At 62.4% G+C, this 57,671-nt stretch carries 46 protein-coding genes and 3 tRNA genes (1 of these 49 running past the window's edge); 24 read left to right on the top strand and 25 right to left on the bottom strand.

Features of this window, described 5'->3' with window-relative positions:
* Together ACTJLB_RS24440 and ACTJLB_RS24445 are read left to right on the top strand one after the other, a co-directional pair.
* The coding region (locus tag ACTJLB_RS24440; protein ID WP_440784743.1) for a zinc-binding alcohol dehydrogenase family protein at positions 1–950 on the top strand (950 nt) is incomplete at its 5' end.
* Between the two features lie 201 nt (positions 951–1,151).
* A complete protein-coding gene (locus ACTJLB_RS24445; protein WP_020065879.1) occupies positions 1,152–1,715 on the top strand; it encodes a DUF6013 family protein in 564 nt (187 codons plus the stop codon).
* A gap of 57 nt (positions 1,716–1,772) precedes the next feature.
* On the opposite strand, the gene ACTJLB_RS24450 is transcribed toward ACTJLB_RS24445, so the two are convergent.
* Positions 1,773–2,579: an ABC transporter permease gene (locus ACTJLB_RS24450; protein ID WP_087753289.1), complete on the bottom strand. Its 807-nt coding sequence runs from the start codon at positions 2,577–2,579 to the stop codon at positions 1,773–1,775.
* Positions 2,576–3,286, bottom strand: a complete 711-nt coding sequence (locus ACTJLB_RS24455; protein WP_408200469.1) for an ABC transporter ATP-binding protein — start codon at positions 3,284–3,286, stop codon at positions 2,576–2,578. Before ACTJLB_RS24455 ends, ACTJLB_RS24450 begins: the two co-directional genes overlap by 4 nt.
* A 193-nt stretch (positions 3,287–3,479) precedes the next feature.
* On the opposite strand from ACTJLB_RS24455, the gene ACTJLB_RS24460 reads away from it, so the two are divergent.
* Entirely contained in the window at positions 3,480–6,029 is a 2,550-nt protein-coding gene (locus tag ACTJLB_RS24460) for an AsmA family protein (RefSeq protein WP_440784744.1), read from the top strand.
* A gap of 275 nt (positions 6,030–6,304) precedes the next feature.
* Here the strand turns inward: ACTJLB_RS24460 and ACTJLB_RS24465 are convergent, their stop codons facing one another.
* Positions 6,305–6,796 carry a hypothetical protein gene (locus ACTJLB_RS24465; protein WP_440784745.1) on the bottom strand — a complete coding sequence of 164 codons (492 nt, stop codon included), beginning with the start codon at positions 6,794–6,796 and terminating at the stop codon, positions 6,305–6,307.
* A gap of 334 nt (positions 6,797–7,130) precedes the next feature.
* Between ACTJLB_RS24465 and ACTJLB_RS24470 the strand changes: the two genes are divergently transcribed.
* From ACTJLB_RS24470 to ACTJLB_RS24480, 3 genes are all read left to right on the top strand, one after another.
* Positions 7,131–8,741, top strand: coding sequence for a sensor histidine kinase (locus tag ACTJLB_RS24470; protein WP_440784746.1), 1,611 nt, complete (start codon positions 7,131–7,133; stop codon positions 8,739–8,741).
* 73 nt (positions 8,742–8,814) lie between these two features.
* Positions 8,815–9,318 carry a response regulator gene (locus ACTJLB_RS24475; RefSeq protein ID WP_020065885.1) on the top strand — a complete coding sequence of 168 codons (504 nt, stop codon included), beginning with the start codon at positions 8,815–8,817 and terminating at the stop codon, positions 9,316–9,318.
* 50 nt (positions 9,319–9,368) lie between these two features.
* Positions 9,369–11,342 (top strand): hybrid sensor histidine kinase/response regulator, encoded by a 1,974-nt coding sequence (locus tag ACTJLB_RS24480; protein WP_020065886.1) that lies wholly within the window; start codon positions 9,369–9,371, stop codon positions 11,340–11,342.
* Between the two features lie 142 nt (positions 11,343–11,484).
* Here ACTJLB_RS24480 and mscL read toward each other — a convergent pair whose 3' ends face one another.
* The 4 genes from mscL to mfd all read right to left on the bottom strand — a co-directional run bounded on the left by mscL (position 11,485) and on the right by mfd (position 17,986).
* A complete protein-coding gene (mscL, locus tag ACTJLB_RS24485) occupies positions 11,485–11,931 on the bottom strand; it encodes a large conductance mechanosensitive channel protein MscL (protein WP_020065887.1) in 447 nt (148 codons plus the stop codon).
* Positions 11,932–12,029: 98 nt separating this feature from the next.
* The gene (locus ACTJLB_RS24490; protein ID WP_020065888.1) at positions 12,030–13,064 is read right to left on the bottom strand and encodes a threonine/serine dehydratase; all 1,035 of its coding nucleotides are present in this window, start codon (positions 13,062–13,064) and stop codon (positions 12,030–12,032) included.
* Between the two features lie 70 nt (positions 13,065–13,134).
* Positions 13,135–14,385: an acetylornithine deacetylase gene (gene argE / locus ACTJLB_RS24495; protein WP_440784747.1), complete on the bottom strand. Its 1,251-nt coding sequence runs from the start codon at positions 14,383–14,385 to the stop codon at positions 13,135–13,137.
* A 118-nt stretch (positions 14,386–14,503) separates the two neighbouring features.
* Positions 14,504–17,986, bottom strand: coding sequence for a transcription-repair coupling factor (mfd, locus tag ACTJLB_RS24500; RefSeq protein ID WP_440784748.1), 3,483 nt, complete (start codon positions 17,984–17,986; stop codon positions 14,504–14,506).
* 120 nt (positions 17,987–18,106) lie between these two features.
* On the opposite strand from mfd, the gene ispD reads away from it, so the two are divergent.
* Both ispD and ispF read left to right on the top strand, forming a co-directional pair.
* Positions 18,107–18,820, top strand: coding sequence for a 2-C-methyl-D-erythritol 4-phosphate cytidylyltransferase (gene ispD, locus ACTJLB_RS24505; protein WP_440784749.1), 714 nt, complete (start codon positions 18,107–18,109; stop codon positions 18,818–18,820).
* Between the two features lie 45 nt (positions 18,821–18,865).
* Positions 18,866–19,345 carry a 2-C-methyl-D-erythritol 2,4-cyclodiphosphate synthase gene (gene ispF, locus ACTJLB_RS24510; RefSeq protein WP_440784750.1) on the top strand — a complete coding sequence of 160 codons (480 nt, stop codon included), beginning with the start codon at positions 18,866–18,868 and terminating at the stop codon, positions 19,343–19,345.
* Between the two features lie 104 nt (positions 19,346–19,449).
* Here ispF and ACTJLB_RS24515 read toward each other — a convergent pair whose 3' ends face one another.
* From ACTJLB_RS24515 to ompR, 4 genes are all read right to left on the bottom strand, one after another.
* Positions 19,450–19,968, bottom strand: a complete 519-nt coding sequence (locus tag ACTJLB_RS24515) for a carboxymuconolactone decarboxylase family protein (protein WP_020065893.1) — start codon at positions 19,966–19,968, stop codon at positions 19,450–19,452.
* Between the two features lie 74 nt (positions 19,969–20,042).
* Complete coding sequence (locus tag ACTJLB_RS24520; protein WP_020065894.1) at positions 20,043–20,591, bottom strand: peroxiredoxin; 549 nt, start codon at positions 20,589–20,591, stop codon at positions 20,043–20,045.
* Between the two features lie 220 nt (positions 20,592–20,811).
* Entirely contained in the window at positions 20,812–22,161 is a 1,350-nt protein-coding gene (locus ACTJLB_RS24525; RefSeq protein ID WP_020065895.1) for an ATP-binding protein, read from the bottom strand.
* 47 nt (positions 22,162–22,208) lie between these two features.
* Positions 22,209–22,943 carry an osmolarity response regulator transcription factor OmpR gene (gene ompR / locus ACTJLB_RS24530; protein ID WP_006048917.1) on the bottom strand — a complete coding sequence of 245 codons (735 nt, stop codon included), beginning with the start codon at positions 22,941–22,943 and terminating at the stop codon, positions 22,209–22,211.
* A gap of 229 nt (positions 22,944–23,172) precedes the next feature.
* Between ompR and ACTJLB_RS24535 the strand changes: the two genes are divergently transcribed.
* Both ACTJLB_RS24535 and ACTJLB_RS24540 read left to right on the top strand, forming a co-directional pair.
* Positions 23,173–23,499 (top strand): hypothetical protein, encoded by a 327-nt coding sequence (locus ACTJLB_RS24535; protein WP_027804286.1) that lies wholly within the window; start codon positions 23,173–23,175, stop codon positions 23,497–23,499.
* Between the two features lie 424 nt (positions 23,500–23,923).
* Positions 23,924–25,087 carry a DUF1501 domain-containing protein gene (locus ACTJLB_RS24540; RefSeq protein WP_440784753.1) on the top strand — a complete coding sequence of 388 codons (1,164 nt, stop codon included), beginning with the start codon at positions 23,924–23,926 and terminating at the stop codon, positions 25,085–25,087.
* Between the two features lie 67 nt (positions 25,088–25,154).
* On the opposite strand, the gene ACTJLB_RS24545 is transcribed toward ACTJLB_RS24540, so the two are convergent.
* Positions 25,155–25,991 carry a squalene/phytoene synthase family protein gene (locus ACTJLB_RS24545; RefSeq protein ID WP_440784755.1) on the bottom strand — a complete coding sequence of 279 codons (837 nt, stop codon included), beginning with the start codon at positions 25,989–25,991 and terminating at the stop codon, positions 25,155–25,157.
* A 217-nt stretch (positions 25,992–26,208) separates the two neighbouring features.
* On the opposite strand from ACTJLB_RS24545, the gene ACTJLB_RS24550 reads away from it, so the two are divergent.
* A tRNA-Leu gene (locus tag ACTJLB_RS24550) sits at positions 26,209–26,295 on the top strand.
* A gap of 76 nt (positions 26,296–26,371) precedes the next feature.
* On the opposite strand, the gene ACTJLB_RS24555 is transcribed toward ACTJLB_RS24550, so the two are convergent.
* Entirely contained in the window at positions 26,372–26,659 is a 288-nt protein-coding gene (locus tag ACTJLB_RS24555) for a hypothetical protein (RefSeq protein ID WP_020065898.1), read from the bottom strand.
* A 327-nt stretch (positions 26,660–26,986) separates the two neighbouring features.
* On the opposite strand from ACTJLB_RS24555, the gene ACTJLB_RS24560 reads away from it, so the two are divergent.
* Complete coding sequence (locus tag ACTJLB_RS24560) at positions 26,987–27,220, top strand: hypothetical protein (protein ID WP_440784756.1); 234 nt, start codon at positions 26,987–26,989, stop codon at positions 27,218–27,220.
* A gap of 547 nt (positions 27,221–27,767) precedes the next feature.
* Positions 27,768–29,300, top strand: coding sequence for a DUF3999 domain-containing protein (locus ACTJLB_RS24565; protein ID WP_440784758.1), 1,533 nt, complete (start codon positions 27,768–27,770; stop codon positions 29,298–29,300).
* Positions 29,301–29,620: 320 nt separating this feature from the next.
* On the opposite strand, the gene ACTJLB_RS24570 is transcribed toward ACTJLB_RS24565, so the two are convergent.
* Both ACTJLB_RS24570 and ACTJLB_RS24575 read right to left on the bottom strand, forming a co-directional pair.
* Positions 29,621–30,073 (bottom strand): MarR family winged helix-turn-helix transcriptional regulator, encoded by a 453-nt coding sequence (locus tag ACTJLB_RS24570; RefSeq protein ID WP_020065903.1) that lies wholly within the window; start codon positions 30,071–30,073, stop codon positions 29,621–29,623.
* Between the two features lie 64 nt (positions 30,074–30,137).
* Positions 30,138–31,283 (bottom strand): glycerate kinase, encoded by a 1,146-nt coding sequence (locus ACTJLB_RS24575; RefSeq protein ID WP_088174533.1) that lies wholly within the window; start codon positions 31,281–31,283, stop codon positions 30,138–30,140.
* A 443-nt stretch (positions 31,284–31,726) separates the two neighbouring features.
* Between ACTJLB_RS24575 and tig the strand changes: the two genes are divergently transcribed.
* The 8 genes from tig (at position 31,727) to ACTJLB_RS24615 (ending at position 40,959) form a co-directional block, all read left to right on the top strand.
* Positions 31,727–33,073, top strand: a complete 1,347-nt coding sequence (tig, locus tag ACTJLB_RS24580) for a trigger factor (protein ID WP_020065905.1) — start codon at positions 31,727–31,729, stop codon at positions 33,071–33,073.
* Positions 33,074–33,230: 157 nt separating this feature from the next.
* Positions 33,231–33,884, top strand: coding sequence for an ATP-dependent Clp endopeptidase proteolytic subunit ClpP (gene clpP, locus ACTJLB_RS24585; protein ID WP_006048927.1), 654 nt, complete (start codon positions 33,231–33,233; stop codon positions 33,882–33,884).
* 179 nt (positions 33,885–34,063) lie between these two features.
* Positions 34,064–35,335, top strand: coding sequence for an ATP-dependent Clp protease ATP-binding subunit ClpX (gene clpX / locus ACTJLB_RS24590; RefSeq protein WP_006048928.1), 1,272 nt, complete (start codon positions 34,064–34,066; stop codon positions 35,333–35,335).
* 199 nt (positions 35,336–35,534) lie between these two features.
* Positions 35,535–37,958 carry an endopeptidase La gene (gene lon / locus ACTJLB_RS24595; protein ID WP_020065907.1) on the top strand — a complete coding sequence of 808 codons (2,424 nt, stop codon included), beginning with the start codon at positions 35,535–35,537 and terminating at the stop codon, positions 37,956–37,958.
* Positions 37,959–38,311: 353 nt separating this feature from the next.
* Positions 38,312–38,584 (top strand): HU family DNA-binding protein, encoded by a 273-nt coding sequence (locus ACTJLB_RS24600; RefSeq protein ID WP_006048930.1) that lies wholly within the window; start codon positions 38,312–38,314, stop codon positions 38,582–38,584.
* 145 nt (positions 38,585–38,729) lie between these two features.
* A tRNA-Val gene (locus ACTJLB_RS24605) sits at positions 38,730–38,805 on the top strand.
* A 56-nt stretch (positions 38,806–38,861) separates the two neighbouring features.
* A tRNA-Asp gene (locus ACTJLB_RS24610) sits at positions 38,862–38,938 on the top strand.
* A gap of 83 nt (positions 38,939–39,021) precedes the next feature.
* A complete protein-coding gene (locus ACTJLB_RS24615; RefSeq protein ID WP_440784761.1) occupies positions 39,022–40,959 on the top strand; it encodes a SurA N-terminal domain-containing protein in 1,938 nt (645 codons plus the stop codon).
* Between the two features lie 216 nt (positions 40,960–41,175).
* Here ACTJLB_RS24615 and ACTJLB_RS24620 read toward each other — a convergent pair whose 3' ends face one another.
* The gene (locus ACTJLB_RS24620; protein WP_027804287.1) at positions 41,176–41,517 is read right to left on the bottom strand and encodes a hypothetical protein; all 342 of its coding nucleotides are present in this window, start codon (positions 41,515–41,517) and stop codon (positions 41,176–41,178) included.
* Between the two features lie 117 nt (positions 41,518–41,634).
* Complete coding sequence (locus ACTJLB_RS24625) at positions 41,635–42,324, bottom strand: arylesterase (protein WP_020065910.1); 690 nt, start codon at positions 42,322–42,324, stop codon at positions 41,635–41,637.
* A 28-nt stretch (positions 42,325–42,352) separates the two neighbouring features.
* On the opposite strand from ACTJLB_RS24625, the gene ACTJLB_RS24630 reads away from it, so the two are divergent.
* A complete protein-coding gene (locus ACTJLB_RS24630) occupies positions 42,353–43,039 on the top strand; it encodes an ABC transporter ATP-binding protein (protein WP_027804288.1) in 687 nt (228 codons plus the stop codon).
* A gap of 152 nt (positions 43,040–43,191) precedes the next feature.
* On the opposite strand, the gene pgi is transcribed toward ACTJLB_RS24630, so the two are convergent.
* From pgi to ACTJLB_RS24645, 3 genes are all read right to left on the bottom strand, one after another.
* Complete coding sequence (pgi, locus tag ACTJLB_RS24635; RefSeq protein WP_440784763.1) at positions 43,192–44,814, bottom strand: glucose-6-phosphate isomerase; 1,623 nt, start codon at positions 44,812–44,814, stop codon at positions 43,192–43,194.
* 433 nt (positions 44,815–45,247) lie between these two features.
* Positions 45,248–46,840, bottom strand: a complete 1,593-nt coding sequence (locus tag ACTJLB_RS24640; RefSeq protein ID WP_440784765.1) for an NAD(P)H-hydrate dehydratase — start codon at positions 46,838–46,840, stop codon at positions 45,248–45,250.
* Positions 46,841–46,941: 101 nt separating this feature from the next.
* Entirely contained in the window at positions 46,942–48,240 is a 1,299-nt protein-coding gene (locus tag ACTJLB_RS24645) for an FAD-dependent oxidoreductase (protein ID WP_204520748.1), read from the bottom strand.
* 377 nt (positions 48,241–48,617) lie between these two features.
* Here ACTJLB_RS24645 and purL point away from each other — a divergent pair, with 377 nt between their 5' ends.
* Positions 48,618–52,712, top strand: a complete 4,095-nt coding sequence (gene purL / locus ACTJLB_RS24650; protein WP_440784767.1) for a phosphoribosylformylglycinamidine synthase — start codon at positions 48,618–48,620, stop codon at positions 52,710–52,712.
* Between the two features lie 164 nt (positions 52,713–52,876).
* Here purL and ACTJLB_RS24655 read toward each other — a convergent pair whose 3' ends face one another.
* The 5 genes from ACTJLB_RS24655 to ACTJLB_RS24675 form a co-directional block, all read right to left on the bottom strand.
* Positions 52,877–53,656 (bottom strand): peptidylprolyl isomerase, encoded by a 780-nt coding sequence (locus tag ACTJLB_RS24655; RefSeq protein WP_440784768.1) that lies wholly within the window; start codon positions 53,654–53,656, stop codon positions 52,877–52,879.
* Between the two features lie 10 nt (positions 53,657–53,666).
* Positions 53,667–53,978, bottom strand: coding sequence for a BolA family protein (locus ACTJLB_RS24660; protein WP_020065917.1), 312 nt, complete (start codon positions 53,976–53,978; stop codon positions 53,667–53,669).
* A 1-nt stretch (position 53,979) separates the two neighbouring features.
* Positions 53,980–54,510 (bottom strand): septation protein A, encoded by a 531-nt coding sequence (locus ACTJLB_RS24665; RefSeq protein ID WP_020065918.1) that lies wholly within the window; start codon positions 54,508–54,510, stop codon positions 53,980–53,982.
* A 387-nt stretch (positions 54,511–54,897) separates the two neighbouring features.
* Positions 54,898–55,320: a peptide-methionine (R)-S-oxide reductase MsrB gene (gene msrB / locus ACTJLB_RS24670; RefSeq protein WP_020065919.1), complete on the bottom strand. Its 423-nt coding sequence runs from the start codon at positions 55,318–55,320 to the stop codon at positions 54,898–54,900.
* Positions 55,321–55,369: 49 nt separating this feature from the next.
* On the bottom strand, positions 55,370–56,926 hold the full coding sequence (locus tag ACTJLB_RS24675) for a protein adenylyltransferase SelO (protein ID WP_440784770.1): 1,557 nt from the start codon (positions 56,924–56,926) through the stop codon (positions 55,370–55,372).
* A gap of 244 nt (positions 56,927–57,170) precedes the next feature.
* Here ACTJLB_RS24675 and ACTJLB_RS24680 point away from each other — a divergent pair, with 244 nt between their 5' ends.
* On the top strand, positions 57,171–57,671 hold the 5' portion of the coding sequence (locus ACTJLB_RS24680; protein WP_020065921.1) for a 3-(methylthio)propionyl-CoA ligase. 1,185 nt of this gene lie beyond the right edge of the window; the window shows 501 of its 1,686 coding nt (coding positions 1–501); the start codon lies at positions 57,171–57,173; its stop codon lies off the right edge, out of view.

Genomic DNA, 57,671 nt, shown 5'->3' on the forward strand with positions numbered 1-57,671 from the left:
TCCCCAAACCCGAAGCGACGGGTCGCGATCTGCTCGTGAAAGTCGAGGCGATCTCGGTCAATCCGGTCGACACCAAGGTGCGCGCGCCGAAAGATACCGTCGAAAAGGCGCCGCGCGTGTTCGGCTGGGACGCCGCAGGCACGGTCGTCGCAGCAGGTCCGGACGTGACGCTGTTCAAGGTCGGCGATCCGGTGTTCTATGCGGGCAGCATCACGCGACCGGGCGCGAACAGCGAGTTTCATCTCGTTGACGAGCGGATCGTCGGACGCAAGCCCGCGTCGCTCGATTTCACGCATGCGGCCGCGTTGCCGCTGACGGCCATCACCGCATGGGAAGCGCTGTTCGATCGCCTCGGCGTCTCACCGCAAGGCGCGCACGAGGGGCGCACGGTGCTGATTTTCGGCGGCGCGGGCGGCGTCGGCTCAATCGGCATCCAGCTTGCCAAACAGCTTGCAAAGCTCAAAGTGATCGCGACCGCGTCGCGTCCCGAGTCGGCGAAGTGGGCGACTGAGCTGGGCGCGGATCATGTGGTCGATCACTTCGGCGACATGCCCGCTCAATTGAAGAAACTCGGCATCGAACAAGTCGACTACGTGCTGATGTTCAACGACACGGACAAGAACTTTCCGATCGCGGCCGAGCTCATCAAACCGCAGGGCGGCATCTGCACGATCGTCGAAAACAGCAAGCCGGTGCCGGTCGAGTTGCTGAAGGCGAAGAGCGCCGCGTTTCACTGGGAGTTCATGTTCACGCGTTCGATGTTCGGCACGCCCGACATGATCGAACAGCACAAGCTGCTGACCGAAGTTGCGCGTCTCGTCGATGCCGGCACGTTGCGCACGACCGTCGGGCAACACCTCGGCGCGATCAATGCGGCGAACCTTCGTCGCGCGCATGCTCTGCTCGAAGAAGGACGCGCGATCGGCAAGCTGGTCCTGACCGGCTTCTGATAAAACGCGTCCACGCAAGCGGGGTAACACCCGATGCTCGGGGAGCGCGCGCGGCATCGCTTGGCGGTAGACTGGTGAAGCATCATGCTAAAACGGTTGCGTGTCTCGCGTCTGCTGCCGGCTTCCGCGCGCTTTACCTGGGACCATGCGGGGGCAGCGCACTGACGGGGGCATGCAGCGGCACAACAACGAGGTGACAGTATGAGCTCCAGCTTCAAACTCTCCGCCGTTCCAGTTGTCGCTTCTCTCGCTTGCGTGCTTTCTTGCGGCGTACTCGCGCCTGCGGCTCGGGCGGCCACGCCGATTACGGTGACGTCGCAATCCGCCCTCGACGGTCCGATTCGCTACACGGTGCGCGTCACCTCCAAACAATTCGGCAACTCGCAGGAAACGCGCACCATCCGCTCCGGTCAGTCGGACGACTTCACGTGGAAGACGGTGCCGCCCGGCGGCGCAATTCCTGCGGCGGATGCGTGTCCGAACTACGCGTCGCTGCCGCTCGACTCCAATGGCGCGATGATTCGCCAGACACAGATCCGCCTCGCGCCGGTCGTCGCCGACGACGGCACAGCGACCGTGCAATTGAATTTTCAGGCGCACAAGCCCGATGGCGTGAAGACTGTCACGGCCAATGGAAAATCGCTCAAGTGTCCGAACGATGTCAGCATGAGCCAGGTGCTCCGGTTCACGATGCCGGTGAACGGCAGCACGAAGACGCTGACGCTCAGCGACGGCACGACTGTCGCGATCAGCGCGAAACGCTGACGGTGGTGGAGCGCCGGACCACCATATCGTGAGATGGCAGAAGCTGGTCCGAACCGTTCAACGCCGCACGCCGGCCCGTTCGACCAGCCGCGCCGACAGAAACCGGTGCTCCGCTGAAAAGAGGCGCCGATAGGTGAGCAGCACCGCGCCTACCGTGCCGAGCGCCGACGATGCCGCGATCAGAAACATGATCACGATCTGATAACGCACCGCTTGCAACGGCGACTGGCCGGCCAGCACCTGGCCGGTCATCATGCCGGGCAGGCTGACTACGCCGACCACGGCCATCTGGTTGAGCGTCGGCATCATACCCGCGCGCACCGCCTGACGAGCAGGCGCTTGCGCCGCTTCCCAGCGCGTCGCACCAAGCGCTAACGCCATTTCGACGCGATCTCGCCGGGCGGTCAGCTCCTCGGTCATTCGTTCGATGCCAAGCGAGACGCCGGTGAGCGTATTGCCGAGGATCATGCCGAGAATCGGAATCGCATATTGCGGTTCGTACCAAGGGTGAATGCGGATCACGACGAAGAGCCCGACCGCTGCCACCAGCCACGAACTCACCCAGATCGACAGCACACTGTCCGCGCGCTGTCCCGCGTAGGTGCGGCTGCCGCGCTGCGCTCCGGCAAAGCCGGCGATGAGCGTCATTACGGTCATCAACGGCAGCACCACAAACCAGTGGTCGTAGCGAAATACCCAACCCAGCACATAACCGATCGCGAGCAACTGCACGACGGTGCGCACGGCGGCCCACGCGAGCTTGCGTTCGAGATCGAGCTTGAGCGCCACCGACACCGCGCCGTTCACGACGATCAGCAGCGCCGCGATCGCGACGTCCCAAAGACTCAGGTTTTGCAATGTCATCGGCTGGACGCTCCTTGCTCGGACGTAACGGCGGGCTCGTCGAGGACGCCCGCATGCATCGTGAGATGACGCTCGCTCATGCGAGCAGCTTGTGCCGGATCGTGCGAGACCCAGATCGAAGCGTGCGCGCGGCGATCTGCGTCGAACCATGCCCGCACGAGTCCTTCGATTGCGTGCGACGACTCAGGGTCGAGTGACGCAGTCGGTTCGTCGAGCAGGAGCACTTCGGGGGCGAGTTGCAGTACGCGAATCAGCGCGGTGATTTGCGCTTCGCCGCCTGACAGTTCGCTTGCGCGTTTGCCGAGAAAATCGCCCGCACGGCCAGCCTGCGCGGCCAGATCGGCCGCCTTTTCGCGGTCAAAGCGCGTGTCGCGATACGCGCGCAGTTCGAACGGATAACGCAGATTGTCTTCCACTGTGCCGTCGAGCAGCGCGGGCCGCTGCCGGATATAGGCGACGCTGCGCCGGTAACGCGGAATCGCGGCGCGCGCGACGGACGCGCCATGCCAGACGATCCGTCCGGCGTCGAGCGGATCGAGCAGCGCGAGTGCTCGCAGGAACACGCTCTTGCCTGAGCCCGACGCGCCTGAGATGGCGACGCGGTCGCCGGCATGCAGCGCGAACGTGGTGGACTGGAGCAAGGTCTGGCCGCGCGATGCATCGCGCCGGACGATGCCGTCGGCGAAAACGAAGGGGACATCGGTCATGAAAGCAAGTGGTGCGTAGAGGGCGGGGTGCGCGATGCAGCATCATAAAGTGGACTGAGGCCTGCGGCGAGCCGCCGAGCCTTTGAGCCTCTGAGCCCCAAGCCGCTGAGCCGCTGAGCCGCAACGTGCGCACAAAGCGGGCACAAGATCTGCTGCGCGATCGACAACCAACAAGAAACCATGGAGCCTTTTGATGGCACGGTCGAGCACAATGGGAAGACGGATCGGCAAAATCGTCGCATGGATAGTCGCGATCATCGTCATCCTCGTGGTTGCGCTCACCGTTTTTATTCTCACGTTCGACTGGAATCGTGCGCGACCGTATGTCAATGACAAGGTCACGCAGGCGATCGGTCGGCAGTTCACCATCAATGGGGATCTGAAAGTAGGCTTCCGGCACCCGGCCGGCGAAATCGGCTGGAAAAGCTGGGTGCCTTGGCCGCGCTTCTCGGCGGCCAACATCACGATAGCGAACCCCGACTGGGCGAAGCGCCCGCAGTTCGCGACGCTCGACGAGATCGACTTCCAGGTGAAGGTCCTGCCGCTCATCGCGCACAACATCGTGATTCCGGCGATCAACCTCGTGAATCCTTCGGTCGATCTCGAACGCATGCTCGATGGTCGCAACAACTGGACGTTCCAGCTGCCGTCGTCGAAAACGCCGTCGCAGTGGAAGCTGCAGTTGCACGACATCGTGTTCGCGAAAGGCAATATCGCGCTCTCTGACGAGCAGAAGAAGGTCGACGTGCAGATGGTCGTCGATACGCTCGGTCAGCCAATTCCGATCGGCGAGGCGATGAAGCAGCAGGAGGAGGCGTCGCGCAAGGCATCGGCGGAAGCGGTCGGCAAAGAGGGCGCGAAAAAACTGAGCGCCCAGGCCGATGCGCAGGCGGCGTCGGCGGCCTCGGCCGCTTCCGCGGCGGCGGCTTCAGGCGCTTCTGCAACGGACATCCACGCATCCGGCACGACGGCGGCGACAGGCGCCGCGGGCGGGCTCACCGCGGGCGGTTCGAAGGGCGCAAGCGGCGCGGCGTCCACGGCTGTCGCAGCGGCCGCAGCTGGATCGGGCGCGAGCGGTGCACAAGTGCCGGCGGCATCGAGCGCAAGCGGTGCTAGCGCCGACAGCACGAACGCGGCGCGGGGCGCGCAGCGCGAAGTGCCGCCGTATGCAATCGGTTGGACCTTGAAAGGCACCTATAACAAGACCCCGGTCTTGGGCAGCGGCAAAGTGGGCGGTGTGCTGGCGCTCCAGGACGCCAACCGCCCGTTCCCCGTTCAGGCCGATGTGAAGGCAGGCGATTTGCATGTCGGCCTCGTGGGCACCATCACGGATCCGGCGCATCTTTCGGCCGTCGATATGCGCCTCTGGGTGCAGGGCAGCAGCATGGCCAAACTCTATTCGCTGACCGGCGTGACGTTGCCCGACACGCCGCCCTACGCAACGGAAGGGCGCCTCGTCGGTCAATTCAAGAACACCGGCAACGTCTTCAAGTATGAAAACTTTACAGGCCGCGTAGGCGGCAGCGACCTGAACGGCTCGCTGACCTATACGGCGCGCCGGCCGCGACCGCTGTTGCAGGGCGAACTCGTGTCGCACCTGCTGCAGTTCTCCGATCTCGCGCCGGTGATCGGCGCGGACTCCAACGCGAGCAAGGCCAAGCGCGGGGATGCGGCCAGGCAGCCGTCCGATAAGGTCTTGCCGGTCGAGGAATTCCGCACCGACCGCTGGAAGGCGATCGACGCCGACGTGAAGTTCACCGGCCGGCGCATCGTCAAGAACGCCGATCTGCCGATTACGGATCTCTACACGCACGTCGTGATGACAGACGGCGTGCTGTCGCTCGAGCCGTTGAAGTTCGGCGTAGCCGGCGGCACGCTCGCTTCCAACATTCATCTGGACGGCAGCAGCGCGCCGCTGAAGGGACGCTTCGCGACCTCCGCGCGACATCTGAAGTTAAAGCAGCTGTTCCCGAACTTCAAGACGATGCAAAACGCGCTGGGCGAGATCAATGGCGACGCCGCGCTGACCGCGACAGGCAACTCGCCCGCGGCGCTCGCGGCCACTTCGAACGGCGAAGTGAAGGCGCTCGTCACCGAAGGCACGGTGAGCCGCTTGCTGATGGAAGCCGCGGGCCTGAACGTCGCGAACGTCGTGTATGAAAAGCTGTTCGGCAATCGGGACGTGAAGATCAACTGTGCCGCCGCGGACTTTGTCGCGACCAACGGCGTGCTCGATTCGCGCGTGTTCGCACTCGATACCGACGACGCCGTGATCGACATCGACGGCAACGTCAATCTGCGCGACGAAACCATGGACCTCGGCGTGCATCCGCACACGAAGGGCTTCCGCGTGTTCTCGTTGCGCTCGCCGCTGTATGCGAAGGGCACGTTCAAGGACCCGCACGTCGGTGTGAACGTGGGCGCGCTGGCGTTGCGGGGCGGTGCGGCTGTGGGCCTCGGCCTCATCAATCCATTCGCGGCGCTGCTGCCCTTGCTGGCGCCGAGCAACAACAAGCCGTTGCCGTGCACTCAACTGCTGTCGCAAGTCCGGCAGGCGCCGACGGCGCCGCCGCCGGGCACGAAACAGAAGCCCAAGCCCGCGATTTCGCTCGAAGGGGTGCCGGTCAACAAGCGTTCATCGACCGCGGCTTCGGATGCTTCCGCAGCTTCGGCCCCCGCGCCGACCGGACGCAAGCCCGCGACCGTTTCGCCCGCGAGCGCGGCCGAGTACAAGGGAAGCTGATGCACTTCCTTCTACCTGCGGGCTGGTTCGACTGGACCCTTGGCGGCGGCTTTTCGTTCGTTTTTCTATGGCTGATTAGCGTGCCGTCTACATAGCACGGCGAACGCAGGGCCGGCGTAAGCGCGATGATGTAGCACAGGCGTGACGAGTTCGCGGGAGCGAAGCTCGCCGCGCGATCATACTGTGACCACTGCATGACCGAAGCATGAGCGAAGCATGAGCGCAGCGTGGTCACCGTATGACCACGCCGTGCAAGGGAGGGTGAGAGGTTCCGCCTAGCGCAACGACCGCGGCGTTGCGTCGCCCGCCGCATCTTGCCGGCGAACTCCGCGACGCGCACCGACGCTTGTCGCGCCAAACTCGGTCAGGATCTTGCCGCGAGCGCGGCTCGCAAATACCAGGAATCCGAAGCCGTCCGCTTCATACCAGTAACCGCCGTTCTCAAGACCGTCGAGCGGCTGTTCCAGTGCATTCGTGATGGATTCGATGCAGCGCCGCCGCAATTCGGCCGCGGCCGGGTAAGGAGGATGTGCGCCGCGCACGCTGCATAGAAGCACGTCGAGACCGGGCAACACATGTGCATAAAGAACCGGCTCGTCTTGCGCGCGAGCGCGCGCAATTTTGGTGTCGAGTTGACCGAAGGGCTTGAAATGCCGTAGTACCGCGAGGAACGACTCATCGCCGTCCACCTTCGCGCGTCTACGCTTTTTCGGGAAGGACATAAAAATTCGCCTGAAAAAGAATTGCAAGAAACGCAGCGTCCTCATGCGACAACTCCCGGCTTCGCGCGCCGCACGTCGATCTTTTATAGCATACGACAAGGCCGGATTCACGATGATTCGACGACTCCGCCGCCTCACCGACTCCCGCACGAATCATGCCGAACCGCCTCGCCGCGCGCCTTCGCATTCCAGCACATCTGACTCCATCATAGACGCACGACGCGCCGAAAAAACATCTTGCACCAATAAAAAAGTCATTTTTATGTGGGCGCGGGCATCTTGCGCTCACGTTGAAATATTGCCGATTCACGTCGATAATGGCCCGTCTGGCTGGCGGGTTCCCGCAAGCTGCCGCTGCGTGAACGACCTTCGGGCGAACATGAAATTATTCACCAAGGGCCTGCTGCTGATCGCAGTGCCCAGCCTGGTGGAGCTGGCGCTTCTTGGCGTCGTCTTCGATACTCAGGAGCAGACAGCCCAAGCCGCGCAATGGGTCACCAATAGCAAGCAGATTCTTTACCAGTCATCGGCAATTGTCGATCCGCTGCTGCGCGAGGCGGCTCGGGTTCGTACCGGCATTGTGATCGGCGATCCGTCGTTGCTCGAGCGGCATACGGTGTGGATCGACGTAAGCGACCGTCTGTCGAAGCTCGACGCCCTGGTTGCCGATACGCCGCAGCAGGTCGAGCGGGTTCATAAGATGAAGCGCGCAATCGACGCATATCGCGCGCAGACCGTAATGATTTCGCAGGCGTTGCGTGACGGGCGCAATCTGCAATCGCTCGCCGCGCTCGAGAGTGGTGCGTTGCCGCAGCCAGTCGCCGCATTTCGCGACGAACTCGCGGCCTTTGGCGAAGAAGCTTCGCGTCTCGATGCTGAGCGCTCGGCGGCTCTCGTGCGGCGTCGCGAGCATCAGCAATATGCGCTGATCACCGCAGTGATCGGCTCCATGCTGATCTGGGCCGGTACCGCAGTCGTGTTTGCGCGCAGCATCGGGCGGCGCCTCGAAGTGCTGACCGATAACGCGGAGCGCCTTGGCAACGGGCGGCCGCTTGCCGCGCGCCTGTCCGGTAACGACGAAATCGCGGCGCTCGACGCCGTGCTGCATCAGACCGGCGCGCGACTGCGCGAGGCGGAGGCCGAGCAGGCGTCGCTCAAGAAGCGTCTTGAAGCGCGTGCGCAGGAACTGGCTGGCGTCAATGAGGAACTGCGCCAGGAGACGCAAGACAACGAAATGTTTATCTACAGCGTATCGCATGACTTGCGCTCGCCGCTCGTGAACCTGCAAGGTTTTTCGAAGGAGTTGCAGGTCTCGTGCGATGAGCTGGACAGCATCGTCGTCGAAGGGCGGCTGCCGGCAGCGGAACAAAAACGTATGGCGCATATTCTCGACGGCGATGTGCGCGAATCCTTGCAATACTTGCGTAGTGCGGTCACGCGGGCTGCGGCGATCATCGAAGCGCTGTTGCGAATTTCGCGTGCCGGCCGGCTCGAATATCAATGGCAACGGGTCAGCGTCGCGCGCGTGGTGGCGCGCGTCGCCGAGACCTTGCAACGCGCCATCGAGGAGCGCGGCGCGGTTGTTACCGTGCGCGATCTGCCGCCGGCATGGGGCGACCCGGCCGCGATCGAACAGATCTTCAGCAACCTGATTGGCAACGCGTTGAATTATCTGGACCCCGCGCGCAACGGACGCATTGAGATCGGTGCGCTCGAACCGGAGCCCGTCGATGAAAACGGGCCGCGCGCGATTCGCATGCGCACGTACTATGTGCGCGACAACGGACTGGGCATTCCGGCCGCTTATATGTCGAAGGTGTTTCGAGCATTTCAGCGTCTGCACGGCGATGTAGCGAACGGCGACGGAGTCGGTCTGGCGGTCGTGCGGCGCACCGTGGAGCGACATGGCGGGCGTGTGTGGGTGGAGTCCGCGCAAGGCGCTGGATCGACGTTTTTCGTGGTGTTGCCGGAGCAGCCCGCGCGGCCATGAACTGCGCCGGGCGCAGTGCGAACAGTGGCACTGACCTGCATGAACCGGTTGGAACCGACAGAATGGAGGGCATATGAGTCACGGGGAGACGGTCAGCATCATTCTGATCGAAGACGACGACGGCCATGCCACGCTCGTCGAGCGCAATCTGCGCCGTGCCGGCATTTCGAACGGCTTCGTGCGCTTTCGCGACGGTCAGCAGGCGCTCGATTATTTTTTCGGCACAGATGCGGCCGACGGCGCCGCTGCAGCGGGCGGTAGCGTCGCAAGCCGTCATGCCAATGCCGAAGATCTGAGGAATTCCGTCGTACTGCTGGACCTGAAGATGCCGCGCGTCGATGGCTTCGAGGTGTTGCGGCGTCTGAAGGAGTCGCCGCACACGGCGCCCGTGCCCGTGATCGTGCTCACCACCACAGACGACCCCCGCGAAATCGCGCGATGCTATGAACTCGGCTGCAATGTCTACATTACGAAACCGGTCGAGTACGATGCGTTTATTGAAGCAGTACGTCGCCTCGGTTTCTTCCTGCAGGTGGTCAAGCTGCCGTCCGGGCATCGCTTCACTGCGTCATCATGACGTGACAGCAATGCCACATACTCTCCAGACCTACTGACCGCGACTCGCGCATGACTGAAGAAGTGTCCCCGCCGCCCGCAGCATGCATTCTCGTCGTCGATGACGACGAGGGCATCTTGCGGCTTGCGCGCAAGTCGCTCGAACGCGCCGGCTGCCGGGTTGCGGTCTGCGCAAGCGTCGAGGCGGCTCGTGAGCGGCTCGCGGACGGCGGCCTGGACCTGCTCGTGCTCGACTATCAACTGAGCGGGCCGCAAACCGGCCTCGACTTTTTCCGCCGGTTGCGTTCGGAAGGCGTGCGGATTCCGGCCATCCTCGTGACAGGTTTTACAGACGAGTCGCGCGTAATCGAGGCGTTGCGCGCCGGCGTGTCCGACGTAGTGCCCAAGTCGGGCGATTACCTCGATTACCTGCCCGAAGCAGTGGAGCGCGTTCTGTCGCAAGTGCGCTTGCAGCGTGCGTCGGAAGAAGCATTGCTGCTGCGTGACCGCGAGCAGCATTACCGCAACCTGTCGGAGACGCTGCCGCACCTCGTGCTCACCTGCAATGCGTCCGGCGACTGCGATTTTCTGTCGAAGCAGTGGTACGACTACACCGGCCTTGGCGAGAACAGTTCGCATGGGTTGGCCTGGCTCGACGCCGTGCATCCGGACGATCGCGAAGAAGTTCGCCGCAGCTGGCTAAAAGCGGTGGCAAGCAATGCGGGCACTTATCGGCACGAGCTGCGCATACGCCGCCACGACGGCGAGTATCGCTGGTTCGATGCGCGCATGGTCGCGACGCGCAACGCTGAAGGCAACTTCAGCAAATGGTTCGGCAGTTGCACAGATGTTCATTCGGAACGCGAAGCCATGCAGGAGCGTGAACGGCTTCTCGCTTCTGAACAGGCGGCGCGGCAGACCGCCGAAGAAGCGAATCGCGCGAAAGACCGCTTCCTCGCGATGCTCTCGCACGAGTTGCGCACACCGCTCACACCTGTACTGGCCGGTGCAAGCGTGCTCGAGATGATTCCCGACCTGCCGGATCAGGCGCGCTCCAGCGTGCGCATGATCCGCCGCAATGTCGAACTGGAGGCGCGTCTGATCGACGATCTGCTCGACCTTACGCGCGTGGCCAACGGCAAGCTGCGCCTGTCGCTCGAAACGGTCGACGTGCACGAGGTGATAGACAGCGTGCTCGAGCTTTTCCGCAGCGAGATCCAGGTCAAGCAGCAGGACGTGCATGTGCACAAGGACGCGCAGCATCACTACGTGCTTGCCGATCGCGCGCGCCTGCAGCAGATGCTATGGAACCTGATTCGCAACGCCGCGAAGTTCACGCCTGACGGTGGACACATCTACGTGCGCACGCGCGATGAGCGCATGCATGTGCAGATCTGCGTCGAAGACACGGGCATCGGCATCGAGCCGGAACAGATCGGCAAGCTGTTCAACGCGTTCGAGCAGGGCGATCAGAACATGACGCGGCAGTTCGGCGGGCTAGGACTCGGCCTCGCGATCACGAAGGCGCTAACGGACGTGCATGGCGGCACGGTCACGGCCCAAAGCCCAGGGCCGCATTGCGGCGCGACGTTCACGATCACGCTGCCGACCGCGGCGGCGCCCGCGCAAAGGTTGCAGGCAGTATTGCCCGAACATGTGCATCCCGCCGGCGTGCTGAACATTCTGCTGATCGAGGATCACGTGGATACGGCCGAGGTCATGGCGCAGCTCATTCGCACGCTCGGCCACGACGTTACGACGGTCGGCCGTGTGGACGACGCGCTGGCCGCCACGCAGTTGCAGGAATTCGATCTGGTTATCAGCGACGTCGGCTTGCCCGACGGCACGGGCCTCGACTTCATCATGGCGTATCGCGAGCATTGGGATGCGCCCGCGGTTGCGCTGACCGGTTTTGGCACCGACGAAGATGTACGCCGCTGCCTTGCCGCTGGTTTCACCTCGCATTTGACGAAGCCGGTCAATTTCGCGCAGCTTGAAGCGATGATCGAGAGCGCGATCAATCTGAAAGCACGAAAGCAGGCGTAAGGCGTGACGCGAATTGCGAAGTCGCGAAATCGCAGAACAACTGCTGTGAGCGGGTATCAAAAGCAAAGGCCTGTTGCGAGTGCATCGCAACAGGCCTTTTTACTGGGTGAATATTGCGAGGGCGCTTCGCCTCACCGCCGTCCTAGCGCGGCGAGTTCTTCAGCGAGTCGCGGATCTCACGCAACAGCAGCACGTCTTCGGGCGGCGGCGGCGGTTCGGACGGCGCGGCATCGGCCGGCTTGCGCAGATTGTTGATGAACTTCACCATCAGGAAAATGATGAACGCGAGGATGACGAAGTTAATGGCCACGGTAATGAACGAGCCGTAACCGAAGACCGCAACGCCCGCCGTCTGCAAGTCTTTATACGACTCGGGACTGCCTTTGAAGCTCGCGGGAATGTCGCCGAGTCGAATGAATTTGTTCGAAAAGTCGAGGCCGCCCGTAGCGACGCCGACCACCGGCATGATCAGGTCTTTCACAACTGAATTGACGATGGTGGAGAACGCGCCGCCGATGATGACACCCACCGCGAGATCCATCACGTTGCCTTTAAGGGCAAATTCCTTGAATTCCTTGATCATGCTCATAGGGTTTCCTCCTGGATATCGATGACCAAATCATACCAATCTCAGACAGATAGGCCAGCCCTTCGGCCTGGAAAACCCAAAAAGGCGAGAGCTGTTTCTTACGTCGGAAACTGTGACATGCCCTGGCGAGCGCGTTCGATATGCGCAGAAAAAGTGACCGGGTCCGTGTTCGTGCCGCACAGCAGGACGCCCACGCGTTTGCCCTGCAGCTTCTCGCGAAGCGGTCCTAGCAGCGCTGCCGTCGCAGCGGCGCAGGCGGGTTCGACGGCGAGCTTCAGTTGTCCGAACAACGTGAGCATGGCCGCGCAGAGTTGGTCGTCTGAAACCGTCACGAGTTCGTCGATATGGCGACGGCACAACTCATAGCTGTATTCCTCGGTATGCGGCGCCATCAATGAATCCGCGATGCCGTGCATGTGGCCCATCTTGACCGTGTGATTGGCGGCGAAGCTTTTTCCCATTGCATCGGCGCCTTCGGGCTCGACACCGAACACGTGCACGCCCGGATTCGCGAGCCGCATGGCCGTGGCCACTCCGGCCGCGAGACCGCCGCCGCCGATCGGCACGATCACGGCTTCGAGGTCGGGCGTTTGCGTGCTCCATTCATAGCCGAGCGTGGCGGAGCCGAGCACCGTGCGATAACCGTTGAACGGGTGCACGAAGTAGCGGCCTTCTTCGGCCTCGATGCGGCGCACGAGTTCGAAAGCTTCCGCAAGATCTTCGGCGAAGACGATTTCCGCGCGATATTGCCGGCACAGAGCGACGCGCGCCGGATTGGCCGCGCGAAACAGCACCACCTTCGCGCTGATGCCGAGCCGCATGGCCGCATACGCGACGGCCACGGCATGGTTGCCGCCCGACACGCACGTGACGCCCGCGCTGCGTTGTGTTTCGTCGAGGGCAAGCAGGTTCGTGAACGCGCCACGCGCCTTGAAGCTGCCGCCCGCTTGCAGCAGTTCGAACTTGAAGTTCACCACCGTGCCTTCGAGCGACGCGAAGTCGAGCCTGTCGAACACCGGCGTTCGAGCCACCCACGGCGTCAGCGCAAAGTGCTGCGCGGCGATGTCGTCGAGAGTGGGGATCGGCTCGCCGTCGATCGTGTGGTCGGTGTGCTGCGGCGTGGCGGTTGACATGGGCGTGGGCGAGATTGGCTAGAAGCGGGCGATGGTGAAAGTATGGTTTCTCGTTGCTCAGGCGGCGGTTTCAGTGCGCATGCGCTTCGACGGACATGCTGTGAATGAACTTGTGCAAGAAGCGTTCACACTGCACGAGTTGATCCAGAGCGACGAATTCATTCGCCTTGTGCGCCTGCTGAATGTCGCCCGGCCCGCACACGATGCTCGGAATACCCGCCAGCGAAAAGAGCCCGGCTTCCGTGCCGTAAGCCACCTTGCGCTTGTCCTGGTCCGCTGTCAGCGCACGCACGAGTTGCGTGATAGCTGCCTGCTCCGAGGAATCGAGTCCGGGTGCCGCGGCGATCTTCGTAATCTCGATTGCCGCCAATGGATGCTCGCGCAACATTTTCGGCAACAGTGTTTCGCGTGCGTACTGGTCGATACGCGCGAAGATCGGCTCGGGATCGAGCGTGGGCAGATTGCGGAATTCGAACTGGAATTTGCACTCGGCCGGCACCGTGTTGATCGCGTTGCCGCCGACGATCGTGCTGGTTTGCGCGGTGGTGAACGGCACGTCGTACAGTTCGTCGAACGGGCCTTGCTCGCGGAACTGATCGGCCATGTCGCGGATATAACAGATGAGTCGCGCCGCGTATTCGATCGCATTCAAGCCTTTCGGCGTGAGCGACGAGTGCGCCGCCTGGCCGCGCACGCAGCACTGGTAGGCGTTGATGCCCTTGTGCGCCACGATGGGCCGCATGCTCGTCGGCTCGCCCACGATACAGCCGTCCGGCTTCACGCCGCGTTTCATCAGGTCGGCGATCAGGAGCGGCGCGCCTGCACAGCCCACTTCTTCGTCGAATGAAAGCGCGAAGTGAATCGGCTTGGCGAGCTTCGTGCGCTGCATGTCGGGCACGAGCGCAAGCGCGGCGCCGATAAAGCCCTTCATGTCGCAAGTGCCGCGGCCATAAAGCTTGTCACCACGAATTTCCGGCTTGAACGGATCGCTGTCCCATTGCTGACCGTCGACGGGCACCACGTCGGTATGGCCCGACAACACCACGCCGCCATTCGTTTCGCCGTCGTGGGCAGGGATCGTGGCGAACAGGTTGGCCCATTTGCCGCTGGCGTCGTGCGTGAGCGTGCCTTCAATGCCGAGCGCGCGCAATTCGTCGCGCACGGTTTCAATCAGACCGAGATTCGGATTGCGGCTTACCGTGTCCATCGACACGAGACGGGTGACCCAGGGAAGCGAGACAGGCGTAGTGCCAGAGGCGGAATCGGACGAAGCAGTTGCGGATGTTTGCGAGGACTGCGCTGAAGCAGCGACATGAGACATGACAAGACTCCGGCATTTGAGTCTTTCGATCATACCCAAAAATAGCCGCCCCGTATGCTGCGGCGCGCGTTTTGCGCGCCGCAGCATTGCGGGAAAACGCTAGACGTACCGCGTTTTTCTAACGGGCCGCGGCCGCCGCTGCCGTGCCCCGGCTTGGCGAGCCCAACGCCCGCAACGTTTCCTTGACGGTAGCCACCCGCACAGCAAAATCGGGACTGCGTGTTTCGATACGCAGCTTGTCCTGACCCGCCAGTTTGATGTGCTTGTGCTTCTGCACCATCTCGATGATACGCATCGCGTCGATTGGCGGATTCGGAATGAATTGCAGACCGATCACCGCTTCGCCCGCGTCGATCTTCGAGATGCCCAATGGCTTGGCCGCCAGTCTCAGACGATGCGTCTCCACGAGTGCATGCGCTTGCGGCGGCAACTTGCCGAAGCGATCGATCAGTTCTTCCTGAATGCCGTCGATTGCATCGCTGTGCTCGCAATTCGCGAGGCGCTTGTACAGCGACAGACGCTCCTGCACGTCGCCGCAATAGTCGGCGGGAAGAATCGCCGGCGCGTGCAGGTTGATCTCTGTCGTGGCGGCGAGCGGCGCGGTGAGGTCGGGCTCCTTGCCGTCCTTGAGCGCCTTCACTGCGTCGTTGAGCATGTCGGTGTAAAGCTGGAAGCCGATCTCGTGAATCTCGCCCGACTGCTTGTCGCCGAGCACTTCGCCCGTGCCGCGAATCTCCAGATCGTGCATGGCCAGATAGAAGCCCGAGCCGAGTTCTTCCATCTGCTGGATCGCTTCCAGACGGCGTTGCGCCTGCTTGGTCAGCCCTTGCGGATCGTGCACGAGCAGATACGCGTACGCCTGGTGATGCGAGCGTCCCACGCGTCCGCGCAGTTGATGCAGTTGCGCGAGGCCGAACTTGTCCGAGCGATGAATCAGGATCGTGTTCGCGCTCGGCACGTCGATGCCGGTTTCGATAATCGTCGTGCACAGCAACACGTTCGCGCGTTGCGCGACGAAGTCACGCATCACGCGTTCGAGTTCGCGCTCGTGCATCTGCCCGTGTGCGACCGCGATGCGTGCTTCGGGGACGAGCGCTTCGAGCATTTGCCGGCGATTCTCGATCGTCTCGACTTCGTTGTGCAGGAAGTACACCTGGCCGCCGCGTTTCAGTTCGCGCAACATCGCTTCGCGAATCACGCTTTCTTCCTCGCGACGCACGAACGTTTTGATCGCCAGACGCTTTTGCGGCGCGGTCGCGATAACAGAAAAGTCGCGCAGGCCTTCGAGCGCCATGCCGAGCGTACGCGGGATCGGCGTGGCGGTGAGCGTGAGAACATCCACTTCCGCGCGCAATGCCTTGAGCGCCTCTTTCTGCCGCACGCCGAAGCGATGTTCCTCGTCGATGATCACGAGTCCGAGCCGCTTGAACTGCACGTCCGACGACAGCAGCTTGTGTGTGCCGATCACAATGTCGACGCTGCCTTCGTTGATCTGCTGGATCGCCGCGTTGACTTCCTTGGTCGACTTGAAGCGCGACAGTTCGGCGATTCGCACGGGCCAGTCGGAGAAGCGGTCCGTGAAGGTCTGCGTGTGCTGTTCGGCGAGGAGCGTAGTGGGCGAGAGCAGCGCGACCTGCTTGCCGCCCATGACAGCAATAAACGCCGCGCGCAGCGCAACTTCGGTCTTGCCGAAGCCCACGTCGCCACAAACGAGGCGGTCCATTGGCTTGCCGCTCGTCATGTCGCCGATCACGGCTGCGATCGCCGCGGCCTGGTCGGGCGTTTCCTCGAAGCCAAAGCTCTCGGCGAACTTCACGTAGTCTTTCGGCTCGAGCGCGAACGCGTGGCCCGAGCGGGCGGCGCGGCGCGCGTACAGATTGAGCAGTTCGGCGGCGGTGTCGCGAATCTGCTGCGCGGCCTTGCGTTTGGCCTTTTCCCATTGACCCGAGCCGAGCGAATGCAACGGCGCGCTTTCGGGATCGGCACCGCTGTAGCGCGAAATCACATGCAACTGCGCGACCGGCACGTAGAGCTTGCTGTCGCCGGCGTATTCAAGATGCAGAAACTCGGTCTCGCCTTCGCCGAGGTCCATGGTGACGAGGCCCATATAACGGCCTATGCCGTGCTGCGAGTGCACGACCGGATCGCCCACCTTGAGCTCCGACAGGTCGCGCACCATCGAATCGACGTTGCTCGCCTGTTCCTGGCGGCGGCGACCGGCGCGCCGCGCGAGCGGCCCATAAAGCTCGGTTTCGGTGATGATCGCGATGCCGTCAACGGGGACCGCAAAGCCGTTCGCGAGCGGCGCGACGCCGAGCGAAAAAGGCGCGTCGCCCGTCAACCAGTCCTGGAAGCTGTCGCTCGACGCGGGCTTCAGATGGTTGTCCGCGAGCAGTTGCAACAGCGTTTCGCGCCGACCCGCCGATTCGGCAGCGAACAGGACGCGGTTCGCCGTGGTGTCGAGGTAGGTGCGCAACGCCGATACGGGATCTTCCGCGTGACGGTCGATGGCGAGATTCGGCAGCGGGGTGGACCAGCCGCCGCCCGCGTTGGCCGGCAGCACGAGCCGCGCGAACGGTTTCGCGAGCGTGAAGAAGTCTTCGTCCGACAGGAACAGCCGCTGCGGCTCGAGAATGGGCCGGTCGCGGTCGTGCGACAGGAAGTTGTAGCGCTGCTTGGTGTCGTTGCCAAAGCGCCGGATTGCCGCGTCCAGATCGCCGATGAACGCCAGTTGCGCGCCTTGGGGCAAATAGTGGAACAGCGTGGCGGTGTCGTCGAAGAAAAGCGGCAAATAATATTCGATGCCCGCCGACGGCACGCCGTTACCGATGTCCTTATAGATCGACGCGCGGCTCGGATCGCCTTCGAAGGTCTCGCGCCAGCGGCTGCGAAACGCGGTGCGCGCGGCTTCGTCGAACGGAAACTCGCGGCCAGGCAGCAGGCGCACGTCTTTCACCGGATACAGGCTGCGCTGCGTGTCGGGGTCGAACGCACGGATCGAGTCGACCTGGTCGTCGAACAGGTCGATCCGGTACGGCAACGGCGAACCCATTGGATAAAGGTCGAGCAGCGAGCCGCGCACGCAGTACTCGCCCGGACGCACCACCTGGCTCACGTGTTCGTAGCCGGCCAGCGTGAGCTGGGCTTTGAGCTTCGCCTCGTCGAGGCGCTCGCCCTGGGAGAACGAAAACGTGTAGGCCGCAAGAAACGACGCCGGCGGCATCCGGTACAACGCCGTGGTGGCGGGCACGAGCAGGATGTCGCAACGGCCTTCGCCGAGATCGTGCAGCGTGGCGAGGCGCTCTGAAACGAGATCCTGGTGCGGCGAAAAGGTGTCGTAAGGCAGCGTTTCCCAGTCGGGCAACAGACGCACGCGCGCCTGCGGCGCGAAAAAGCCGATTTCCTGCGACAGGCGCTGCGCGTCCACGGCGCTTTCGCACACGACGGCGAGCAGCGGCACCTTCTCACGGTAGGCGAGATGGTAGCGGGCGATCAGCAGCGCGTCGGACGAGCCGTGCGTGCCGTCGAAGGCGAAACGCTGGCCGGCTTTGACGAGCGCGACGGGCGGGGCGTACTGCGATGATGCGGCGATGTCTGGCATAGAAGAGAAAAGGCGGCCTCGGGCTCACACGGACGGCCAAGTTTACGCGTGTCGGGGCGTGGATGCGAAGGACCTATTATAAAATCCGTCCTTTACTTTGACCTCGCGGCATCCGCACTCGTGACTTCCCGTCTATTTGCCCTGATTCCGTGCGCAGGCACCGGCAGCCGTTCCGGCGCCGCGATGCCCAAACAATATCGCACTGTGGCCGGCCGCGACATGTTGCATTATTCGCTCGCCGCGTTCGACGCCTGCAGTGAGTTTGCACAAACGCTCGTCGCGATCGCGCCTGACGACCAGCACTTCGACGCGCGCCGCTTCGGCGGCTTGCGTTTTGCCGTGCGCCGGTGCGGCGGGGCGTCGCGCCAGGCGTCGGTGCTCAACGGCCTGCATGCGCTCACCGAATTCAACGCGCGCGACGACGACTGGGTGCTCGTGCACGACGCGGCGCGGCCGGGCATCACGCCTCACCTGATCCGCACGCTGACGGGCGCGCTCAGGGACGATGCCGTAGGCGGCATCATGGCGTTGCCGGTTGCGGACACGTTAAAGCGCATCGACAAGGCATCAGCGGACGGACGCATTGCGCGCACCGAATCGCGCGACGGCCTGTGGCAGGCGCAAACGCCGCAGATGTTCCGCATCGGCATGTTGCGCGAAGCGATCTTGCGCGCGCAGGCCGACGGCCACGATCTGACCGACGAAGCGAGCGCAATCGAATGGGCCGGGCATGCGCCGAAGCTGGTGCAAGGCAGCTTGCGAAACTTCAAGGTGACGTATCCAGAAGACTTCGATCTCGCCGAGGCGATTCTGCTGCGCAGTTCGGCATCGTGATGAGTGATTTCATTTTTAGTGAACGGATTTGAGGACTTGACGCAGATGGATTTCAGAATTGGGCAAGGGTATGACGTGCATGCGCTAGTGCCGGGGCGTCCGTTGATTATCGGCGGCGTGACGATTCCGTACGAGCGCGGCTTGCTCGGCCATTCGGATGCCGACGTGCTGTTGCACGCGATCACCGACGCTCTGTTCGGCGCCGCCGCGATGGGCGATATCGGCCGTCATTTCTCCGATACGGATGCGAAGTTCGCCGGCGCCGACAGCCGCGTTTTGCTGCGGGAGTGCGTGGCTCGCGTGAAGGCAGCGGGCTTTGCGATTGCGAACGTGGACAGCAGCGTGGTGGCGCAGGCGCCCAAGCTCGCACCGTATATCGAAGGCATGCGCGCGAACATTGCCGCCGACCTCGGCCTGCCGGCGGACAAGGTCAATGTCAAAGCCAAGACCAATGAGAAGCTTGGCTATCTCGGGCGAGGCGAGGGCATAGAAGCACAAGCCGTGGTGTTGCTGATCAAGGGTTGATGCACCCGTTGGCATTGACGCATCAGGTGGCGCGCGGCGGCGGCTAAGCGCGCCGCTGCGCCGCTGCCCACGGTCAAGGCGAGGCAAACCCGCAAGCCGCTAGCTTATTCAGCGGCAATGCACTGCGCAGCCGCATTGACCACTGCCGCGATGCGGCCCACGTCGCGCAACTGCGTCGCGCTCATGCCTTCGGCGATCAACGTGTCGAAGTGCGACTTCACGCAGAAGTGACACTTGCCGATGATCGAAGCGGCCAGCGCATACATCTCGAAGCGCCGCTTGTCCACGCCGCCATGCGACGCATAGGCGTTCATGCGTAACTGCGCCGGTTGCGATTTCAGGTCCGCGTTCTCCGCCATCTCGACATACGGATACCAGACGTTGTTCATGCCCATCAACGCGGCGGCCGTCAGCGCGCCGTTCGTCTCTTCAGGAGACAGCACGCCCGCGTTGCGTATTGCGTTGACGATTACGTTGCTTTTGGCGGCGAAAGCGGCGGCCAGCGCGACGCCGACCGCGTCGTTGCCTTCGAGCGACGAACGCGCAATTGTGCCGTCCAGGTTCAGGCGGATGTCTTTCGCGTAGTCGGGTATGAGCGCCTTAATGGAAGACAAGAATTCCATTGTCATCTCCTATCGGGTTGTCGATAAAAAAGCCCGCGGCTTTTTCAAGCGTGGCGGGCTCGGGCCGGCACGGCTTACAGCGTTGCGCCGCCGACTGCGCGGTTGCACGGACAGAGTTCGTCCGTCTGCAAGCCGTCGAGAATACGCAGCACTTCTTCGGGATTACGGCCCACGTTCAGGTTGTTGACCGACACGTGCTGGATCGTGTTGTCCGGATCGACGATGAACGTTGCGCGCAGCGCCACGCCCGCTTCCTTGTCGCGCACGCCGAGCTGGTCGATCAACTCGCCCTTCACGTCGCCGAACGAATAATGGTTCAGCTTGCTCAGATCCTTATGCTCGCGGCGCCACGCGAGCTTCACGAACTCATTGTCGACGCTGCCGCCCAGCAGCACGGCGTCGCGCTCTTCGAAGTCTTTCGCCAGCTTGCCGAACTCGACGATTTCCGTGGGGCACACGAACGTGAAATCCTTCGGGTAGAAGTAGATGATTTTCCACTTGCCCGGGAACGACTGCTCCGTGATTTCTTCGAACGCCGAGGCGCCGTTTTCCTCGTGATTGTTGAAGCCAGGCTTGGCAGCGGTGACGGTGAACGCTTCGAGTTTGTCGCCAACGGTTTTCATGCGAGTGCTCCTTCGTGTGTTGGAAAAAAAGCATGCTGAGGCTACCAGCGCGTCATCACGAGCGCGTGACAGGCTTTTCACTATAGCTCTATTGAACTATCGCCTCAATAGTTTTTTTCTAACGACCCGGATAGTTATTATTCAACGGAGCGGGCATTGAGAGTGCGTGGGTCGTGCGTGGCCGACGTGCGCTGTGACGCGGGCGCCGGCCGCAATTCTCTTACGCGCCCTTGGCAAGGGGAAACTCGATGGTGACTTCGAGACCTGGGCCGGGCGTGCGATTACGCAACCGCAGCGCGCCCCGATAACGGCCGACGAGCCGCTGCACGATCGCCATGCCGAGACCCGTGCCGTTCGCCTGAGTGCGCGCCGAATTCACGCGATAGAAGGGGCGCGTGACGAGCGCCAGTTGATCCTCCGGGATGCCGGGGCCTTCGTCCACCACCGACAGCTCCACGCGTGAATGCGACACACGCGTTTCCAGGATCACGTGCGGGATGCCGTCGCCATCGCTCAAACCATACTTGCGCGCGTTCTCCAGCAGATTGCCGACGACGCGCCGCATATCCGTTTCGTCGGCTTCGATCACCGCCGACGGCGCGAGCCGCGTAATCAGCCGCATGCTGTCCTCGCTTTGCATGCGCGCGGCGAGTTCGCTCGCGATTACGGACAGATCGACGGGTTCCGGCACGCGCTGCACGGGGCGCGCGTAGTCGAGAAAGCGGCCGATGATCATGTCCATCTGCTCGATGTCGTCGACCATTGCGTCTTTGGTGCTTTGGTCCGACGGACTCATTTCCGTTTCGAGCCGCAGCCGCGCGAGCGGCGTGCGCAGGTCGTGGGAAATGCCGGCGAGCATCAGCGCGCGGTCGGCTTCGAGCTGTTCGAGATCCTGAACCATCTGGTTAAAACTGCGATTGGTTTCAGCGGCCACGCCCATGCCACGCTCGGGCAGCGGTTCAGGCGACTGCCCGGAGCCGACCTTGCGCGCGGCCATCGCGAGACGGGCGAACGGGCGATTCACGAGACTCGTGATGAAGGCTGCGCCGAAGAGCGACAGCGCCAGCGCGAACACGCCCCAGCCGGCCCATTGCAGGCCGGTCGCGTTGTCGAGCTGATCGCGGTCGAGCGCGACCCAGTAATCGTCGTCGTCGATCTTGAAGCTGATCCAGACGCCGGGAATGTCGTTGACGCTTTGCGCGATCACCGTGTCGTCGCCGAGCCGGCCGCGAATGTCGTGTTCGATCAGCCGGTTCAGCGACTCGTCGGGCTGGAGCTTGTACTTGTCGGTTGTTTCGCGCGGGTACACGCGCACCCCTTCATTGCTTTCCAGATCTTGCAGCAATGCGCGACGCAGATCGGGATCGGAATAGAGGAGTGCGGTGCGCGTGAGCTTCACGATCGCGACGAGCTGCAACGCCACGCGCTGCGCGCGCGGCTCGCGTTCGATCACCCGGAAGCTCTGGAACCACGCGGCGAGACTCACTGCGATCAACAGCGCGATCAACAGAAAGGTCCGCCAGAAAAGGCCGCCGAACGCGAGCGTCAGGAGGCGCCGGTCGATCCGCATGGGCCCTTCTTCTTATCTGAAAGCAAAAGCAGGAGGTGTGAACAAACTCAGGCTGCGCCGTCGGGAATGAACACGTAACCCAGACCCCAAACGGTCTGGATGAAGCGCGGGCTGCCCGGGTCGGGTTCAATCAGCTTGCGCAGACGGGAAATCTGCACGTCGAGGCTGCGGTCGAACACTTCATACTCGCGGCCGCGAGCCAGTTCCATCAGCTTTTCGCGCGACAGCGGCTGGCGCGGATGACGCGCGAACACCTTGAGCACGGAGAACTCGCCCGTGGTCAGCGGAATTTCCTGGCCGGCCTTGGTGAGCGTCCGGGTGGCGAGATTCAGCGCGAACTCGCCGAACTCGAAGACTTCGGTAGTTTCCGACGGCGCGCCCGGCAGTTCGGACGGCGACTGACGGCGCAACACCGCGTGGATTCGCGCGACGAGTTCACGTGGATTGAAGGGCTTCGGCAGATAGTCGTCCGCACCCATTTCAAGGCCGACGATACGGTCGACGTCTTCGCCCTTGGCCGTCAACATGATGATCGGCGTACGGTCGTTGCTGCCGCGCAGGCGCCGGCAGATGGAAAGGCCGTCCTCGCCCGGCAGCATGAGGTCGAGCACAAGCAGATCGAACCGCTCACGCACCCAGAGCTTGTTCATGGATGGCGCATTCTCGGCTACGTACACATTGAAGCCTTGCTCGCCGAGGTAACGGCGCAGCAGATCGCGCAGTCGCGGATCGTCGTCGACGACGAGGATTTTCGAAGGGTTTTTAGTTTCCATGGTCGGCATCTTAGCGCGATTAGAAAGTGGTGCGCGTTCGCATCATTTATCGAGTTACAGTCAGTTACAAAATTTACCCGCACTGTGGCACGACGTAAAGCGGTGGCAGTTAGACTCCTTTACTGAATGCGGCTGTTCGGTGGATACTTCACTCGACTAAAACCCACGCGCCCGGCTCGTTACCGGGTTTGTCATACGCATTTGAGGTAGCCGGTTGCCGCGCCACGAAGGGAACAACATGAAGGGAGGGGTCTGGCCGAATGTGCGCCTGAGCGTGATTGCACTGGCGGTTGCCGGTTCACTCGCAGGCACATTGGGACCGACGCTCGCCCACGCCCAGCCTTCGGCCGACAGAGCTGCGAGCGAGCGCGCGTCCAGGGCAGGTAACTCAAAGGCAAGCCGTCACAGTTCCATCGTTGAGCGCCCTGCATCAGACGCCATGTTGCGTACCGCAGTTCCCCCTGATCTCGATCAACGTCGGCGTGACGGACATATGACGCCAGACGAACGTCGTTTGTTGAGACAGCATATCGAAGACGCTGTCCGCGAGCTTTACAAACGGTAAACGCTTGGCCTGCGTTGTGGGCGCGGGTTGTTCTCGATCTCGCGTTGCCTCATGTGCCGCTTTATGTGAGCTTGGTCGTTGTCGTTGTCGTTGTCGTTGTCGTTGCCGCTGTCCTGATTCTTTTGCGCTTTCGTTCTGCGCTTCCCGCGCGCTTCTCGTTTGTATCCCGGTTTTTATCAGGCACTTCGCGTTTTGCCCGCTGCGTTCACATGTTATGTGACTAACAGGTGCAGGCAGCCGTCGTTCATTCCTGTCAGTGATCCTGCTCATTGCACGCAAGATGCGTCACGGCAGCAACGGGCGTAGGCTTCGTACACGCATAGATTTCGACCGCAAAGCGCATAGCTTCGCATTGCCGGCCGGCCCAGCTTATCGCCTGAAAAACCGAGCCCGCAACGCAAGAAGTCACCGACGCGAGTACGACATGAAACGACGCAGCTTTCTCTCGATGAGCGCCGCCGCCAGCGCGACTCTATGGCTGCCTCGTGCGGTTCGCGCGCAGCCCGCCGCGTATAGCGCAAGTGAGCTGCCCGCGCTGCGTCCCGGATACGGCAACCTGCTGATCCTTGTCGAGTTGAAGGGCGGCAACGACGGCCTGAACACCGTCATCCCATTTGCCGATCCTGCGTACTACCGGCTTCGCAAGAAGATCGGCATCAAGCGCGAGCAGGTTATCCAACTGGATGGCCGCACGGCCTTGCATCCGTCACTGGAACCGTTAATGCCGCTCTGGCACAGCCGGCAACTGGCGATTATCCAGGGCGTCGGCTACGCGCAGCCCAATCTCTCGCATTTCCGCTCAGTGGAGATATGGGACACCGCTTCCCACGCCGATGAATACCTGCGCGACGGCTGGCTCACTCGCGCGTTCAGAAGCGCCCCGTTGCCAGCGGGGTTTGCTGCAGACGGCGTGGTCATCGGCAGTGTTGAAATGGGACCGCTCGCGAACGGCGCTCGTACGCGGCCTCTTCTGACTCCAATCCAAGGTCCTGGCACCGCAAAAGCCATGACATACGATGGCACGAGGCCGAAGCCAATGCCACGCGCGCCGCAGTTGACGACGGGTTTTCCTTGCAGCGCGTTCGGCGCGTCGATTGAAATTGCAATGCGCATGCTCCAAGCCGACGACATGCCGCGCGCGGCAGCGGGCAAACGCGGCGGCGTCGCGGCGATTCGCCTGACGCTAAACGGCTTCGACACGCATCGAAACCAGCCGTACAGACACCGCACGTTGTTGAAGCAGCTTGCCGAAGGCCTGACAGCGATGAGATCGGCGCTGATCGAACTGGGCCGTTGGAACGACACGCTTGTCATGACTTATAGCGAGTTCGGGCGGCATCCACGAGAAAACGACAGCAACGGTACCGATCACGGCACTTCGGCGCCGCATTTCATGATGGGCGGACGTGTGCTCGGGGGCTTGCACGGTGCACCGCCGGAGCTTGGACGGCTCGATGGTCATGGCAACTTGCCGGTCGCCGTCGACTTCCGCCGGCTCTACGCCACCGTGCTTGCGAAATGGTGGGGGCTCGATGCCGCGGCGATTCTGCGGCAGCAGTTTGCGCCGCTGCCTTTGCTGCGCGTTTGACGACTGACGCGCTCCGCGCCGAACCGGACGCAGGACGACGCGCCGCGTAAATGGCGCGCGGCGGCGCTCACTTTGCGCGCCAGGCGATCCACAGCTTGCGGATCGGCGTCAGCGCGATCCGTTGATGCAACACGTGGTAGCCGTCGCGCTCGATCTCATCGAGCAGCGCGGACGCGAGCGCGCCTTGCGCGAGCAACGTGCGCTGCGAACGGCGTTCGCTAGCGGGAACGGCGGCGAGCGCCGTTCGCACGGCATCGCGAGCGCGCTTCGTCTGAAAGCGCATGAGCTCGGTGAATGCGTCGCTATATTTTCGATTGATCAGGTCCGCGGCTGTCACATTGAAGCGCTGCATTTCGTCAATAGGGATGTAGATGCGGCCGTGACGCGCATCGTTGCCCGTTTCGACCACGAGCTGTGCGAGCAGCAGTGCTTCGCCTAACGGCGCGGACCAATCCGGCGGTTGTGAACCGTCGGCAGACGCCTTGGTCCTCGCGCTGCGCGCCACTAACGAGGCAAAGGTCCCGCCGACCGCCTGCACATAGCGCCGCAAATTCGGATAGTCGAGATAGCGCGCCTGGTCGAGATCCATCTCAAAGCCGCTTAATAGCGCCTGCAGCGCCGGGTATTCGGCCTTCACGTCGGGCAGCGAGGCCGCGAGCGCCTTCGAAACAGGGTGCGTGGGCGTGCCCGCAGCAAGCGCGGCCAGTTCGTTCTGCCACCATGCAAGCTTGGTGCGGCCAATGGCCGGATCGCTGACTTCCTTGACCGTTTCCTCGAACTCGCGGCGCAGTGCGAACAGGGCGGTCAAGCGCGGCTGACTGGCTGCGGGAGCTTGCCGAAGCGCGTAGTAAGTGCTCGATCCTGGCGGCGCCGCTTTTTGCTGGCAATATTCGTCGAAATTCACGGATTGGAATGTGGGGAAGGGCAGGCGAAGAGGGCACGGCAAGCGCGCACGAAGCCGAAAATTGTAGCATCGGCGGCGTAAGGACAGATGCGCGGCAGTTGCAGACAAGCGCGAATCAATGCGTTAGAATCTCGCGCTTACGCTTTTGGGCGTGCACCTTTGGGTGGCGCGCAAAGCATGCAGGACATCGGGCAAGACGCACAACGCTTGTCCGGCTGCGAGGGTGGCGAAATTGGTAGACGCACCAGGTTTAGGTCCTGACGCCCGCAAGGGTGTAGGGGTTCGAGTCCCCTCCCTCGCACCACTTTTCTGTAGCGCAAAACCCCGTCAAGTCGTTGGACTGGCGGGGTTTTTCGTTTTCAGGCCGCTTGTTTGTGCGCTCAGGCGACCGGCGTTTCCGGCGGCGCCTGGGTGCCCGGCAGGTCGGCTTGCGCGGCGCCTTCCAGAAAGCGTCGAGTCGATTCGAACGCCTGCAACATCTGATCGGGCCAAGGCGTTTGCAGCATGACCGCCTGATGGTTTTCAAATGCCGACGACAACAGCTTTGCCAGTTCCGGCGAGCGTAGATGACGCAGCAGCACACTGACTGCGATTGCCGTCGCCTGGCTCGCGCCGGCCGTCTGGAGTTCCGACGCGGTGAGCGCCGCGATCTGTTTGTTGAGATCCACTAAAACTTTCCTGATTAGATTGAACGATCGACTTGCACGCTGCGCGGGTCGTTGAGCGAATGCGTCTATAACCGGCGCGGCGTCAGATCCCGAATTTTGACACGATTGGTACATTGCGGCGAAGACCGCGTCGCTCGATAGGCGTTGCTGCCGACTTTGACTGCCGGGTGACTACGTCGATTTATCTGAGCTTTTGAATCCGATGATGGCCGCGGGAAGGCGCAAACGTCGGACGCAACGTGTACTCGCATTCGTCGCCTGTGCAATATCGTTGCGCCGGCTACTCGTACTGGGCGCGCAGTCGAATCCGCGTGTTTCGACTGCCCGGTGTTCGCGACATTGTTCCTATGGTTCAATGCCTTGCTGCTGCGTACATTGCGTCATCATTTCGACGCGGCGTACGATAATGCCGCGGTGTGCGCGTCGATTGCGTCGCAGCAGGTGTTTCTGGTCCGCTGCAGAGCGTTCGTCTTCGCGGGTTTGCGGCTCACGAGCCGTGACAGCATCCTGCAGTTGCGTGCGATTGTTTCTACGCCGCTAGTGCTCGTGCCGTTGCTTTGAACGTTTTGCGCAAATCTGACGCAGGACGGCGGGTCGTGGGCGAGTTCGCCGTTGCTCGATGCTCGCTCGAATCTTGTGCAGGCCCTCGCCTTCGCGCTGGCTGCGCTGTGGCTCGTACGGATTCGTCGTCCCGGCGTGCCGCCTTGCGACTATCGGTTGCTTTGCAAGTGTTGACCCGGGCAACCGGCTTGGCTGCTTGAACGCGACGCCGCTGCGCACGCTGCATCATTTGACGGTGGTGCTATACGAACTCGTCGACATGTCGCAGTCGATGCTCGTGCGGGCGTCTGTTTCGGTATTCTGGGCGCAATGCGAACTTGCGGCGATGACTTGGACCACCGGCGCACAAGCCGTGTCGTCTGTTTCATTGGCGGCGCATTGCTCGCCGCGACCGTCGTCAAACTGTTCCTGTTCGACCTGTCGCACGTGACCGGTGTCGGGCGGATCGTATCGTGTTCGTATCGTTTATCGGCGTCGGCGTGATGTTGCTGCTGATCGGCTACTTCTCGTCGTTGCCGCCCACGCGAGTGGTCGGGGAAACTGAACAATGAAGCATTTTCTGAAGGTGACGGCCTGGTGTGTCGCGATCGGATCCGCGTGGGCCGCGGCGCCCGCCTGCGCTGAAGATTTCGCGCGGCACTTTGCGCTGCAGCTCGAAGAGGGCGCCGCCTATTACAGCGTCACGCTGCCGGCCGCCGTCTATAGCGCCAGTCAGCGCAACGATCTCGGCGACGTGCGCGTATTCAACGGCGAGGGCGAGCCTGTGCCGTATTCGCTCGAGGGACCGCGCGAGCCGGCACGCACGCCGCCGACTTTGCGCCCGGCGCGATGGTTTCCGCTGCGCCCGGTGCCGGCGGGCCACACCGGTGCTCCGCTCGGTGTGACGATCGCGGCCGACGGTTCGCTGCACGCCACCGCAGCGCCGCCGGGTCGCGCTCAGCACGACACGGATCTGATCGACGCGGGGGAGGCCTCGCGCGAGGGCCGCGTGAGCGCGCTGGTGATTCGTCTTCGTAACGATAACTATCAGGGGCGGGTGTCGGTCGAATCGAGCGACGACTTGCGGAACTGGCAGCCCGCCGGCGACGCGCAATTGCTCAAGGTCAGCTACAACGGCAGCACGCTGAGCCAGGACCGCGTAGAGCTGAGCGGTGCGCGCGCGCGTTATCTGCGCTTGCGTTGGCTCGACGGCGCGCCGTATCTCGAATCGATGAATGTCGAAGTGCAGGCGACCGGCTCGGGTGGCGCGCAACTCGCGGACAAGCAGCGCGAATGGCGGGAGAACATCGTGGCGCAGGCGGGACCCAAGGCCGGCGAATATTTTTTCTCGACTGGCGGACCGTATCCCATCGACCGTTTGCGCCTTCATTTGCCGCAGCCGAATACGGTGGCGCCTGCCGTCGTCTATTCACGCAGCGCACTCGGCGCGGCGTGGCACGAGGTGTCGAGTGCGACGCTCTTCCGTTTGCATAACGGCGATGTCGAACAGAACAGTCCTTCGCTGCAACTCGCGCCCGACACCGACCGTCACTGGCGTGTGGTCGTGGATACGCGCAACGGCGGGCTTGGAAACGGAGCGTTGAGCATCGCAGCGGGTTGGCGTCCCGCGACGCTGACTTTTGCCGCGCATGGCGCGGCGCCTTTTACGCTCGGTGTGGGCAATGCCGCGGCCGTATCGACGGCCGTTGGGCGCGACGAGCTGCTGAATGGAGCTTCGTCGGCGGTGGCCACGGCGCGCGTCGGCGAACTTCTGGTGCTCGAGCAGAATGCGAATGCGCCGTCGTCGGCGAGTGCCGATGCACACCGCCGCTACATGCTGTGGGCCGCTCTGGTCCTTGCCGTCGGAGCACTTGCGGCCATAGCCTGGCGCCTTGCTCGTAGCGTATCGTCCAGGATGCCGGCGGGTGATGCCGCGGCGGCCGTGCCGGGAGCTGCGGCGAGTGGTTTCGCGAGTACACCTCCTGCTTCGACGGACACTGCACAAGCGGCCAGCGCTCCTGCTCAGAACGCGGCCAATTCAATGACCGGCGGTGTGACGGGCACGACGCAAGGCGAGCATCAACGTGATGGCGGCGCCTGAATCGCACGCTTCCCAATAGTCTGCGACGCGCGGGTCACGGCTGGGTTGGAAGGGCGGGACGTTCACGCACTCATGGTGTGGTTGGCAAACACGAACGTGTCGAAGACATGGTTCGTTACCCCCAGTAGTGCGTGCAACTCATTGGTCAGTTCGAAGCGCGGAGCGTACGCAACTCATGCGTCGCTTTGAATAGCGCAGTGTGTGCAAACAACTCACGGCTCATTCCATGCGCGCGGCGTAACGGGGTTTAAAGCCGCCGCGTGCGATACGTCTGCGCGGCGCAGATCGCGCAGTGCTGGCAACCGCTTTTTATTCGCGGCTCACGTGTCAGGCGCAGTCATCGTTTCGATGACTTTATCGAGCGCTTCGCCAAGAGCGAGCTTCTGTTTCTCGTCAAGGCAGTTGAACAGATCGCCGTTCCACTTACGCGCAATCGGCATGACCCTGCGATACAACGCGCGGCCCTCGGGCGTGAGCGACACGAGCACGACGCGGCCGTCTTCCACACTTGCTTCGCGTTTGACGATCCCCTGTCTGATCAAAGCCTCGGCGGCGCGACTTGCCTGACTCTTGTCCAGATTGGCATGCCTCGCGAGTTCCATGATCGAGAACGGTCCAAACGATCCCACCGACGCGATCACGCGAGCCTCCGGCAGCGTCACGCCGAGCTTGTCCTGGTAACGCTCGCTGATACCACGCTCCGCGAGCTTGTTGAGTACATGCAGACGATATGTGAGGAGCTGTTCCAAGCCGGCTTTGGCGGAGTCCTTCATGGTCTTCCCGTGATGAGTGACGCGGTTGTGGCGCTGTGATTGTTGCCGCAACCATGCCGCCGGGTCAACGCGCGCCGTACTTCAAACGCGTCAGTTGTTCGGCCTCATCCGCCAGGAGACGTGCAGCGTCGCGAATCGCGAATTCAAGCGTGATTGGTCCAGGGGCCGGCGAGAAGCAACCGCTGAAATATTCGGCTAGACGCGGCAGTGCTGCGGAGTCCACGGCGCCTGATAGCAGCGTGGCCGGCACACCTGCAGACTGCGCATGACGGCATGCGATGAAGGGCGCCTTGCCGTGCAGCGTTTGCACGTCGGAGCGTCCTTCGCCGGTGATCAACCAGTTCGCACCTTGCAGTGCCGCGTCGAGGCCGATCTGCCGCGCGACGGTTTCCGCGCCTGGCTCGAACTGCGCGCCGAGCATGTGCAACGCAAAGCCGAGTCCACCTGCGGCGCCCGCGCCGGGAAGGTCGCGAGCCGTGCGCCCGAGCGCTGCTTCCAGCAGATCGGCGAAGCGGGCGAGGGCCGCGTCGATCGTGGCGACCTGCTCCGGGGCGACGCCTTTTTGCGGGCCGAAGACTGCAGTCGCCCCGTGCTCACCGGTCAATGGATTGTCCACATCGGACATGCCGATGAACTGTGTCTGCTCAAGCCGCGCGTCGAGTTGTGAAACGTCGACCCGTGCAACGCGAGCCAGTTGCTCAGGCGTCGGCTCCAGCTGCCGATCTTGAGCGTCGAATAGTTTCAGGCCGAGGCCTGCCAGCAGACCCGCGCCGCCGTCATTGGTGCTGCTGCCGCCAAGTGCGACGAAAAACCGCCGCACTCCTGCGTCGAGCAGCGCGCTGATTGCTTCGCCCATCCCACGCGTATTGCGCGCCTGAACCGGTACGCCCATACCAACCGAGTCCGTGATGCCGACGATCTCCGCCGTTTCCACGATTGCGCTGCCGTCGGCGAGGACGCCTGTCAGTGCTTCGCGCACCGGGCCTGCCGCGCCGCGCACGGTCAGCTTGCGGCGCTCGCCGCCGCTTGTCAGCATTGCGTCGAGCGTGCCTTCGCCGCCGTCCGCCATCGGACAGATGCGTACCTCGGCGTCCGGGCGCGCGCGCTGCACGCCCGACGCGATCGCCTGCGCGACCTGTTCGGCACCAAGCGAGCCTTTGAACGAATCCGGGGCAATGACGACGACAGGCGAGGACGGCGAATTGGGCATGGTGTCTCTGAATGGTTGGAGTAGTACGGTAGTACCGGGCGGGAAAGCCGCTGGCGACGCGGGCTCTTCAGCGCATGCAGCGCAGCCCCGAAGCGCGTTCGCTAGCTTAGCAGCATGGTCGCTTCGACTGAATATGCCGAACGGCATAGCCGGCATTGTCATGCGTCGTGAGGTGTGGTGCACCAGTGCGGGCTCGTCGGGCGGACAGCTTCTTGAGAGAAGCGCAAAACCGCTAAAAAAAGCGCCCGAAACGGCTCTGGATGCCGATAAAAATAGCCGCAACCGTCGAATCCCGGTTAGCCGCGCAAATAGTTTGCTAAAATATTCGGCTCTTTGGACTCAACCGTGCTGCCGGTGGCCTGCAAGCCCGCGGCGCAGGCGCGCAAATGCGGCACGGAGAAGATAACTGAATTCGCTCGAATAATTTTAGGACGATTGAAGCCATGGCTAACGTTGTTGAAAACCTCGGCAAGCTCGAACGCCGCGTAACGATTTCCCTGCCGAAGGATGCCGTGCAGAAGGAAGTGGATTCGCGTATCCGTCAACTCGCGAAGAACGTGCGCATGCCGGGTTTCCGCCCGGGCAAAGTGCCGCTCAAGATGGTGACGCAACAGTATTCGGGCCAGGTGGAAGCTGAAGTGCTGAGCGACAAGGTCGGCAAGGAATTCTTCGACATCAGCCGCGCCGAAAACCTGCGCGTCGCAGGGCAGCCGAGCTTCGCGCCGAAGGCCGACGCTACCGAAGGCGATTACGCCTTCGACGCGACCTTCGAGGTCTATCCGGAAGTGAAGCTGGGCGACGTCGCCACGGCTGAAATCGAGCGCACCACGACGACCATCAGCGAAGCGGAAATCGACCGCACGCTCGAAATCCTGCGCAAGCAGCGCGTGCATTTCCACGCTCGCGGCGAAGCCGGCGAGCATGGCGACGGCGGCGGTGACACGGCGGCCAAGGAAGGCGATCGCGTGTCGGTCGACTTCGTCGGCAAAATCGACGGTGAAGTATTCCAGGGCGGCAGCGCCGAAGACTTCGCATTCGTGCTGGGCGAAGGCCGCATGTTGCCTGAATTCGAAAAGGCAGCTACGGGCCTGAAGGTCGGCGAAACGAAGGAATTCGATCTGGCGTTCCCGGCCGATTATCACGGCAAGGACGTAGCCGGCAAGACCGCGCAATTCACGATCACCATGAAGAAGATCGAGTGGCCGCACCTGCCGGAAATCGACGCGGAATTCGCGAAGTCGCTCGGCATTGAAGACGGCGACCTGACCAAGATGCGCGCCGAGATCAAAGACAATCTGGAGCGTGAAGCGAAGCGCCGCACGCAAGCCATCGTCAAGAATCAGGTCATGGACGCGCTGCTGAAGATTTCGGAACTCGACGTGCCGAACGCACTGATCGAGCAGGACCAGGAGCGTCTCGTCGCAATGGCGCGTCAGGATCTGGAGCAGCGCGGCGTGCCGAACGCTAAAGATGCGCCGATTCCTGCCGCTATGTTTAAGGAACAGGCCGAGCGCCGCGTCAAGCTGGGTCTCGTGCTGGCAGAGCTGGTGAAGGCTAACGACCTGCAGGCAAAGCCGGAGCAGATCCGCGCAGAAGTCGACGAATTCGCGAAAAGCTACGAAGACCCGAAGGAAGTCGTCCGCTGGTATTATTCGAACCAGCAACGTCTTGCTGAAATGGAAGCGTACGTCGTTGAAGCGAACGTCGTCGAATTCGTGCTGAGCAAGGCCAAGGTGACGGACAAGGAAGTGAGCTTCGAAGAACTGGCAAGCGCAACGGCGCAAGCGTAAGCGTCGCTGCAACGGCGTGCCGGCTGTCGGAGCGACGGCCCGCACGCCGTTTTTTTGTGCTGTTTTTGTGCGGTTTGTGTGCACTTGAATACGAGCTGGTCGACCACACCTGTCTAGCATCAAATATTTAGAATATTTCCAGACAAGGATCCATTGCATGACCTTTCGCGCCCAAATGCTGGACACGTTGACCTCCCAGTCGTCCCGGGATCTCGAAGCGCAGGCGCTCGGACTGGTGCCGATCGTCGTGGAAACGAGCGGCCGGGGCGAGCGCTCGTATGACATCTACTCGCGTCTGCTGAAGGAACGCATTGTGTTCCTGGTGGGCGAGGTGAACGACCAGACGGCCAACCTTGTGGTCGCGCAAATGCTGTTTCTGGAAAGCGAGAATCCCGACAAGGACATCTATTTCTATATCAACAGCCCGGGCGGCTCGGTGTCGGCCGGCATGGCGATTTACGATACGATGCAGTTCATCAAGCCGGACGTTTCCACGCTGTGCATGGGACTGGCGGCGAGCATGGGCGCGTTCCTGCTTGCAGCAGGCGCAAAGGGCAAGCGCTTCGCGCTGCCGAATTCGCGCGTAATGATTCACCAGCCGCTGGGCGGCGCCCGCGGTCAGGCGTCGGACATCGAAATTCAGGCGCGCGAAATTCTGTACCTGAAGGAGCGACTCAATCATCTGCTGGCGCACCACACCGGCCAACCCGTCGAGCGCATTGCACGCGACACCGACCGTGACAATTTCATGTCCGGCGACGACGCGCAAGCCTACGGTCTGGTCGATCAGGTAGCCCACAAACGTCCTTGACCGGGTGGGATTTGCGCTAAATCGGGGCAAATCCCGCGTCTGATCGGTTGTGAAATAATTAAGACTCGTCCGAGCGCCTGCGGCAAACGCCGTCACATTGCTCAACCCAGCCGCGCCCAACTGCGAGGCTGGGGCAAACGGCGTATTATGTAATCGAGTGTCCGGAGGCTCACACATCTATGGCGGACAAGAAAGGTTCTAACAGCGAAAAGCTGTTGTATTGCTCGTTTTGCGGCAAGAGCCAGCATGAGGTTAAAAAACTGATTGCCGGCCCGTCGGTGTTCATCTGTGATGAATGTATCGACCTGTGCAACGAAATCATTCGCGATGAAGCAGCAGGCGCGGGTATCGAGGCGGGCTTGTCCAAGTCCGATCTGCCGAGTCCGCAGGAAATCCGTGAAATCCTTGACCAGTATGTGATTGGTCAGGAACGCGCGAAGAAAATTCTCGCGGTTGCTGTGTACAACCACTACAAGCGCCTGAAGCATCTCGACAAGAAGGACGAGATCGAGCTGTCCAAGAGCAACATCCTGCTGATCGGCCCGACCGGTTCGGGCAAGACCTTGCTCGCGCAAACGCTCGCGCGGCTTCTGAACGTTCCCTTTGTCATTGCAGACGCAACTACGCTGACTGAGGCGGGTTACGTGGGCGAAGATGTCGAGAACATCATTCAGAAACTGCTGCAGAACTGCAACTACGAAGTCGACAAGGCCCAGCGCGGCATTGTCTATATCGACGAAATCGACAAGATCAGCCGGAAGTCGGACAACCCGTCCATCACCCGCGACGTGTCGGGCGAGGGCGTGCAACAGGCGCTGCTCAAGCTGGTTGAAGGCACGATGGCGTCGGTGCCCCCGCAAGGAGGCCGCAAGCATCCGAATCAGGACTTCATTCAGGTCGACACCACGAACATCCTGTTCATCTGCGGTGGCGCGTTCGACGGCCTTGAAAAAGTCATCGTCGATCGTACTGAAAAGACCGGCATCGGCTTTGGCGCAAGCGTGAAGAGCAAGCAGGACCGCGACGCCGGCGAAGTGCTGCGTGAAGTGGAACCGGAAGATCTGATCAAGTTCGGTCTGATCCCGGAACTGATCGGCCGTCTGCCGGTGGTGGCCACGCTCGGCAAGCTCGACGAAGCCGCGCTGATGAAAATTCTCGTTGAACCGAAGAACGCGCTCGTGAAGCAGTACCACAAGTTGTTCAACATGGAACGCGTCGAGCTCGAAATTCGCCCGGCTGCGCTGCAGGCCGTGGCGCGTAAGGCGATTCGTCGCAAGACGGGTGCGCGCGGGCTGCGCTCCATCCTGGAACAGGCGTTGCTTGACGTGATGTACGACCTGCCGCAAATGAAAGGCGTGAGCAAGGTCATCATCGACGACAATGTGATTGACGGCGACGGCAAACCCTTACTGATCTACGAAGACGCGCCTAAAGTCGCGGGTTCGAACTGATCGGCTTCGGGTACTGCAAAAAGCCGTTCATGGCGACGTGAACGGCTTTTTCGTTTATCGTGTGGTCAGAATGGTTGTTTTCACAATGGAGTCACTGAACCTTCGGAGTCACTGAACTTTTCCCACACGCGGAGGCCTTGCAATAGTTTCTGCTGGCCTCACCTATCGAACGAACTGATTCCACTCATGGGGAAATGAAATGTCAGGAACCCAACTCCTCCCGCAGGAACGCATTACGCTCCCGCTGCTCCCGCTGCGCGACGTAGTCGTTTTCCCGCACATGGTGATTCCGCTCTTCGTAGGCCGCCCGAAGTCGATCAAGGCTCTCGAAGCAGCGATGGAAGGCGGCAAGCACATCATGCTCGTCGCCCAGAAAACGGCTGCTAAAGATGAGCCGACCGAAAAGGACATGTACGAAGTAGGGTGTATCGCCAACATCCTCCAAATGCTGAAGCTGCCGGATGGCACCGTCAAGGTGCTCGTCGAGGGCTTGCAGCGCGCGAAAACGCTTTCCATCGAAGAACAGGAAACGCAGTTCTCGTGCGAAGTCATGCCGCTCGAACCCGACCACGCCGACAGCGCTGAAACCGAAGCGCTGCGCCGCGCGATCGTGTCGCAGTTCGATCAGTATGTGAAGCTGAACAAGAAGATCCCGCCTGAGATCCTGACGTCGCTGTCGGGTATCGACGAAGCAGGTCGTCTGGCCGACACGATCGCGGCGCATCTGCCGCTCAAGCTCGACCAGAAGCAGCACATCCTCGAAATGTTCCCGGTTATCGAGCGACTCGAGCATCTGCTCGCGCAACTCGAAGCCGAGATCGACATCCTGCAGGTTGAAAAGCGCATCCGTGGGCGTGTGAAACGCCAGATGGAGAAGAGCCAGCGCGAGTACTACCTGAACGAGCAGGTCAAGGCGATCCAGAAGGAACTCGGCGAAGGCGAAGAAGGTGCGGACCTCGAAGAACTCGAGAAGCGCATCACGGCTGCCCGCATGCCGAAGGAAGCCAAGAAGAAGGCCGACGCCGAGCTGAAGAAGCTCAAGCTGATGTCGCCGATGTCGGCCGAAGCGACGGTCGTGCGCAACTATATCGATACGCTGATCGGCTTGCCGTGGCGCAAGAAGAGCAAGGTCAACAACGACCTCTCGAATGCGGAACGCGTGCTCGACGAAGACCACTTCGGTCTCGAGAAAGTGAAGGAACGCATTCTCGAGTATCTCGCGGTCCAGCAACGTGTCGACAAGGTGAAAGCGCCGATTCTGTGCCTCGTCGGGCCTCCGGGTGTCGGTAAGACGTCGCTGGGCCAGTCGATCGCTCGCGCTACGAACCGCAAGTTCGTGCGTATGGCGCTCGGTGGCGTACGTGACGAAGCCGAGATTCGCGGTCACCGTCGTACGTATATCGGTTCCATGCCGGGCAAGATTCTGCAAAGCCTGACCAAGGTCGGCGTGCGCAATCCGCTCTTCCTGCTCGACGAAGTCGACAAGATGGGTCAGGATTTCCGCGGTGATCCGTCGTCGGCGTTGCTCGAAGTGCTCGATCCGGAACAGAACCATACGTTCGCCGATCACTACGTCGAAGTGGACTTCGATCTGTCGGACGTGATGTTCGTGGCGACGTCGAACTCGCTGAACATTCCGCCGCCGCTGCTCGACCGGATGGAAGTGATCCGTCTGTCGGGTTACACCGAAGACGAAAAGGTCAGCATTGCGCAACGTTATCTTTTGCCGAAGCAGAAGAAGAACAACGGCCTCAAGGATGGCGAGGTCGATGTGACGGAAACCGCGATCCGCGACATCATTCGTTACTACACGCGTGAAGCGGGCGTGCGTTCGCTCGAGCGTGAAGTGTCGAAGATCTGCCGCAAGGTCGTGAAGATGCTTCTGCTGAAGAAGGCGGAAGGCGCGGTGAAGGTCGACGGCAGCAACCTCGATACGTTCCTCGGCGTGCGCAAGTACGACTTCGGTCTGGCCGCGAAGGAAAATCAGGTTGGCCAGGTCACGGGTCTCGCGTGGACGGAAGTGGGCGGCGATCTGCTGACCATCGAAGCCGCCGTGATGCCGGGTAAGGGTAATGTGATCCGCACAGGTTCGCTGGGCGACGTGATGAAGGAATCCGTCGAAGCAGCGCGCTCGGTGGTCCGCTCGCGGTCGCGTCGTCTTGGCGTCAAGGACGAAGCTTTCGAGAAGCAGGACATTCACATCCACGTACCTGAAGGCGCAACGCCGAAAGACGGTCCTTCGGCTGGTATCGCGATGACGACTGCGCTGGTGTCGGTGCTGACCGGTATTCCGGTGCGAGCTGACGTCGCGATGACAGGCGAAATCACGTTGCGTGGCGAAGTGCTGCCGATCGGCGGTCTGAAAGAGAAGCTGCTGGCGGCGCATCGCGGCGGCATCAAGCTGGTGCTGATCCCGGAAGAAAACGTCAAGGACTTGACGGAGATTCCGGACAACGTGAAGAACGCGATCGAAATCGTGCCGGTCCGCTGGATCGACAAGGTGCTCGAACTTGCGCTCGAACGTGTGCCGTCGCCGTTGCCGGAAGAAGAGCCGAAGCCGGCCTCGCCCGTCGCGGCTGAGCCGGGCAAAGACTCCGGCGCTACGGATGTCGTGAAGCACTAAGCTTTCAGCAAGATACTTGCTGTGCAAGAAAGAACCCGCGGCCCGAACGGCCGCGGGTTTTTTTATTGCCGCACGCTTCGGAAGACACCTGCAACAACGCGCCTCGTGACCGCGGAAAAATCTATGTGAATTGCGGACACAATACTCGTTGCGCGCGCATCTAATGCATCCGTTATCGGCATTTGCGTCGCGTGACAAAGAGATCATCGGAATACGCCAAAATCAGGCTCAATCCCGGTTGACACGTGGGTTTCGGCCAATTCTAATGACTCGGCCCGGCATTACCGCCGGCTAGACGATGTCAGGCGCTGCAGAGCGCCGTTTCGGTTCTAAAAACATTCTCGGGGGTAGGGATGAACAAGACGGAATTGATCGATCACATTGCGCAGCAAGCGGAGATTTCGAAGGCTGCGGCCGGACGCGCGCTCGACGCCGTGATCGGCGGTGTGAAAGGCACGTTGAAGAAAGGCGGTTCGGTGACGCTGGTTGGTTTCGGCACGTTTGCCGTCGGCAAGCGCACGGCGCGCACAGGGCGCAATCCGCGCACCGGCGATGCGATCAAAATCAAAGCTGCCAAGGTGCCGAAATTTAGGCCTGGCAAAGCGCTAAAGGATGCGCTAAACTAATGGGCTTGCTGCTTGAGGAATTGCAGGTTCGTCAGAAAGAAGGGCGGCGAATCTGAATAACGGTTGCTCGGTTCGATGGTTGTTCAATCGGGCGCGAGGCGGACCATTCAGGCAGTAATAGCGGAAGCACAAGAATCATGAAGCCGGGTGCTTAGCTCAGTTGGTAGAGCGGCGCCCTTACAAGGCGTAGGTCGGGAGTTCGAGCCTCTCAGCACCCACCAGTTTCTGATTCTCTTAAAGTGTTTCTGAGTAGTGACGCAGTGAAAGCGCAGTATAAGGAGTGGTAGTTCAGTCGGTTAGAATACCGGCCTGTCACGCCGGGGGGCGCGGGTTCGAGTCCCGTCCACTCCGCCAGTATCCTCGAAAGGCGAACTCCGGTTCGCCTTTTTTATTGCCCGCTGTTGTAAGATCGGGCGTTCTGTTTTTGGCACTCACGCATGCTCGATTTTTTCCGCAATCACAAACGCCTGATGATGTTTATGCTCATCCTCGTCATTGTGCCGGGGCTGGGTTTTGTGGGTATTCAGGGCTTTCGCGGCTTCTTTGACGAAAGTGCAAACGTCGCAAGCGTCAACGGTCACAAGATCACGCGCGCAGAATACGATAATGCGATGCGTCAACAGCTTGACCGCGCCCGTCAGATGCTCGGTGCGCAATTCGACATGAAGGCGTTCGATACGCCGCAACGCCGCAGCGAGATGCTCGACGGCCTGATTGAACAACGCGTGCTCGCCGATGAAACGCAGCGCCTGCACCTGACCGCATCCGACGACGCCGTGCGCCGCACGCTGCTCAACGATCCGGTGATCTCGTCGCTGAAGAACCCAGACGGCTCGATCGACGTCGACCGGTACAAGCAACTGCTTGCCATGCAGGGCATGACGCCCGACCAGTACGACGAGCGCGTACGTTACAGCATCGCTACTCAACAATTGCCCGCCAGCATTCAGGGCAGCGCGTTCACGTCTAAAACGCTTGCTCAGCATCTGACCGAACTCGCCGAGCAGCAGCGTGAAGTGCAGGGCATTGCCTTCCACCCGCGCGACTATGCGGCGAAGGTGCAGCCCACCGACGCGCAGTTGCAGGCGTACTACGACGCACACCGTAACGAATTCGCCACGCCGGCCACGGCGACCATTCAGTATCTGGTGATGTCGCCGGCCACGCTCGCCGCGTCGGTGCAGCCGAGCGACGCCGACCTGAAGAAGTATTACGACGACAACATCGCGCACTACCGCACCGAAGGTCAGGTACGCGCCAGCCACATTCTGATCACCGCGCCGAAAGACGCGAGCGCGGCCGACAAGGCCAAGGCGAAGCAGAAGGCTGAAGAGTTGCTCGCACAGATCAAGGCGCATCCTGAACAATTCGCTCAGATCGCGCAACAGAACTCGCAGGATCCCGGCTCGGCATCAAAGGGCGGCGATCTCGGTTACTTCGGGCGCGGCATGATCGCAGGCGGTCAGGCGTTCGACGACGCCGTCTTCGCTCTGAAGAAGGATGAAGTCAGCGGCATCGTGCAAACGGACTTCGGCTATCACATTGTCAAGGTCACCGACGTGAAGCCCGCCGTCACCAAGCCTTTTGACGAAGTGAAAGACCAGATCTCAAGAGACCTGAAAACGCAGCTGGCGAGCAAGGCATTCAGCGACGACTCCGAAGGTTTCACGTCGATCGTCTATGAGAAGGCAAAGAGCCTGCAACCTGCCGCCGACAAGTACAAGCTGCAGTTGCAGACGGCCACGGTCACTCCGCAGCCCGATCCGAAGCTGCCGCCCGACAGTCCGCTGAACAACGTGAAGTTCCTCGCCGCCGTTTTCGCGAACGACGCAGCCGTGGCACGCAACAACACGCAGGCAATCGACGTGGGCTCAAACACGCTGATCGCGGCACGCGTTACCGACTACAAGGCCGCGGCTGTGCCGGCGCTCGACGCAATCAAGGACCTGGTGCGTCAGAAGGTCATCGCGGCTCAGTCGAACGAAGCCGCGCACAAAGACGGCATCGCGAAGCTTGCGGAGTTCGAGAAGTCGAAGGCGACCACGGGTTTCTCGTCGCCGTTGAAAGTGTCGCGCAACGACGCGCAAGGCGTGCCTCCCGCTGCGCTCAGCGCAATCTACAAGGCCGATGCGCAAAAACTGCCGGCATACGTGGGCGTTGATCTCGGTGACGACGGTTATGCCATCTATCGTGTGAACTCCGTCGTCGCTGGCACGCCGGTGGAACCGCAGCGTCTGGCCGCGGCGCAGCAGCAGATCGCGCAGGTAGAGTCGCAGTCCGAAGTGGAGGCCTACGTTCAGGCGTTGCGTGCCCGGTCGAAAGTAAAACTGTACGGCTCGCTCGAGAGCAGCAACGCGCAGGCAAGCGACGAGTAAGCTTTCCAGCGAACGCCCGTTTGCGCGTCGGTGTTCGCGGCGCGCCTTACGTGCACCTCTCGACTCGCAACGAATCCATACAAGTCGCGCTCAACGCACGAACGCAAAAAAGCCCCGCAAATGCGGGGCTTTTTCACTTTTTGAATCTGACTCGATCGGTCATTCGGCGAATTCGAAGTTCACCGAACGATTGCGTCGATCAGAGGGTGATCATGGTCAGAGGCATGAACTGATCGCGCTGGTGGCGTCGCTGCCCGCTGCTCCGTTCGCGCGGAAGCCGACCCACGAGCCCTTGCCAGAGTACGAAGGACGCACCACAGCGGCCGCGCCGTTGGGCGGTTGCTGGCCCGGCACATACACGTCTACAGCCTGATCGTTGGCCAAGGTGTCTTGCGACACGACTTGTTGTTGGGAGCCGTCTGCCCATTTTTGCGCGATGCAGGTCGCAACGGCCTTCGGCGGTTGCTGGCTTTGTCCGACGGACTGAACGCCAGCCGGCGGTTGAGCAGCGCAGGCGGAAATTGCCACGGTCAAAGCGATTAACGGTAAGTATTTCACGTTATCTCCTCATAAGTCGCTCGGTATCGAGCCGGGTCCACGGGATTGCGCAAGCATGAGATCAAGCTCGCGGATCCGTGTTCCGCGTAGTTCCGGAAACAAGCCGACAGCAGCCTTTCAGTGCGACGAACTTGTACGAAGGAGTGGCTTGACAGCGGGCCACACGTTGTTGAGTAGCACTGGCTGTGCCTGCTGCGTCGGATGAATCTGATCCGCCTGGAACATATCGGGCTTATCGGCAATGCCGGCAAGCAGGAACGGCACTAGCGGCACGTTGAGTTGCTTGGCGAGTTGGCCGTATAGACCATGGAACTTTTGCGTATAGTCCGGGCCGTAGTTAGGCGGTACGTACATGCCCACGAGCACGACCTTCGCGTGAGCCTGCTGAGCCTGCTCGATGATCGTGCGCAGATTATCTTCAGTTGTTGAAAGCGGCACGCCACGCAATGCATCGTTGGCACCCAGTTCGACGATCACGATACTGGGCTTCAGGCGTTGCATCAGCGCAGGCAAGCGGGCTCGCCCGCCGCTCGTCGTATCGCCGCTAATGCTTGCATTGGCGACGCTATAATCGATTCGCTCCTGGGTGAGTCGCTGGCGCATCAACGCGACCCAGCCAGTGTCGCGGGGCAGGCCGTATTCGGCGGAGATGCTATCGCCAAGCACGACGATCACCGGTTTAGCCGCTTCGGGCGCATTGGCTGCGCGAACCGCGAAGGTCGTCGAAAAAAGGGCGGCCGCCACTATGACCGAGCCCCTGGCCACCGAGCTCGTTGCCGAAGTCAGTGCATTCGCGCGAAGCTTCATGGCGCGCACTTTCAACCTACGCTTCACTATGCTAAACAAAACTGATCCAGTCATTGAAGTGCGGGGTTTGTGCAAGAAGGTTAAGGATGCGACGGGCGAATTGACCATTCTCGACAACATCGATCTGGCTATCGAAGCAGGCAGCAGTGTCGCGATAGTCGGCGCATCCGGGTCGGGCAAGTCTACGCTGCTTGGACTGCTCGCAGGATTGGACAGCGCGAGTTCGGGCTCGGTTCGGCTACTCGGACGCGAGCTCACCACATTGAACGAAGACGAGCGCGCGGCATTGCGCAGCGGCTCGGTCGGGTTCGTGTTCCAGTCGTTCCAGTTAATGCCGCATTTGACGGCGCTCGAAAACGTCACGTTGCCGCTCGAATTGCAAGGCGGCATCGGTACACGTGAAGCCGCGCTGCGTGCGCGCGGGCTGCTCGAACAGGTTGGGCTCGGTCAGCGCACCAGTCATTATCCGAAGCTGCTGTCGGGCGGTGAGCAGCAACGCGTCGCACTGGCGCGCGCGTTCGTGACGCATCCGGCCATTCTCTTCGCCGATGAACCGACGGGCAGTCTCGACGCCGCGACCGGCCACGCAGTAATCGACCTGATGTTCCAGATGAATCGCGCGAACGGTGCAACGCTGATTCTCGTCACGCACGACGTGGAACTGGCGCGCCGCTGCGATACGACCGTAACGATAGAAGCGGGGCGTCTCGCCTGACGCACAGGCTCGGTCAGGATTAGACATACACCGACGCAAAAAAGCGGGCCACAAGTGGCCCGCCCCGTACTTCGATCTGCACTTCGCCCTGTACTTCATTCAGCGCCAAACGCTGCACGCCGCCGGTTATACCGCCAACCGGCGTTCAAGTGTCAACGCTTCAAAGCGGCGCGCGCCCTTGCGATCAACGCGGAGGTCGACGAATCGTGCTTCTTTTCGTCGACGCTTGCGGCCGTCAGGTCGGCCTCGACCACCTTGCCGAGAATCTTGCCTAGCTCGACGCCCCATTGATCGAACGGATTGATGTTCCATACCGACGCCTGTACGAGAACCTTGTGCTCGTACAGCGCGATCAGCGCGCCGAGTGAACGCGCCGTGAGCGCTTCGACCAGCAGCGTGGTGGTCGGCCGGTTGCCCGGAAACACGAGGTGCGGCGCCAGTTCCGGCTTGTCGGGACCGGCGACCTTTTTCGCTTCTTCGAGCGTGCGGCCGAGCATCAATGCTTCGCTTTGCGCGAAGCAGTTGGCGAGCAGCTTCGGATGATGGCTCACGAGCGGATGCTCTGGCGTCAGCACCGCAATGAAGTCGATCGGGACGATGGTCGGACCTTGATGCAGCATCTGGAAGAACGCATGCTGACCGTTCGTACCCGGCTCGCCCCACGTTACCGCGGAGGTCGGATAGTCGACCATTGCGCCGTCGAGACGCGCCGATTTGCCGTTGCTCTCCATTTCCAGCTGTTGCAGATACGACGGCAGGAAGTGCAGCGCCTCCGAGTACGGCGCGACGAGATAGCTCTGCGAGCCGAAGAAGTTGCGATACCAGATGCCGATCATGCCCAGCAGCACCGGCAAATTCTTTTCGAGCGGCGCGGTGCGGAAATGCTCGTCCATTTCGTTCGCGCCCGCCAGCAGCTCGCCGAACTGCTGCGGCCCGACCGCGATCATGATCGACAGACCGACCGCCGACCACAGCGAATATCGGCCGCCTACCCAGTCCCACATCTCGAACACGTTCTCTTTCGCGATGCCGAACTTGACGACTTCCGAAGGATTCGCCGACACACCGACGAAGTGCTTCTCCAGCGCATTTTCCGGGCAGCCCTTTTCCGTGAACCAGTCACGCAGCGAACGCGCATTGGTCATGGTTTCGAGCGTCGTGAACGTCTTCGAAACGATGATGGCCAGCGTCTCTTCGGGGTCGATCTGCTGCATCACGTTGTAGAGATCGGCACCGTCGACATTCGACACGAAGTGCGTGGTGATTTCCGGCGTGGCCAGATGATGCAGCGCGTGCACGACCATCTTCGGCCCGAGGTCCGAGCCGCCGATGCCGATGTTCACCACGTGGCGAATGCGCTTGCCCGTGTAGCCGGTCCAGGCGCCGCTTCTCACCTGATCGGCGAATGCGGCCATTTTCGCGCGTTCGGCCTGCACCTGCTGATGGAACGGCGCGTTGGGGTTGCTCGCTCGCAGCGCGGTGTGCAACGCGGCACGGCCTTCGGTGGGATTGACGACTTCGCCCGCGAACATCGCGTCGCGACGTTTCTCGACGCCGGCTTCGCGCGCGAGTTGCACGAGCAGCTTCAGGGTTTCGTCGGTAATGCGGTTCTTCGAGAAGTCGGCGGCGATGCCGCCGCCCGCGAACGCAAAGCGCTCGGCACGGGTCGGCGCGGGGTCATTCCCGGGAGCGAACCAGTCGCGCAGATGTGCATCGCGGATCTGCTCGTAGTGCGTTTGCAGAGAGGACCAGGAGGGGAGCGAATTCTGGGTCATAGCGTCCGTCTAACCAAGGGGCACAAAGAAAGGCGCGCGCGAGGCGCCGCCGAGGATGATGCAACGATGCTGTTAGAGCGAGGCAGCACGAAGGCAGCACGACCGCGTTCGCGGTGAGTCTTGAGCGCCCACGCAGTCATGAACGCCGGTTGACTCCGCCGCGTTTTGCGAGTGGCTCGCTACGAACCGCCACGCCGTCAGGCAGTATGCGCGCAGCAAGCGCGCTCAGTTCGCGTGCGGTCCGAACGCGGCCACGGGTTCGACCGGTCAGCGCAGTTGCTCACGCACTCCTCACTCGATTACTCAGTATAACGGCGTTGCGTGACAGGCGGCAGCGCTTTGACACAAGCCGCTCCGGAAGCCAGCGACCCGATTCACCCACGATTCACCCACGATTCACCCAATATCGCGCCATATCGCTCGGTACCCTACATCACGATTGCGCCGATGGATAAAACATGCGGTTCAACAAGCTGCGCACCATCGGCGCAAGTTCGCCAGCCGTGAGGCCGGCGGGACCGTGGCCTTGCGCGCTCAGCGTGTCGGCGGCGAGGCCGTGCAGGTAGACGCCGGCCAACGCCGCCTCGTAGCCCGGCAAGTGCTGCGCGAGCAAAGCGCCGATCATGCCGCCGAGAACGTCGCCGGTACCGCCCGTCGCGAGCGCGGCATTTCCGGTGGGGTTGATCGTGAGACGGCCGTCGGGGGCCGCGATGACCGTGCCGGTGCCCTTGAGCACCACCACACTGGCAAAGCGCGCGGCGAGAGCCCGCGCGGCGGCGAGGCGGTCGCGCTGCACGCGGACCACCTCGGTGCCAAGAAGGCGTGCGGCTTCGAGCGGGTGCGGCGTGAGCACGCAGGGATCGCCCTGCACGCCTCGCGCGGTAACGGCCACGGCCAACGTGGAGTCTTTCGAAATCAGATTGAGCGCGTCAGCGTCCAGGAGCTTCGGCACATCCAGTTGCAGCACATCGTGCAACACCCGCGTGGCGCGCTCGCCGTGGCCCATGCCGCAGCCGAGCGCCAGCGCATCCATCTTGTCGAGCGGCAATTCGTCGACGGCATGCAACATCAGTTCGGGATGCGGCGGGTCGTAGGGCGGGGCGCCGGCGCCGAGCAGCGCGACGTGGACCTTGCCCGCGCCGGTGTAGAGCGCCGCGCGCGACGCGAGAATCGGTGCGCCGCACATGCCCGTGTCGCCGCCAACCACGGCGAGGCTGCCGAACGTGCCCTTATTGGTCGCGAAATCGCGCGGCGGCAGGAACGAGCCAAAGAGTTCGGGCGCGTTCAGTTGCACCGCCGTGCGCGCGCTGCAATCGACGCCGATCGGCGCGACCGTCACCGAGCCGGCGAGATCGCGGCCTTGCGCCGTGAAAAGTCCCGGCTTGCCGGCGATGAAGGTAACTGTGTGGGTTGCGCGCACGGCTGCGTTGCCGTCGCCGTCACCGACGATCGTGCCCGTGTCGCTGTCGAGGCCGCTCGGCACGTCGAGCGCCAGCACGCCGCCTGTGTGCGGCCGGCTTTGGGCGCGTTGCGAGAGGTGCCGCGCGGTCGCGGCGAACACGCCTTCCAGTGGCCGCGCGAGGCCAATGCCGAACATGCCGTCGACGAGCCACGTGTAGCCGTCGAGCGAGGCGGGCGGCGCGGTGGCGATCGCGACGCCGGATGCGCGTGCCGTCGCGAGCGCCCAGCGGGCGTCGTCCGGTTTCACTTCCACCGGCATGCACAATTCGACGGCGATGCCGGCCTTGTGCAGCTCCGCCGCCAGAATCAGCGCGTCGCCGCCATTGTTGCCGGGGCCGGCTATCAGCCAGACGCGCTGCCTGGATTTTTCGACCGATGTATCGCGAGTAATCTGTTCGAGCAGGAAGCTGGCTGCCGCCTTGCCGGCGCGGTCCATCAGCGTGTGCTGCGGCAGCGAAGCGGCGGCTTGCGATTCCGCGATCCGCAGGTCGGTCAGCGTCAGCAGCGGGAGGGCGCGGTTATGCGGGCGAATCAGCGTCGGCGGCGTAAGGTCGGCTTCTGTCATGGCGAGGCGGGCGGTCACCTTTGTGCAGGGTGCGAAAGCGTCTGGAATCGCTATGGTAGTGCCGATGCGCGCGCAATGCGTCGGTTCCGGCGCACCCACTGTTACCTGAACCGGTCCGCCCGCAGCGCGGCAAGCGTTTCGTCGGGCAGATCCGGCGCCTGGCCCGCGACCAGATCGGCGATCAGCTTGCCTGCTCCGCACGCGAGGCCCCACCCCGTGGGCCCGTGGCCCACATTGACGAAAAGCCGTGGATGCAGCGCATTGCCGACCACCGGCAAGCCGTCGGGCGACAGCAGCTTGATGCCTTCCCACGGCAAGGCCGCGGAGATACGCGCCGCGCCGGGAATCCAGTCGTGTGTCGCCTGGCCCAGCAGTGCCAGCGCTTCTTTCGTCAGTGCTTCGCCGAGCGGCTTGTCGATCAGATTGGCGCCTTGCAGGACCGCACCGCCCGCGATGCGCAAGCGGTGATTCATCCGGCTGATCCCGATGCGCTTGATCGCGTCGACGATAGCGACATGAGGCGCGCATTCCTCATGCGCGATGGGCGCGACGAGTGTATGCACGCGCAGCGGATGCAGGGGCAAGGCGAGGCCGAGGCGCTCCAGCAGCGCGAGGCTGCCGTAACCGCCGGCGACCACGATCGTGTCCGCGTGGATCACATCGACTTCGCGTGACCCGGACGCGGCGCCAGGCCGAGGCGCGAGCTCGACTGCGGCGCGCTGGCCGTCGAGGCGGATCGCCGACACCTCGCAGCCGAGCATGAATTGCACGCCGCCCTGGGTGTCGAGTGTCTGCTTGATGAGCTTGGTGAAAAGTGGGCAATTGGCGGTTCGCTCGTGTTCGAACAGAACGCCGCCCGCGAATTCCGGTTCGGTGCGCACCGAATGCTCGTACGCCGCACATTCCGCAGGGCTCAGCACGTGATGCGGCACTTCGTAGAGCGCCAGCAGCCCGAGCGCGGGCTGCAACTGCTGCCACTCCTGAGCGGAACGGACCAGATGCAGCAGACCGCTCGCCTGTTCGAATTCGAAGCCGAAGCGCGCTTCCATGTCGGCCATCGCCTCGCGCGACAGCTCGACAAGCGGACGCAACAGCCGGTACTGGCGGCCGAACTCGTCCGGCTCCTGCAATTCGGCAAGCTTCTTCACGAACTGGCGCGCCGGCCCGTTGAATCCGGGCTTGCTGATCACGCCGTTTTTCGCATTCTGCCGGTTCGCCATGAAAGTCGGGCCGAACCAGACGTCGAGCGGCGTTGGCAGGACCGTGCCGCCATGTCCATAGGTCGCGCCCTGCGCGACGGTGGCGTGGCGCTCGACGACGCATACCCGGTGGCCCGCGGCGCGCAGCTGATAAGCGGTGGCGACGCCCGCGATCCCGCCGCCAATGACGATGACATCCATTGTTCTGATTCGATTTGCCGGGCGGGGGCCGTTGTGCGGGCCCCGCTAGGCGTGACATGCGGCGCGGCCGGACATGACGCGAAGACTATGACTCCGGATCCGATCCGGGCAGGACTCGCGACATACTGCCGGCGGCAAGGCCAGAACCTTGCTCGCACCGATCTGATGAAAGGGCGAATGATAGCAGTCAACGCCCGCGCATGGTCATGCGCGCTGCTGCGCAGGCGTCGGTCGAGACACCCGCGCAGCGTATTCCAGGGCCATGGCGCGGCCCGCTGGATGGCCGTTCCCGGGGTATAATCCCGGACTTCCTTTCCGCCTCATGTCGCCATCACGCGCGACTCTTCGGCATCATTGAGCGACGCAACGTCAAGTCCATGGCCCACTTCTCGTGTTTCCCCGGCGCTTCGGCCCTTTCCGATTTCCGTCAAACCCGCCTGCTCGAAACGCTTACGCGCATCGACCCGAATATCACGGGCGTGCGCGGGCAATATCTGCACTTCGTCAACGCACAGACCCCGCTTTCCGCTGAAGACAACGCGAAGATCGAGGCGCTGATGCACTACGGCCATCCGCTCGAAGAAACCAGAGAGCGCGGCGCGGCCGAAACGTTTCTGGTGGTGCCGCGCTTCGGTACGGTGTCGCCGTGGGCCAGCAAGGCAACGGATATCGCGCACCTGTGCGGGCTCACGCAGGTGCGCCGGATCGAGCGCGGCGTCGAGTACACGGTCACGCTGAAAAGCGGCCTGCTGGGCGGCAAGAAGGCGCTTTCCGACGAAGCGCGCGAGGCTGTTGCCGCCGCGTTGCACGACCGCATGACCGAGAGCGTCGCGCCGTCGCGCGACCATGCGCTGCATCTGTTCGACGAACTGCCGGCCAAGCCGCTGCAAACCGTCGACGTGCTGGGCCAAAGCCGGCGCGCGCTGGAAGCAGCGAATACGGAACTGGGCCTCGCGCTCGCCGACGACGAGATCGACTACCTCGTCGACGCATTCACGAAACTCGGCCGCAATCCGACCGACGTCGAACTGATGATGTTCGCGCAGGCCAACAGCGAGCACTGCCGTCACAAGATTTTCAACGCGGAATGGACCATCGACGGCGAGAAGCAGGACATCTCGCTCTTCAACATGATCCGCAACACCGAGAAGCTCAATCCGCAAGGCACGATCGTCGCTTATTCGGACAACTCGGCGATCATGGCGGGCGGCATGGCAGAGCGCTGGTTTCCGCGCACGCCTGAGCAGCTTGGTGAGAACGAACTGCCCGAACACTATCGCCGCAGCGTCGAGCTCACGCACACGTTGATGAAGGTCGAGACGCACAACCACCCGACCGCAATCTCGCCGTTCCCTGGCGCCGCGACGGGCGCGGGCGGTGAAATTCGCGACGAAGGCGCGACTGGCCGCGGCGCGCGGCCGAAGGCCGGGCTCGCGGGCTTCACGGTGTCGAACCTCGAATTGCCCGACGGCGTCGAAGCCTGGGAAAATGCACGCGATGTCGCCGTGCCCCTCGCGCATCGCAATCCGGCCGACAAGCTTGAGGCGTATGGTCGCCCGGACCGCATCGCTTCGCCGCTGCAAATCATGATCGACGGCCCGCTCGGCGGCGCCGCATTCAACAACGAATTTGGCCGGCCGAATCTCGGCGGCTATTTCCGCACCTACGAGCAGAACGTGGCGGGTCTCGTGCGCGGCTATCACAAGCCGATCATGATCGCGGGCGGCATCGGCAATATTTCGGATCAGCACACGCACAAGCACGACCTGCCGGAAGGGTCGCTCCTGATCCAGATCGGCGGCCCGGGCATGCGCATTGGCATGGGCGGCGGCGCGGCGAGTTCGATGGCGACCGGCACGAATACCGCCGAACTCGACTTCGACTCCGTGCAGCGCGGCAACCCGGAGATCGAGCGGCGCGCGCAGGAAGTCATCAATGCGTGCTGGCAACTGGGCGACAAAAACCCGATCCTGAGCATTCACGACGTGGGCGCGGGCGGTCTGTCGAACGCGTTCCCGGAAGTGGTCGATGGTGCAGGCAAGGGCGCGATTTTCAATCTGCGCAAAATTCAACTCGAGGAAAGCGGCCTGTCGCCGCGCGAGATCTGGTCGAACGAAGCGCAGGAGCGCTACGTGCTCGCCATCGCGCCTGCCGATCTGCCGGCTTTCCAGGCCATGTGCGAGCGCGAACGCTGTCCGTTCGCCGTGATCGGCACGGCAACGGCCGAACGTCAGCTGAAGCTGATCGATCCCGAACTGAAGGACGAGAACGCGCATCAACCGGTCGACATGCCAATGGAAGTGCTGCTTGGCAAGGCGCCGCGCATGCATCGCGACGTCACGCGCGTCGAGCCGAAGGTCCAGCCGGTGGATGTGACCGGCCTCGCGCTCCCGGAAGTCGCGGTGAGCGTGCTGCGCCATCCCACGGTCGCGAGCAAGTCGTTCCTCATCACGATCGGCGACCGCTCGGTGGGCGGCACCACGGCGCGCGACCAGATGGTCGGCCCGTGGCAGGTTCCGGTCGCGGACGTCGCGATCACGACCATGGACTACGCGGGCTTTCGCGGCGAAGCGATGACCATGGCCGAGCGCACGCCGCTCGCCGTCATCAACGCGCCCGCGTCGGGCCGCATGGCGGTCGGCGAGGCGATCACCAACATCGCAGCGGCGCCTATCGCGTCGCTCGACAAGCTCAAACTGTCGGCGAACTGGATGGCTGCATGCGGCGCGCCGGGCGAAGACGCGGCGCTCTATGAGACGGTCAAGGCGATCGGTATGGAACTGTGCCCGGCACTCGGCATCAGCATTCCGGTCGGCAAGGATTCGCTGTCCATGCGCACCAAGTGGGAAGACCGCGGCGTCGCTAAAGAAGTCGTCGCACCGGTTTCGCTCATCATCTCGGCATTCGCGCCGGTCGAAGACGTGCGCCGTCATCTCACGCCGCAACTGCGTCGCGCAAGCGGTTCGGACGGCGTAGGCGACTCCGTGCTGATCGCAATCGACCTCGGCCGCGGCAAGCATCGTCTGGGCGGCAGTATTCTCGCGCAGGTCACGCAGCAGATCGGCGATACAGTGCCTGACGTGGACGATCCGGAAGACCTGAAGCGCTTCTTCAACGCAATCCAGTCGCTGAACCAGAACGGCAAGCTGCTCGCTTACCACGACCGCTCCGACGGCGGCCTGTGGGCGACCGTCTGTGAAATGGCGTTCGCGGGTCACGTCGGCGTGTCGTTGAATGTGGACATGCTCGTGCTCGATCCGCATCACGAGTCGGATTACGGCGACGCGAAAGACTGGGCAAAGCAGACGAGCGGCCGCCGCGAAGACCGCACGATCCGCGCGCTCTTTACCGAAGAACTCGGCGCCGTGATTCAGGTGCGCGCGACCGACCGCGACGCGGTGCTGGCAGCGTTGCGCGAGCATGGCCTGTCGGCGTGCTCTCATGTAATCGGTAAGACCAACGATCGCGATACCATCGAAATCTATCGCGACGCGAAGAAGGTCTATGAAGCGCCGCGTGTCGAGCTGCATCGCACGTGGAGCGAAGTGAGTTGGCGCATTTCGCGTTTGCGCGACAACCCGGCTTGCGCCGACGCGGAATACGACGCGCTGCTCGACGCCGCTGATCCGGGCATCACCCCGGTGCTGACATTCGACCCTACTGACGACGTGGCCGCGCCTTACGTCGGCAAGAGCGCGCGCCCGCGCGTGGCGATTCTGCGCGAGCAGGGCGTGAACTCACACCTCGAAACGGCCTATGCATTCGACCGCGCCGGTTTCGACGCGCACGACGTGCACATGAGCGACCTGCTTGCGGGCCGCGCCAACCTGGCGGACTTCGCCGGCGCGGTGGCGTGCGGCGGGTTCTCGTACGGCGACACGCTCGGCGCCGGCGAAGGCTGGGCGAAGGCGATCCGCTTCAACTCTCAACTGGCCGATATGTTCGCGGCGTTTTTTGGCCGGACCGACACGTTTGTGCTTGGCATCTGCAACGGCTGCCAGATGATGAGCAGCCTCGCGTCGATGATTCCCGGTGCCGAAGCATGGCCGAAGTTCACGCGCAACAAGTCGGAGAAATTCGAGGCGCGTTTTTCGCTCGTGCAAGTCGAGGCGTCGCCGTCGATCTTCTTCGCCGGCATGGAAGGTTCGCGCATTCCGGTCGCGGTTGCGCACGGCGAGGGTTATGCGGACTTCTCGCAGCAAGGCGATGCGTCGAAGGTCGCCGTGGCGATGCGTTACGTCGATCACCGTGGTCAGGCGACCGAGCAGTATCCGTTCAATCCGAACGGTTCGCCGAACGGCATCACGTCCGTTACTACGCCCGACGGCCGCTTCACCGTTGTGATGCCGCACACGGAGCGCGTGCATCGCGCGGTGCAAATGAGCTGGCATCCGGAAAGCTGGGGCGAGGGCGCCACGGACGCAAGCCCGTGGATGCGCGTCTTCCAGAATGCACGTCGCTGGCTGGGGTAATGAGGTAGGGAGGTAGTGAGTGCGCGTACTCGCGGCGCGCACTCAGCGAAATCGCACAGTCGAGTGGAGGCTAAGCCCGCCGAAGCGCGGCACAAAAAAAGCCCCGTTCAGTCATCAACTGAACGGGGCTTTTTCATACCAGATCGAAGATTGCGAATTAACGCTTACTGAATCTTCGCGTTTTTGCGCAGACCTTCTTCGAATGCCTGCAGCTTTTCTTGCTGGATCTGCTGCACGATCTGCGGGCGCACCTGTTCGAGCGGCGGCGGCGTGATGCTGCGCAAGTCGTCAACGCGAATGATGTGCCAGCCGAATTGCGTATGCACCGGCGTTTCAGACATCTGGCCCTTCTGCAAATGCGTGGCCGCTTCCGCGAATTCCGGCACGTAAGCCTTCGGGTCAGACCAGTCCAGGTCGCCGCCGTTCTTGCCCGATCCCGGGTCCTTCGAGAATTGCTTGGCCAGATCCTCGAAGCTCGCGCCACCCTTGATTTTCGCGATGAGGTCCTTCGCCTGCTGCTCGTTGTCCACGAGAATGTGATGCAGGTGATATTCCTTGCCGCCTGCGTCCTTGATCAGTGCGTTGTAGCGAGCGGTGACTTCCGCGTCGCTCGGCGTGTTCTTCTTCACGAAGTCTTCGATCAGTGCGCGCAGCACGACGGTTTGCTGAGCGACAGCAATTTGCGCCTTGATGTCCGGACGATTCGGCAGGCCGCGGCGCAGCGCTTCCTGCATCAGGATTTCGCGGTTCACGAGTTCTTCACGCACGGCCATTTGGAGTTGCGGCGTGTTTTGCTGGCCTTGATGAACCAGTTGGTCGATCAGCGCGTCGGCGCGTGCTTTCGGAATCGGCGTGCCGTTCACCACGGCGATGTTCTGTGCGAATGCAGGTGCGGCCGCAAACGCAGCCAGCAATACCCAAAGACGGGTTTTCTTCAAGGTCATCGGAAGTTTCCTAGCGGGGCAACAAAGCGAATTCTTCGGGCGTGTAAGCCGTGATTGCAAGGGCATGAATGCCGCGCTGCATGGCATCGGCCAGCGCATCATACACCATGCGATGCCGCGCCACGCGGGGCTTGCCGGCGAATGCGGCAGCCACGATCGTGACACTGAAATGACCGCCGGCGGCAGCGCCGGCGTGGCCGGCGTGCTGCGCGCTGTCGTCGGTGATCTGGATCGATGCGATGGGCGCGAGCGCGGCGGTAAGGCGCGCTTCGATCAGCGCGGCACGCTCGGCGGTGGTGGCGTGCATGAACATATCGCTCATGTCATTCCTCCTTCATGTACTTGGACAGCCACAAGCTCTGTCCGACGATAAACACCACCAGACAGCCTGTCGCGCCGAACAGTTTGAAATTGACCCACTGGTCGGTCGTGTAGTTGTACGCGACGAACAGGTTGAGCAGTCCGAGCAGCACGAAAAAGATCGCCCAGATCACGCTCAGCTTGCTCCAGATTGCATGCGGCAGCGTGATCTGCTTACCCATCATCGCTTCGATCAGGTTTTTGTTGAACGCGAGTTGCGACACGATCAGCACGACGGAGAAGGCCCAGTACAGCACAGTCGGCTTCCACTTGATGAAGGTGTCGTTGTGCAGAACGAGCGTCGCGCCGCCGAACACGGTGACGACGCCGAGGCTCACCCACAGCATCGGGTCCACCTTGCGGTGCCGGAAGGCCACCCACGCGATCTGCACCAGCGTGGCAACAATCGCCACTGCGGTCGCCGTGAAGATGCCCCACACCTTGAAGGCGACGAAGAACAGGATGATCGGGAACAGATCGAACAGGAATTTCATTTATCTGACGGGAACTCGGAGAGTGGGTCGGAGGAGCGAGTGCGCGGCGTCATGCACGAGGCACCCCGCGGCATGCAGCACACAACCAGGCGCGGCGCCGGAGGACGCGAACTGATTTCCGTCGCGGCCCACGCGAAACCGGGCTGCCAGCGTGACGCGATGCCCCGCGCCAGGCGCCCGGTTCGCATTCCGACGCCGCAGGTAGCTGCCGGTTGCGTCTACCTGCGATTCGGGGCGGACTGTGCCATCCATGCCTGCTTGTGGCCCAGGCCTGGCGGCTCACGGTTGCTTCGGCGCATTACCGCGTCGGCGTACGCCAGAGCACTCGCCGACAGCAACCGCAATTCGCCAGCACAGGCACAGAGCGCGCCAAACCCGGACGCTGCGTTACTTGGGGTCGAATTGTAACGCAGCCGAATTGATGCAGTAGCGCAGACCCGTTGGCGCCGGTCCGTCTTCGAACACGTGGCCGAGATGCGCGCCGCAATTCTTGCATTGCACCTCGATGCGCAACATGCCGTGCGACCGGTCGGTTTTTTCGGCAATCACTTCACCGTTGATCGGTTTGAAGTAGCTCGGCCAGCCGCAGCCGGCGTCGAACTTGGTATCCGATTCGAACAGCGGTGTGCCGCAACAGACGCAGTCATAAATGCCGCGTTCCCAATGATCGTGATAACGGCCGGTGAACGGGCGCTCGGTGGCCGCGTGGCGCGTCACCTGATATTCGATGTCGGAAAGCTGCTTGCGCCACTCGGTGTCGTCTTTCTGCACCGCGGGGGTGTCATGCTTGAGGTCGTCGGGATTGTTCATATCGGTTCCTGTCTCGGGCTTGTAATGAGAGCGGCTTGCAGCTTGCGGGTCATGACGAGCAACTGACTTCCAGCGAGCTTGCCCAGTCGGGCGGCAACCCCGCATACGCTTCGTGCTCGGGCTGTTCGTCGAACGGACGACGCAGCACCGCGGCCAGACGCTCAAGTTCGGAAAAATCCTTCTCTTTCGCGTGGCGGATCGCCGTTTCCGCCAGATGATTGCGAAGAATGAATTTGGGGTTCACACGGTTCATTGCAATGGCGCGCGCGGCGTCGTCGCGTGTTTCCTGGGACAGGCGCGCGCGATACTCGTTCGCCCAGGCATCGAACGCAGCGCGGTCGAGGAACAGATCGCGCACCGGCGCATCGCCGCTCGCGTCGTGTTTCGACATACGGGCGAGGTTGCGGAAAGTCAGCGTGAAATCCGCCCGGTTCGCATGCATCACGTCGAACAGGCGGTTGACCAGTTGCGCGTCGCCGTCGTGCACGGTTTCGAGCCCGAGCTTTGACGCCATGCGCCGCTCGAGCGCCGGGCCGAAACGCTCCTTGAAACCGCCGAGCACGCGCTGTGCGTCTTCGATGGCTTTGTCGTTGCGCGCGCTTTGCTCGTAGCGTTCGCCGAGCAGCGGCAGCAGTCCTTGCGCAAGGCAGAAGAGATTCCAGTACCCGATCTGCGGTTGCATCCGGTACGCATAACGACCCTGCGAGTCGGAGTGATTGCAGATGTAGCCCGCGTCGAAGCCGTCCATGAAGCCGAACGGACCATAGTCGATGGTCAGGCCCAGGATCGACATGTTGTCCGTGTTCATCACGCCGTGGCAGAAGCCGACGGCCTGCCATTCGACCATCAGATCCGCCGTGGACAGCACGGCCTCGTTCAGCAACGCGAGATACGGATCGTCGGCTTCGCGGCAATGCGGATAGAAGCGCTCGATCACATGATCCGCGAGCGCGCGCAGCGCGTCGGTGCGATCGTTCGAATAGAAGTGCTCGAAGTGGCCGAAGCGCACGAAGCTCGGCGCAACGCGCGTGACGACGGCGGCGGTTTCGATCTCTTCGCGCCGCACCGGCTGGTCTGAGCCGATCACGCACAGCGCGCGCGTGGTCGGAATGCCTAGGTGATGCATGGCCTCTGAGCACAGAAATTCGCGAATCGACGAGCGCAGCACCGCGCGACCGTCGCCCATGCGCGAATAGGGCGTGCGCCCGGCGCCTTTTAATTGCAGCTCGAACCGCTGACCCGCATGTTCGACTTCGCCTAGTCCGAGCGCGCGGCCGTCGCCGAGCTGTCCCGCCCACACGCCGAACTGATGCCCCGAGTACACCGACGCATACGGGAGCGCCTCGGCCGGCCATTCGCGGGTGCTGTTGCCGGAAAACAGCTCGGCGAACGCAGGATCTTTTTCGAGGCCCGGCTCTAACCCGAGCAGCGTGGCGGTGTCGGCGGAAAAACCGACCAGGTACGGCGCGCTGAGCGGCGTGGCTGGCAGACGCGTGAGAAACGTGCTGCCAAGCCGCGCAAACGCGCTTTCGGTGGGGTTGGTAAGAAGTTCGGAAAGTGCCGCCAGAGGCCCTGACAGGCCTGCAATGCTTGGGGAAAACGACATGTTGAGCGCCTCACTATTAACCGATATTGTAAGTCCGCACCCGCGGCGCTGCTGGCGGCCCGGCATTTGGCCCGTGTATGGCTTCGCGTATGGCCCACGTATGCCCGATACGAACATTCCAGTGGTGGCGGATGCGTGACTCGCCTGTCGCTTGCTTGAGCAATTTCACTGCCGCGCCGGTTTCTTGCGAATGGCGCTTCAATGTCCAAACCCTGAAAAGAAAAAGGCCAGGAGACGACCCTTTATGACGATGCCGCTGCTTGGCCAGATGATGGATGTGCCCCTCACCGTGCCCTCGCTGCTCGCTCACGCGGCGCGGCATTTCGGCAGTACCGAGATCGTGTCGCGGCGTATTGAAGGCGACATTCATCGCTACACCTATCGTGATTGCGAACGGCGCGCAAAGCAGCTCGCGCAGGCCTTGATCGCGCTCGGGGTTCATTCCGGTGAGCGGGTTGCGACACTGGCGTGGAACGGCTACCGGCATCTCGAAACCTATTACGGCACGACCGGATTCGGCGCCGTGTGCCACACGATCAACCCGCGCCTTTTTCCCGATCAGATTGCGTACATCATCAACCATGCCGACGATGCCTACGTGCTGTTCGACACGACCTTCGCGCCGCTAGTCGACGGCCTCGCGCCGCAATGCCCGAAAGTACGAGGCTGGATCGCTCTCGCCGACGAAGCACATTTGCCTGCGATGAAAACGCCCGTGCTGAGTTACGAAACGCTCGTGAACGCA

It is taken from the genome of Paraburkholderia sp. 22098, assembly GCF_052045935.1.
Classification (GTDB): domain Bacteria; phylum Pseudomonadota; class Gammaproteobacteria; order Burkholderiales; family Burkholderiaceae; genus Paraburkholderia; species Paraburkholderia caledonica.

What these genes read in the sequence shown, in the direction of transcription:
- ACTJLB_RS24445 (WP_020065879.1), top strand. Translation starts at nt 1,152, where the DNA reads ATGAGCTCCAGCTTCAAACTCTCCGCCGTTCCAGTTGTCGCTTCTCTC.
- ACTJLB_RS24450 (WP_087753289.1), bottom strand. Translation starts at nt 2,579, where the DNA reads ATGACATTGCAAAACCTGAGTCTTTGGGACGTCGCGATCGCGGCGCTG.
- ACTJLB_RS24455 (WP_408200469.1), bottom strand. Translation starts at nt 3,286, where the DNA reads ATGACCGATGTCCCCTTCGTTTTCGCCGACGGCATCGTCCGGCGCGAT.
- ACTJLB_RS24460 (WP_440784744.1), top strand. Translation starts at nt 3,480, where the DNA reads ATGGCACGGTCGAGCACAATGGGAAGACGGATCGGCAAAATCGTCGCA.
- ACTJLB_RS24465 (WP_440784745.1), bottom strand. Translation starts at nt 6,796, where the DNA reads ATGAGGACGCTGCGTTTCTTGCAATTCTTTTTCAGGCGAATTTTTATG.
- ACTJLB_RS24470 (WP_440784746.1), top strand. Translation starts at nt 7,131, where the DNA reads ATGAAATTATTCACCAAGGGCCTGCTGCTGATCGCAGTGCCCAGCCTG.
- ACTJLB_RS24475 (WP_020065885.1), top strand. Translation starts at nt 8,815, where the DNA reads ATGAGTCACGGGGAGACGGTCAGCATCATTCTGATCGAAGACGACGAC.
- ACTJLB_RS24480 (WP_020065886.1), top strand. Translation starts at nt 9,369, where the DNA reads ATGACTGAAGAAGTGTCCCCGCCGCCCGCAGCATGCATTCTCGTCGTC.
- mscL (WP_020065887.1), bottom strand. Translation starts at nt 11,931, where the DNA reads ATGAGCATGATCAAGGAATTCAAGGAATTTGCCCTTAAAGGCAACGTG.
- ACTJLB_RS24490 (WP_020065888.1), bottom strand. Translation starts at nt 13,064, where the DNA reads ATGTCAACCGCCACGCCGCAGCACACCGACCACACGATCGACGGCGAG.
- argE (WP_440784747.1), bottom strand. Translation starts at nt 14,385, where the DNA reads ATGTCTCATGTCGCTGCTTCAGCGCAGTCCTCGCAAACATCCGCAACT.
- mfd (WP_440784748.1), bottom strand. Translation starts at nt 17,986, where the DNA reads ATGCCAGACATCGCCGCATCATCGCAGTACGCCCCGCCCGTCGCGCTC.
- ispF (WP_440784750.1), top strand. Translation starts at nt 18,866, where the DNA reads ATGGATTTCAGAATTGGGCAAGGGTATGACGTGCATGCGCTAGTGCCG.
- ACTJLB_RS24515 (WP_020065893.1), bottom strand. Translation starts at nt 19,968, where the DNA reads ATGGAATTCTTGTCTTCCATTAAGGCGCTCATACCCGACTACGCGAAA.
- ACTJLB_RS24520 (WP_020065894.1), bottom strand. Translation starts at nt 20,591, where the DNA reads ATGAAAACCGTTGGCGACAAACTCGAAGCGTTCACCGTCACCGCTGCC.
- ACTJLB_RS24525 (WP_020065895.1), bottom strand. Translation starts at nt 22,161, where the DNA reads ATGCGGATCGACCGGCGCCTCCTGACGCTCGCGTTCGGCGGCCTTTTC.
- ompR (WP_006048917.1), bottom strand. Translation starts at nt 22,943, where the DNA reads ATGCCGACCATGGAAACTAAAAACCCTTCGAAAATCCTCGTCGTCGAC.
- ACTJLB_RS24535 (WP_027804286.1), top strand. Translation starts at nt 23,173, where the DNA reads ATGAAGGGAGGGGTCTGGCCGAATGTGCGCCTGAGCGTGATTGCACTG.
- ACTJLB_RS24540 (WP_440784753.1), top strand. Translation starts at nt 23,924, where the DNA reads ATGAAACGACGCAGCTTTCTCTCGATGAGCGCCGCCGCCAGCGCGACT.
- ACTJLB_RS24565 (WP_440784758.1), top strand. Translation starts at nt 27,768, where the DNA reads ATGAAGCATTTTCTGAAGGTGACGGCCTGGTGTGTCGCGATCGGATCC.
- ACTJLB_RS24570 (WP_020065903.1), bottom strand. Translation starts at nt 30,073, where the DNA reads ATGAAGGACTCCGCCAAAGCCGGCTTGGAACAGCTCCTCACATATCGT.
- ACTJLB_RS24575 (WP_088174533.1), bottom strand. Translation starts at nt 31,283, where the DNA reads ATGCCCAATTCGCCGTCCTCGCCTGTCGTCGTCATTGCCCCGGATTCG.
- tig (WP_020065905.1), top strand. Translation starts at nt 31,727, where the DNA reads ATGGCTAACGTTGTTGAAAACCTCGGCAAGCTCGAACGCCGCGTAACG.
- clpP (WP_006048927.1), top strand. Translation starts at nt 33,231, where the DNA reads ATGACCTTTCGCGCCCAAATGCTGGACACGTTGACCTCCCAGTCGTCC.
- clpX (WP_006048928.1), top strand. Translation starts at nt 34,064, where the DNA reads ATGGCGGACAAGAAAGGTTCTAACAGCGAAAAGCTGTTGTATTGCTCG.
- lon (WP_020065907.1), top strand. Translation starts at nt 35,535, where the DNA reads ATGTCAGGAACCCAACTCCTCCCGCAGGAACGCATTACGCTCCCGCTG.
- ACTJLB_RS24600 (WP_006048930.1), top strand. Translation starts at nt 38,312, where the DNA reads ATGAACAAGACGGAATTGATCGATCACATTGCGCAGCAAGCGGAGATT.
- ACTJLB_RS24615 (WP_440784761.1), top strand. Translation starts at nt 39,022, where the DNA reads ATGCTCGATTTTTTCCGCAATCACAAACGCCTGATGATGTTTATGCTC.
- ACTJLB_RS24625 (WP_020065910.1), bottom strand. Translation starts at nt 42,324, where the DNA reads ATGAAGCTTCGCGCGAATGCACTGACTTCGGCAACGAGCTCGGTGGCC.
- ACTJLB_RS24630 (WP_027804288.1), top strand. Translation starts at nt 42,353, where the DNA reads ATGCTAAACAAAACTGATCCAGTCATTGAAGTGCGGGGTTTGTGCAAG.
- pgi (WP_440784763.1), bottom strand. Translation starts at nt 44,814, where the DNA reads ATGACCCAGAATTCGCTCCCCTCCTGGTCCTCTCTGCAAACGCACTAC.
- ACTJLB_RS24640 (WP_440784765.1), bottom strand. Translation starts at nt 46,840, where the DNA reads ATGACAGAAGCCGACCTTACGCCGCCGACGCTGATTCGCCCGCATAAC.
- ACTJLB_RS24645 (WP_204520748.1), bottom strand. Translation starts at nt 48,240, where the DNA reads ATGGATGTCATCGTCATTGGCGGCGGGATCGCGGGCGTCGCCACCGCT.
- purL (WP_440784767.1), top strand. Translation starts at nt 48,618, where the DNA reads ATGGCCCACTTCTCGTGTTTCCCCGGCGCTTCGGCCCTTTCCGATTTC.
- ACTJLB_RS24655 (WP_440784768.1), bottom strand. Translation starts at nt 53,656, where the DNA reads ATGACCTTGAAGAAAACCCGTCTTTGGGTATTGCTGGCTGCGTTTGCG.
- ACTJLB_RS24660 (WP_020065917.1), bottom strand. Translation starts at nt 53,978, where the DNA reads ATGAGCGATATGTTCATGCACGCCACCACCGCCGAGCGTGCCGCGCTG.
- ACTJLB_RS24665 (WP_020065918.1), bottom strand. Translation starts at nt 54,510, where the DNA reads ATGAAATTCCTGTTCGATCTGTTCCCGATCATCCTGTTCTTCGTCGCC.
- msrB (WP_020065919.1), bottom strand. Translation starts at nt 55,320, where the DNA reads ATGAACAATCCCGACGACCTCAAGCATGACACCCCCGCGGTGCAGAAA.
- ACTJLB_RS24675 (WP_440784770.1), bottom strand. Translation starts at nt 56,926, where the DNA reads ATGTCGTTTTCCCCAAGCATTGCAGGCCTGTCAGGGCCTCTGGCGGCA.